Source organism: Enterococcus sp. 12C11_DIV0727 (assembly GCF_002148425.2).
Classification (GTDB): Bacteria; Bacillota; Bacilli; order Lactobacillales; family Enterococcaceae; genus Enterococcus_L; species Enterococcus_L lemimoniae.
In genome coordinates, this window is record NZ_CP147248.1 from 412843 (window position 1) to 470513 (window position 57671).

Annotated in this window: 60 protein-coding genes and 1 pseudogene (2 of these 61 only partly in view); 44 read left to right on the forward strand and 17 right to left on the reverse strand. The window is 36.7% G+C overall.

All coding sequences use genetic code 11. The features are described 5' to 3' along the window. A protein-coding gene (locus A5866_RS02050; protein WP_086444510.1) for a 5-methyltetrahydropteroyltriglutamate--homocysteine S-methyltransferase crosses the window boundary here: on the reverse strand, nt 1-989 show its 5' portion. Its footprint begins 130 nt before the window's first position; 989 of the gene's 1119 nt are visible here — the first part of the coding sequence; its start codon is at nt 987-989; its stop codon lies off the left edge, out of view. 530 nt (nt 990-1519) lie between these two features. Here A5866_RS02050 and A5866_RS02055 point away from each other — a divergent pair. The 5 genes from A5866_RS02055 to A5866_RS02075 all read left to right on the forward strand — a co-directional run bounded on the left by A5866_RS02055 (nt 1520) and on the right by A5866_RS02075 (nt 5967). After that, the gene (locus A5866_RS02055) at nt 1520-2176 is read left to right on the forward strand and encodes a hypothetical protein (RefSeq protein WP_086444509.1); all 657 of its coding nucleotides are present in this window, start codon (nt 1520-1522) and stop codon (nt 2174-2176) included. 112 nt (nt 2177-2288) lie between these two features. Then, on the forward strand, nt 2289-2858 hold the full coding sequence (locus tag A5866_RS02060) for a GNAT family N-acetyltransferase (protein ID WP_086444508.1): 570 nt from the start codon (nt 2289-2291) through the stop codon (nt 2856-2858). Nucleotides 2859-3290: 432 nt separating this feature from the next. Continuing rightward, nucleotides 3291-4280 carry a tryptophan ABC transporter substrate-binding protein gene (gene trpX, locus A5866_RS02065; protein WP_086444507.1) on the forward strand — a complete coding sequence of 330 codons (990 nt, stop codon included), beginning with the start codon at nt 3291-3293 and terminating at the stop codon, nt 4278-4280. 17 nt (nt 4281-4297) lie between these two features. Beyond that, the gene (locus A5866_RS02070) at nt 4298-5185 is read left to right on the forward strand and encodes an ABC transporter permease (protein WP_086279564.1); all 888 of its coding nucleotides are present in this window, start codon (nt 4298-4300) and stop codon (nt 5183-5185) included. Continuing rightward, complete coding sequence (locus A5866_RS02075) at nt 5182-5967, forward strand: ABC transporter ATP-binding protein (RefSeq protein ID WP_086444506.1); 786 nt, start codon at nt 5182-5184, stop codon at nt 5965-5967. The genes A5866_RS02070 and A5866_RS02075 overlap by 4 nt, the downstream gene beginning before the upstream one ends. Before the next feature lie 48 nt (nt 5968-6015). Here A5866_RS02075 and A5866_RS02080 read toward each other — a convergent pair whose 3' ends face one another. Both A5866_RS02080 and A5866_RS02085 read right to left on the reverse strand, forming a co-directional pair. Continuing rightward, a complete protein-coding gene (locus A5866_RS02080; protein ID WP_086279562.1) occupies nt 6016-6474 on the reverse strand; it encodes a threonine/serine exporter family protein in 459 nt (152 codons plus the stop codon). Nucleotides 6475-6486: 12 nt separating this feature from the next. Beyond that, nucleotides 6487-7248, reverse strand: coding sequence for a threonine/serine exporter family protein (locus tag A5866_RS02085; RefSeq protein WP_086279561.1), 762 nt, complete (start codon nt 7246-7248; stop codon nt 6487-6489). A 240-nt stretch (nt 7249-7488) separates the two neighbouring features. Between A5866_RS02085 and A5866_RS02090 the strand changes: the two genes are divergently transcribed. Next, entirely contained in the window at nt 7489-7677 is a 189-nt protein-coding gene (locus tag A5866_RS02090) for a hypothetical protein (RefSeq protein WP_086444505.1), read from the forward strand. A 30-nt stretch (nt 7678-7707) separates the two neighbouring features. Here the strand turns inward: A5866_RS02090 and A5866_RS02095 are convergent, their stop codons facing one another. After that, the gene (locus A5866_RS02095) at nt 7708-8481 is read right to left on the reverse strand and encodes a Cof-type HAD-IIB family hydrolase (protein WP_086444504.1); all 774 of its coding nucleotides are present in this window, start codon (nt 8479-8481) and stop codon (nt 7708-7710) included. Between the two features lie 151 nt (nt 8482-8632). On the opposite strand from A5866_RS02095, the gene A5866_RS02100 reads away from it, so the two are divergent. Next, nucleotides 8633-9352, forward strand: a complete 720-nt coding sequence (locus A5866_RS02100; protein ID WP_086279558.1) for a response regulator transcription factor — start codon at nt 8633-8635, stop codon at nt 9350-9352. Then, nucleotides 9353-10822 (forward strand): sensor histidine kinase, encoded by a 1470-nt coding sequence (locus A5866_RS02105; protein ID WP_086444503.1) that lies wholly within the window; start codon nt 9353-9355, stop codon nt 10820-10822. 42 nt (nt 10823-10864) lie between these two features. Here the strand turns inward: A5866_RS02105 and A5866_RS02110 are convergent, their stop codons facing one another. From A5866_RS02110 to A5866_RS02120, 3 genes are all read right to left on the reverse strand, one after another. Continuing rightward, complete coding sequence (locus A5866_RS02110) at nt 10865-11416, reverse strand: hypothetical protein (protein WP_086279556.1); 552 nt, start codon at nt 11414-11416, stop codon at nt 10865-10867. 4 nt (nt 11417-11420) lie between these two features. Next, a complete protein-coding gene (locus tag A5866_RS02115) occupies nt 11421-12131 on the reverse strand; it encodes a hypothetical protein (RefSeq protein WP_086279555.1) in 711 nt (236 codons plus the stop codon). 107 nt (nt 12132-12238) lie between these two features. Then, nucleotides 12239-14347, reverse strand: a complete 2109-nt coding sequence (locus A5866_RS02120) for an LTA synthase family protein (RefSeq protein WP_303393686.1) — start codon at nt 14345-14347, stop codon at nt 12239-12241. A gap of 303 nt (nt 14348-14650) precedes the next feature. On the opposite strand from A5866_RS02120, the gene A5866_RS02125 reads away from it, so the two are divergent. Further along, nucleotides 14651-15823 carry a class I SAM-dependent rRNA methyltransferase gene (locus tag A5866_RS02125; protein ID WP_086444501.1) on the forward strand — a complete coding sequence of 391 codons (1173 nt, stop codon included), beginning with the start codon at nt 14651-14653 and terminating at the stop codon, nt 15821-15823. 40 nt (nt 15824-15863) lie between these two features. Here A5866_RS02125 and A5866_RS02130 read toward each other — a convergent pair whose 3' ends face one another. Then, the gene (locus tag A5866_RS02130) at nt 15864-16760 is read right to left on the reverse strand and encodes a LysR family transcriptional regulator (protein WP_086444500.1); all 897 of its coding nucleotides are present in this window, start codon (nt 16758-16760) and stop codon (nt 15864-15866) included. A 385-nt stretch (nt 16761-17145) separates the two neighbouring features. Between A5866_RS02130 and A5866_RS02135 the strand changes: the two genes are divergently transcribed. The 5 genes from A5866_RS02135 to ybaK all read left to right on the forward strand — a co-directional run bounded on the left by A5866_RS02135 (nt 17146) and on the right by ybaK (nt 22788). Continuing rightward, nucleotides 17146-19203: an FAD-dependent oxidoreductase gene (locus A5866_RS02135; RefSeq protein ID WP_086444499.1), complete on the forward strand. Its 2058-nt coding sequence runs from the start codon at nt 17146-17148 to the stop codon at nt 19201-19203. Between the two features lie 16 nt (nt 19204-19219). After that, nucleotides 19220-20098: a shikimate dehydrogenase gene (locus A5866_RS02140; RefSeq protein ID WP_086279551.1), complete on the forward strand. Its 879-nt coding sequence runs from the start codon at nt 19220-19222 to the stop codon at nt 20096-20098. 16 nt (nt 20099-20114) lie between these two features. Then, complete coding sequence (locus A5866_RS02145; protein WP_086444498.1) at nt 20115-21317, forward strand: MFS transporter; 1203 nt, start codon at nt 20115-20117, stop codon at nt 21315-21317. A 14-nt stretch (nt 21318-21331) separates the two neighbouring features. Next, nucleotides 21332-22087, forward strand: coding sequence for a type I 3-dehydroquinate dehydratase (gene aroD / locus A5866_RS02150; RefSeq protein ID WP_086444497.1), 756 nt, complete (start codon nt 21332-21334; stop codon nt 22085-22087). A 209-nt stretch (nt 22088-22296) separates the two neighbouring features. Further along, complete coding sequence (gene ybaK / locus A5866_RS02155; RefSeq protein WP_086279548.1) at nt 22297-22788, forward strand: Cys-tRNA(Pro) deacylase; 492 nt, start codon at nt 22297-22299, stop codon at nt 22786-22788. Here ybaK and A5866_RS02160 read toward each other — a convergent pair whose 3' ends face one another. Next, nucleotides 22789-23184: a ribonuclease HI family protein gene (locus A5866_RS02160; protein ID WP_086279547.1), complete on the reverse strand. Its 396-nt coding sequence runs from the start codon at nt 23182-23184 to the stop codon at nt 22789-22791. 83 nt (nt 23185-23267) lie between these two features. Between A5866_RS02160 and A5866_RS02165 the strand changes: the two genes are divergently transcribed. Beyond that, nucleotides 23268-23711 carry an EbsA family protein gene (locus A5866_RS02165; RefSeq protein ID WP_086279546.1) on the forward strand — a complete coding sequence of 148 codons (444 nt, stop codon included), beginning with the start codon at nt 23268-23270 and terminating at the stop codon, nt 23709-23711. 36 nt (nt 23712-23747) lie between these two features. Here A5866_RS02165 and A5866_RS02170 read toward each other — a convergent pair whose 3' ends face one another. Beyond that, nucleotides 23748-23948, reverse strand: a complete 201-nt coding sequence (locus A5866_RS02170) for a cold-shock protein (protein ID WP_025869040.1) — start codon at nt 23946-23948, stop codon at nt 23748-23750. Between the two features lie 182 nt (nt 23949-24130). On the opposite strand from A5866_RS02170, the gene A5866_RS02175 reads away from it, so the two are divergent. The 19 genes from A5866_RS02175 (at nt 24131) to A5866_RS02265 (ending at nt 43249) form a co-directional block, all read left to right on the forward strand. Beyond that, complete coding sequence (locus A5866_RS02175) at nt 24131-25801, forward strand: formate--tetrahydrofolate ligase (protein ID WP_086444496.1); 1671 nt, start codon at nt 24131-24133, stop codon at nt 25799-25801. 291 nt (nt 25802-26092) lie between these two features. After that, nucleotides 26093-26476: a hypothetical protein gene (locus tag A5866_RS02180; protein WP_086444495.1), complete on the forward strand. Its 384-nt coding sequence runs from the start codon at nt 26093-26095 to the stop codon at nt 26474-26476. Next, the gene (locus tag A5866_RS02185) at nt 26476-27177 is read left to right on the forward strand and encodes a hypothetical protein (RefSeq protein ID WP_086279543.1); all 702 of its coding nucleotides are present in this window, start codon (nt 26476-26478) and stop codon (nt 27175-27177) included. The genes A5866_RS02180 and A5866_RS02185 overlap by 1 nt, the downstream gene beginning before the upstream one ends. Nucleotides 27178-27183: 6 nt before the next feature. Continuing rightward, a complete protein-coding gene (gene lspA / locus A5866_RS02190; protein ID WP_086444494.1) occupies nt 27184-27660 on the forward strand; it encodes a signal peptidase II in 477 nt (158 codons plus the stop codon). Then, nucleotides 27647-28552, forward strand: coding sequence for an RluA family pseudouridine synthase (locus A5866_RS02195; RefSeq protein ID WP_086444493.1), 906 nt, complete (start codon nt 27647-27649; stop codon nt 28550-28552). The genes lspA and A5866_RS02195 overlap by 14 nt, the downstream gene beginning before the upstream one ends. A gap of 430 nt (nt 28553-28982) precedes the next feature. Beyond that, nucleotides 28983-29540 (forward strand): bifunctional pyr operon transcriptional regulator/uracil phosphoribosyltransferase PyrR, encoded by a 558-nt coding sequence (gene pyrR / locus A5866_RS02200; RefSeq protein ID WP_086444492.1) that lies wholly within the window; start codon nt 28983-28985, stop codon nt 29538-29540. Nucleotides 29541-29573: 33 nt separating this feature from the next. After that, nucleotides 29574-30854, forward strand: a complete 1281-nt coding sequence (locus A5866_RS02205) for a solute carrier family 23 protein (RefSeq protein ID WP_086279539.1) — start codon at nt 29574-29576, stop codon at nt 30852-30854. Nucleotides 30855-30946: 92 nt separating this feature from the next. Further along, the gene (locus A5866_RS02210) at nt 30947-31873 is read left to right on the forward strand and encodes an aspartate carbamoyltransferase catalytic subunit (protein WP_086279538.1); all 927 of its coding nucleotides are present in this window, start codon (nt 30947-30949) and stop codon (nt 31871-31873) included. Nucleotides 31874-31882: 9 nt separating this feature from the next. Beyond that, nucleotides 31883-33166, forward strand: a complete 1284-nt coding sequence (locus A5866_RS02215; protein WP_086279731.1) for a dihydroorotase — start codon at nt 31883-31885, stop codon at nt 33164-33166. Between the two features lie 2 nt (nt 33167-33168). Further along, on the forward strand, nt 33169-34248 hold the full coding sequence (locus tag A5866_RS02220) for a carbamoyl phosphate synthase small subunit (RefSeq protein WP_086279537.1): 1080 nt from the start codon (nt 33169-33171) through the stop codon (nt 34246-34248). Further along, complete coding sequence (carB, locus tag A5866_RS02225) at nt 34248-37427, forward strand: carbamoyl-phosphate synthase large subunit (RefSeq protein WP_086444491.1); 3180 nt, start codon at nt 34248-34250, stop codon at nt 37425-37427. The genes A5866_RS02220 and carB overlap by 1 nt, the downstream gene beginning before the upstream one ends. Nucleotides 37428-37794: 367 nt before the next feature. Then, on the forward strand, nt 37795-38577 hold the full coding sequence (locus tag A5866_RS02230) for a dihydroorotate dehydrogenase electron transfer subunit (RefSeq protein WP_086279535.1): 783 nt from the start codon (nt 37795-37797) through the stop codon (nt 38575-38577). Next, a complete protein-coding gene (locus tag A5866_RS02235; protein ID WP_086279534.1) occupies nt 38574-39503 on the forward strand; it encodes a dihydroorotate dehydrogenase in 930 nt (309 codons plus the stop codon). Before A5866_RS02230 ends, A5866_RS02235 begins: the two co-directional genes overlap by 4 nt. Then, a complete protein-coding gene (pyrF, locus tag A5866_RS02240; protein ID WP_086444490.1) occupies nt 39500-40219 on the forward strand; it encodes an orotidine-5'-phosphate decarboxylase in 720 nt (239 codons plus the stop codon). The genes A5866_RS02235 and pyrF overlap by 4 nt, the downstream gene beginning before the upstream one ends. Next, nucleotides 40216-40851: an orotate phosphoribosyltransferase gene (gene pyrE / locus A5866_RS02245; protein ID WP_086279532.1), complete on the forward strand. Its 636-nt coding sequence runs from the start codon at nt 40216-40218 to the stop codon at nt 40849-40851. The genes pyrF and pyrE overlap by 4 nt, the downstream gene beginning before the upstream one ends. Before the next feature lie 188 nt (nt 40852-41039). Then, complete coding sequence (locus A5866_RS02250) at nt 41040-41741, forward strand: carbonic anhydrase (RefSeq protein WP_086444489.1); 702 nt, start codon at nt 41040-41042, stop codon at nt 41739-41741. 14 nt (nt 41742-41755) lie between these two features. Continuing rightward, nucleotides 41756-42646, forward strand: a complete 891-nt coding sequence (locus tag A5866_RS02255; protein WP_086444488.1) for a LysR family transcriptional regulator — start codon at nt 41756-41758, stop codon at nt 42644-42646. 173 nt (nt 42647-42819) lie between these two features. Then, the gene (locus A5866_RS02260; protein ID WP_176271440.1) at nt 42820-42990 is read left to right on the forward strand and encodes a hypothetical protein; all 171 of its coding nucleotides are present in this window, start codon (nt 42820-42822) and stop codon (nt 42988-42990) included. A 67-nt stretch (nt 42991-43057) separates the two neighbouring features. Continuing rightward, complete coding sequence (locus A5866_RS02265) at nt 43058-43249, forward strand: hypothetical protein (protein WP_086444487.1); 192 nt, start codon at nt 43058-43060, stop codon at nt 43247-43249. A gap of 66 nt (nt 43250-43315) precedes the next feature. Here A5866_RS02265 and hisC read toward each other — a convergent pair whose 3' ends face one another. Beyond that, a complete protein-coding gene (gene hisC, locus A5866_RS02270) occupies nt 43316-44374 on the reverse strand; it encodes a histidinol-phosphate transaminase (protein WP_086444486.1) in 1059 nt (352 codons plus the stop codon). A 226-nt stretch (nt 44375-44600) separates the two neighbouring features. On the opposite strand from hisC, the gene A5866_RS02275 reads away from it, so the two are divergent. Continuing rightward, nucleotides 44601-45788 carry a pyridoxal phosphate-dependent aminotransferase gene (locus tag A5866_RS02275; protein ID WP_086444485.1) on the forward strand — a complete coding sequence of 396 codons (1188 nt, stop codon included), beginning with the start codon at nt 44601-44603 and terminating at the stop codon, nt 45786-45788. A gap of 314 nt (nt 45789-46102) precedes the next feature. Next, on the forward strand, nt 46103-47011 hold the full coding sequence (locus tag A5866_RS02280; protein WP_086279526.1) for a phosphate ABC transporter substrate-binding protein PstS family protein: 909 nt from the start codon (nt 46103-46105) through the stop codon (nt 47009-47011). A 65-nt stretch (nt 47012-47076) separates the two neighbouring features. Here the strand turns inward: A5866_RS02280 and A5866_RS02285 are convergent, their stop codons facing one another. Both A5866_RS02285 and A5866_RS02290 read right to left on the reverse strand, forming a co-directional pair. Next, complete coding sequence (locus A5866_RS02285) at nt 47077-48834, reverse strand: sensor histidine kinase (RefSeq protein WP_086279525.1); 1758 nt, start codon at nt 48832-48834, stop codon at nt 47077-47079. After that, nucleotides 48831-49544, reverse strand: coding sequence for a response regulator transcription factor (locus A5866_RS02290; protein WP_086279524.1), 714 nt, complete (start codon nt 49542-49544; stop codon nt 48831-48833). The genes A5866_RS02285 and A5866_RS02290 overlap by 4 nt, the downstream gene beginning before the upstream one ends. A 145-nt stretch (nt 49545-49689) precedes the next feature. On the opposite strand from A5866_RS02290, the gene A5866_RS02295 reads away from it, so the two are divergent. From A5866_RS02295 to ffh, 4 genes are read left to right on the forward strand one after another with little or no spacing between them, the layout of a single operon-like run. Beyond that, nucleotides 49690-50181 (forward strand): DUF523 domain-containing protein, encoded by a 492-nt coding sequence (locus A5866_RS02295; RefSeq protein WP_086279523.1) that lies wholly within the window; start codon nt 49690-49692, stop codon nt 50179-50181. Beyond that, nucleotides 50160-50804: an NUDIX hydrolase gene (locus tag A5866_RS02300; protein WP_086279522.1), complete on the forward strand. Its 645-nt coding sequence runs from the start codon at nt 50160-50162 to the stop codon at nt 50802-50804. The genes A5866_RS02295 and A5866_RS02300 overlap by 22 nt, the downstream gene beginning before the upstream one ends. A 50-nt stretch (nt 50805-50854) precedes the next feature. Further along, entirely contained in the window at nt 50855-51193 is a 339-nt protein-coding gene (locus A5866_RS02305) for a putative DNA-binding protein (protein ID WP_086279521.1), read from the forward strand. A 4-nt stretch (nt 51194-51197) separates the two neighbouring features. Then, nucleotides 51198-52616 carry a signal recognition particle protein gene (gene ffh / locus A5866_RS02310; RefSeq protein WP_086444484.1) on the forward strand — a complete coding sequence of 473 codons (1419 nt, stop codon included), beginning with the start codon at nt 51198-51200 and terminating at the stop codon, nt 52614-52616. Nucleotides 52617-52676: 60 nt separating this feature from the next. Here ffh and A5866_RS02315 read toward each other — a convergent pair whose 3' ends face one another. From A5866_RS02315 to A5866_RS02325, 3 genes are read right to left on the reverse strand one after another with little or no spacing between them, the layout of a single operon-like run. After that, on the reverse strand, nt 52677-53840 hold the full coding sequence (locus A5866_RS02315; protein WP_086279519.1) for an ABC transporter permease: 1164 nt from the start codon (nt 53838-53840) through the stop codon (nt 52677-52679). Continuing rightward, on the reverse strand, nt 53837-54736 hold the full coding sequence (locus A5866_RS02320; protein ID WP_086279518.1) for an ABC transporter ATP-binding protein: 900 nt from the start codon (nt 54734-54736) through the stop codon (nt 53837-53839). Before A5866_RS02320 ends, A5866_RS02315 begins: the two co-directional genes overlap by 4 nt. Before the next feature lie 2 nt (nt 54737-54738). Next, entirely contained in the window at nt 54739-55119 is a 381-nt protein-coding gene (locus tag A5866_RS02325) for a GntR family transcriptional regulator (protein WP_086279517.1), read from the reverse strand. Between the two features lie 105 nt (nt 55120-55224). On the opposite strand from A5866_RS02325, the pseudogene A5866_RS02330 reads away from it, so the two are divergent. Beyond that, nucleotides 55225-55507, forward strand: a pseudogene (locus tag A5866_RS02330) (DNA-3-methyladenine glycosylase I); the annotation flags it as partial. A gap of 50 nt (nt 55508-55557) precedes the next feature. Here the strand turns inward: A5866_RS02330 and A5866_RS02335 are convergent. After that, nucleotides 55558-56109 (reverse strand): NADPH-dependent FMN reductase, encoded by a 552-nt coding sequence (locus A5866_RS02335; RefSeq protein ID WP_086279516.1) that lies wholly within the window; start codon nt 56107-56109, stop codon nt 55558-55560. A 432-nt stretch (nt 56110-56541) separates the two neighbouring features. Here A5866_RS02335 and rpsP point away from each other — a divergent pair, with 432 nt between their 5' ends. The 3 genes from rpsP to A5866_RS02350 all read left to right on the forward strand — a co-directional run. Further along, nucleotides 56542-56817 (forward strand): 30S ribosomal protein S16, encoded by a 276-nt coding sequence (rpsP, locus tag A5866_RS02340; protein WP_010761445.1) that lies wholly within the window; start codon nt 56542-56544, stop codon nt 56815-56817. Between the two features lie 11 nt (nt 56818-56828). Then, nucleotides 56829-57074, forward strand: coding sequence for a KH domain-containing protein (locus A5866_RS02345; protein WP_086279515.1), 246 nt, complete (start codon nt 56829-56831; stop codon nt 57072-57074). A gap of 112 nt (nt 57075-57186) precedes the next feature. Further along, nucleotides 57187-57671, forward strand: partial view of a TIGR01440 family protein gene (locus A5866_RS02350; RefSeq protein ID WP_086279514.1) — the 5' portion only. It continues 61 nt past the right edge of the window; 485 of the gene's 546 nt are visible here — the first part of the coding sequence; it begins with the start codon at nt 57187-57189; the stop codon falls past the right edge of the window.

Consider the following 57671-nt stretch of genomic DNA (forward strand, 5'->3'; position numbering starts at 1 on the left):
TCTAGCGGCACATATTGGCTAGCTTCTTTGATTCGTTCACTGATTGTAGTAGGGTCTTCCAACTCGCCATTTTTTGTTGTGATCAAGCCTAAAACGATTTGTTGTTCTTTTAGTTCTTTGAGCGGCTCAAAACCACCAGAACGTTCGTCATCGTATTCTAAGAAAAAGCCGTCAAATGCCTTAATAGAAAAAAGGTTTTTGGCAATTTTTTCGTAAGAACCGTTATAAAGCCAATGAGATTGGAAATTTCCTTTACAAAAATGGAAAGTGACGGCAAGATCCGCTGGTTTATTCGCTAAAGATTTCTCAGTCACTTCTTGAAAATCATTTAGTAGCTGATCTGCATCCAAGCCATTCTTTTTAATTAGATCTCGGAACCGTTCGTCAAACAATCCGCCCCAACTGGTGTCATCCAATTGCAAGTAGCGACAGCCAGCATCGTAAAAGGCTTGGATTGCATCTTGATAGGTCTTGATCAAATCTTGTTTGAACGTTTCTAAAGAAGTATAAATAGGGTTTTCGTTATATTGTTTTGATAAAATCAGAGAATCTAGGAAAATCATGTTAGGACCAGGAATTGTTTGTTTAGCTAATGCTGGTGCTGCATGTTTTTGTGTGAAGCGGAAATGCTCAAGAAAAGGATGAGTGGGTGAAAAAGACAATGGTCCACTAACATATGTTCCTTGAGCATCTGTTGTTATGCCAAAAGCCGTGGTTTGAAAATCGTAAACAGTAATACCATTCAAGCCTGCAATAAAATCTAAATGCCACCAACGTCGCCGAAATTCACCATCGGTTACAGCATGAAGTCCGACTGCTTTTTGTTTTTCAATCAACTCAATAATAGTTTGATCTTCTACTTCAATTAATGCATCTTTGGAAATCGAACCATCAGCAAATGCAGCACGCGTATTCTTTAAGGCTTCAGGTCGCAGAAAGCTTCCAACAATATCGTAGCGATAAGGGATTTTTTGGTTGTTATTAGACATAATTTTTCCTCCATTTTTTAGTTAGATTTAATAAAAAAGTACAAAAAAAGCCCAATACTTTTTTGCAAAAGTAAAGGACGACTGAGCGTGTTACCACCTTTAATTCAAAAATCTCTTACAAGATTTTTCTCTGTAGGTACAGATCATGCATCTATACCTTGACGCTGTAATGGGCGCTCCCAATATTGGCTGTGCAGTGTTGACCAATATTCACTAAAAGACCATCTTCCTATTTTTTCAAATTATCTCTTTTCAGCTACCGAGACTCTCTCATCAATTCTCTAAAAACAGTACTCTTCTTTTCATCGTTTTTTAATTTATTCATCATTAATGAAAGTATAGGCTAGAGAATATCGTTTGTCAATAACGGATTCTTGTTTTTTATAATTCGTGTTTTTTAATATTTATATAAATATATAATGAAAATAAAGCTCTGTTTTATTAAATAGTTTAGAGTCTTTATTTGTTATACTAGGCAAAGGAATAAACTACTAGTATAATAAAAGCATAAGTTGTAGAGGAGAGAACACATGAAGAAAAATTTTATTGATGTTAAAGATGATTTTATTGCTCTCATAAATAGACAAAAAAAACTAGCTGCCATCATTTTGGCTGTGATCATTTTAGCCATTATAAGTTTAGTTGTAGCAGTTCCAAGGATGCAGGCTCATATTCGTGCATCAGAAATTAAATCCCTTGTTAGTGAAGATAAGCTAGTGAAAAAAGCCAGCTATTTAGACAGTCAAACGGCCGATAAGGAAATCAGTGATAAAACAGCGATGACGGTTTTGTTTTCAACACCAAGCGGAGAGACCTATACTCAAATCATTGATGTCTTAAAGGACAGTAAACAAATGAAAGATTTCAATCATAGTATCTATATTTATCCAATCGTTTATGATGCAGAGAAAATCGAAAAAAAATATAATATTAAAAAAGATGACGTAACAATTATTTTCTTTGAAAATGGTAAAGAAAAAAATAGGATTCCAATTGATAAAAGTCTAGATATCAAAACCATGCTTATCCCGTCTTTAAATCAGTTGCCATTAACTAGTGTGGGAAAAAGTGCTCAACCACCAGCAGCAACAAAGACGTCAAGTTCTGAAACGCCAGCAACAACTCAAGCAGCCACAGACGAGCAAGGTGTTGGTCAATCTTCAGAAGCCGATTCAGTAGCACAATAAATCAAATAGTAGAAAGAAGGACTTGATATGAAAGAATTAATTCTATTCATTTTAGTGGGACTTTTTATAGTAAGACCTAGATTACAGCGTGTCCCTGTAAGACGTGATCAACGTGACAACTTTTAAGTGGCGGACTTTGGCGACTGATTTATTACGAAAGAGGACTCAGCCTAAACCTGAGTCCTCTTTCAAACATAATCAATCAAAAAAAGTGCGAGTAAACAAAGAGATTCGCTTGATCCCTTTTGATCAGTTTCGTCAGGAGTCTTTAAAATGGTATCAAGATCCTGAAAGTATGTACAATATAGTTGGATCAAAGATTGCCTACACAAAAAAACAAATTCAGCAAATGTATGAATGGCAAAATGAACATGGCTTACTCTATTATATAGAATACAACAATGGGGAGCACCCGCAAATAATAGGGGATGTTTGGTTAGCAGATGATGACTATGCGATCGTGATCGATCAAGCCTTTCGCAATCGTCATATTGGCCGAAGGGTTACGAAATACTTTATTTACAAAGCAAAAAAACTGGGGAGAAACTATATTACTGTGAGTGAAATTTTTAATTGGAATAAAGCCTCTCAGAAAATGTTTACTAGTCTAAACTTTTATCCTTTTAAAGAAAATAAAGATAGTTGGAGTTATCGTAGACGACTAAAAATAGATACGATATAAAAAGAGATTTCAAAATAATCGTTCCTTTAAACATTTTTAGACTTGACGAACAAATTCTTTATAGTGTAAACTGACTTTATTACAAAACTATAGGAGTGATTACATGAACCAACTGTCAAAACCAATCAACCAATTGAATAATTCATGGCAAAACTGGCGTAGATAGTTGTATGTATGAGACTCTCATAGATACAACTTTAGAAGACAAATTCTAAATTTTGTATCTATGTCGGTGTATTCAAGATGAATTTTTGACCGCATAGATGTTAGTCTATGCGGTTTTTGTTGAAAAACAATGACTGCTCCTTTTTAGGATTTGTCGTTGTTTTTTTGTTTGAAGTTGTTTAAGCAAAGAGAATAATAGATGGAGACTGAATGGTTCTCTATCTACGCAGGCGAGCCTGCTACGCTTTTAAATTAGGAGGAAACGTTATGAGAAAAAATCGTTTATCGGTCGTTGTCGTCGTTATTGTTGTTTTTTTAATTGGTTCTTTCTTTGTAGAAAAACAAGAATCGGCGAAAGAGAAGTTACCAACTGTGGGGGTCTTACAGTTTGTTAGTCATCCTGCTTTAGATCAGATTTATAAAGGGATTCAAGCGGGATTGAAGGAAAAAGGGTATGAGGATGGAAAAAATATGACGATCGCTTTTCAAAATGGACAAGCAGATCAAAGTAAGTTAGCTACGATGAGTCAGCAATTGGTGCAAGAAAAAAAATCTGATGTTTTGATCGGAATTGCAACACCTGCGGCCCAAGCGCTAGCGAATACAACCACAGAAATCCCTATCGTTCTCGGTGCAATCACGGACCCGGTCAGTGCTGGTCTTGTAAAAGATAACCAAAAGCCGGGCGGTAATATCACTGGAGTCAGTGATAAATCCCCAGTAGATGCTCAGTTTGATTTAGTGACTGAGATTTTGCCGAAGAGTAAAAAAGTTGGAATCTTATATGCTTCATCTGAAGAAAATTCTAAATATCAGGTTGAAGAAGCAAAAAACGTTGCAGAGAAAAAAGGGCTGAGCGTGAAAACGTACGCAGTGCCGTCAAGTAATGAAATTGCACAAACAGTTCAAGTAATGACGAGTGAAGTGGACTTTATTTATATTCCAACAGATAATACAATTGCAAATGCGATGCAAACTGTCGTCAATGAAGCTGATAAAACAAAAACACCGATCATTCCTTCGGTAGATACTATGGTAGAACAAGGCGGGCTGGCTACCGTAGGGATCAATCAATTTGACTTAGGTGTTCAAACTGGTAAAATGGCAGCGGATATCTTATCAGGAGAAGCCAAACCTGCAACGACGGCTATCTATACATTTAAAACAGGCGATATTATTGTTAATCAAAGGCAAGCTGACAAATTAGGAGTATCAATTCCAGAAAAAATCAAGTCGAAAGCGAAGATCGTAGACTAAATAAAGGAGAGAATCAAATGATTGTTTCAGCAATTGGACAAGGAATGTTATGGGCAATACTAGGATTAGGTATTTTTATGACCTATCGAATTTTAAATTTTCCCGATATGACGACAGAAGGCTCATTTCCATTAGGAGGAGCCGTGTGTGTCACAGCAATTACATCAGGAATTCATCCAATTATCGCTACATTGTTGGGTGTTTTAGCAGGGATGTGTGCGGGCTTGGTAACAGGACTACTATTTACTAAAGGGAAAATCCCAGTGATTTTGGCAGGTATTTTGGTGATGTCAGGATTGAATTCGGTTATTCTGTATGTGATGCAGACACCAAATTTATCTTTACTGAACAAGCCAAAGATTCAAGACTTCTTTTTACAACTAAATTTGCCGAATTACTATGATATTGTTTTCTTAGGTGTGATATTTTTGGCAATCATCATTAGCTTATTACTGTTTTTCTTTAATACAAATTTGGGACAAGCTTATATTGCGACGGGAGATAATGAACATATGGCACGTTCGATCGGGATCAAGACAGATTCCATGAAAATATTAGGATTGACCTTATCTAATGGTGTGATTGCTTTGTCTGGAGCGTTGATTGCCCAGAATGATGGTTATGCAGACGTCAACAAGGGGACCGGCGTGATTGTCATTGGATTAGCTTCAATCATTATTGGTGAAGTATTGTTTGGTGAATTGACTTTTGCAGAACGTTTAGTCGCTATTGTGGTCGGGAGTATCATCTATCAATTATTGATCTTATTAGTCATTAAGTTAGGGTTTGACACAACGTACTTAAAAGTCTTTTCAGCTGTGATTTTGGCCGCATGCTTAATGATCCCTCAGTTAAAAAAGGCTCTGAATCTACACTTTTTGCCATCAAAGGAGGATGAAAGATGAGTACGGTTTTAGAACTTAAACATGCAACAAAACGGATCGACAATGGTCTAAATGAAACAAAAAATATCTTGAATAATGTCAATTTAACGATTACTCAAGGAGAATTTGTAACTGTCTTAGGTGGTAATGGAGCAGGAAAAAGTACTTTATTCAATAGTATTGCTGGCACAACTTCTTTGAGTGAAGGGGAGTTAATAATCAATGAGCAAAATATTACAGCTTTTTCTGAAGAAAAGCGAGCTAAATATTTATCTCGTGTGTTTCAAGACCCCAAAATGGGTACGGCGCCTAGAATGACCGTTGCTGAGAACTTATTATTAGCACTTTATCGTGGGAAAAAACGTGGGTTGCGTTTACGTAAGATTAATGAGGAAAGAGCATTTTTTACCAAAATTTGTAGCGAAGTCGGTAATGGCTTGGAAAACCATCTAGATACACCAACAGGGAATTTATCAGGTGGGCAAAGACAAGCTTTAAGTTTATTAATGGCAACACTGACTAAACCTGAGCTGTTACTTTTAGATGAGCATACAGCGGCTTTAGATCCTAAAACGTCAAAACAGTTGATGCAATTGACGGATCAAAGAATCAAAGAAGGACAGTTAACTTGTTTAATGATCACTCATCGAATGGAAGATGCGTTGCATTATGGGAATCGGCTGATTGTTTTACAAAAGGGCCAAATCGTTAAAGATCTAAACAAGGAAGAAAAAGAAAAGTTAAGCTTGCAGGATTTGTTATTGTTTTTTGAAGAAGAGACAGGAGAAATTTCGCTAGATTAATCTAAACACTCGATCAAGGAGTTTTGTTTACTTGATCGAGTGTTTAAGTTAATTTTTTTTAAAGCCAGCTCTATTTTTATCTAATACATTTTTTAATAAACGTTCGACGATTCCAGTGACCATAAAGCCAGCGGCAATCGCGCCAGCAGTCATGATTACTTTAATGATTGAATGGAACCCTAAAACATAATCACCTAAAACAATGCTTCTGACCGCTTGATAGGCAGGACCACCTGGTACTAATGGAACAAGGCTAGGAATATTAAAAATCGTCATCGGCATCTTTTTTTTACGAGAAAAATAAATGCTTAATAACCCAATACCGATTGCTCCTAAAAAGTTAGCAAAGATCACTCCTACTTCTAAGTTTTTCGTAGACCAATAAACCATCCAGCCTACAGCACCTGTGATACCACAAGCATTTAAAAGCTTTCTGGGAACATTTGTCACAATGCCGAAGGTAACGGTACTTAAATAACTAAATAAACAATGTATGAGTACTTCCACGTTCATTTCTCCTTACATAAATAATTTAAAAACGATGGCAATTCCGATGCCAATTGATCCAGCAACAAATATTGCCTCAGTAGCTCGTGCTGTTCCACTTAAAAGATGTCCTGCTAGTATGTCTCTAAAAGAGTTTGTAATAGCTACACCAGGGACAAGAGGCATCACGGCACCGATAATGATATTATCAATATTTCCTGCTAAGTGGAATTTGACTGCTAGATAAGCAAGTAGCCCAATGGTAAAAGCAGCAAGAAAGTCATCAAGAAATTTGATGTTCAGCCATTCTTTTGTGAAGTAGGCCACGCTATATCCGATCATACCAATAAAAAAAGTGGCAAGAAAGTCATGCCAATTTCCACCAAAAATGTACATCAGAGTACAGCTGACAAGCCCTGCTGCGAGGATTTGTAGCGAAACGGAATACGTCGGTGCTTCATGATTGATATTTGTAAGCTTGTGATTAAGTTCTACTAATGAAATTTCTTTATCCGCAAATTTCCGCGAAAGGTTATTAACGATAGCAACTTTTTCTAAATTAATACTTCGTTCTGTAACATTTTCTAATTGAGTATAATTACTAGAGCGAAAGCCCATAAAAAGACCAGTAGCGGTTACATAACTAACACTTTCTTTTTGACCAGCATTTTCAGCAATCCGGTTCATTGTATCTTCAACTCGGTAAACTTCAGAACCACTTTCTGTCATGATCTTGCCAGCCATCAAACATGTATCTAAGATAAGTTGTGTATTTGTTTGTTTATTTTCTTCCATGGAACAAAACTCCTTACAATAAATTCGCAGTAAAATTAGTGTATCATTTTTTTGAGATGTTTGAAATGAATAAAATCATTCGAAGACAAAAAAGAAGCTAAGCTAATTTTAGAATTTCCTTAGAATTATAAAGAAACACTAAAAAATTGTTGGAAACTTCACAGATACCTAAAACATCCTTGCTTTTTCTAAGTAAAAGTCCTATCCTTATAGGTAACAAACCAAAGGGGTCTAGATATTATGGATAAGCAATGGTCACTTTATTCAGTAAGCAGTCTTATTTTACTTATATTGTTAAAAAGAACGTTCGATCAAGGACATCTAGGATTAAGTGCTATTTTACTTTTTCTCTTACTGATTCAAGTGACAGGAACCGTTATCTGTGTTCATCAAAAAAGACATAAAAAAGAAATCCCATCTTCTAAATAAGAAGTGGGATTTTTTTATGGAGTTGACAGCTTAAATCAAGTCAAAATGTTTTAAGGCATGGACAATTCCGCCTTCAGTATTTTTCTTAGTAATAAAGCTAGATCGTTCTTTAAGTTCCTTACGTGCATTGCCCATAGCAATTTTATTGTCGCATGCTTCAAATAGCGCAAGATCGTTGATTCCATCACCAAAAGCAAACGTAGGAACGTTTGGCAAGTCGAGCGTTTTGAACAAGTTTTGAACGCCTGTTCCTTTAGAAACGCCCTTTCTAACTGTATCGATAGAGTAGGGGCCATTACGATAAAAGGTCATTTCTGGAAAATGCTTTAAATAGTGCTCATCGCCATCTTCTGAGAGAACTAACATCATATTAACCGTCTTATCTTTCAAACTAGAATGATCGATTACAGGAGCTTGGGAATGGATAAAGGCATACGCATTTGTGACTATGTCATTATGACCAGAACACCAAATTTGTTGATCATTATAAAAGGATAGTTCATGACCAAGACTTTTGACCTGTTCATACATTTTTAAACATTCTTCATAAGTAAATTCATCGGAATAGACTTTTTTTCCCTCAACTTGGATAAATTGCCCATTCATTACGATTGCTGAATCAATTCCGCTAGCTTTCATAATATGTTCGATTTCTACTACTGTCCGACCGGTTGCAATCAAGGGTAAGATATTGTTATTTTTTAATGCCTGAATAGCATTTGTGATCTCTGGTGTAATTTGTGATTTGTGATCCAATAATGTACCATCTAAATCAAAAAAAGTGACTGCCTGGATATTTTTCATGAATTTTCAACGTCCTTTCATCCCTAATAGTATCAAAGATTGAACAAAAGACAAAGCTTTTTTGAAGAAAGATAGAAGTTATTGGAGCTAGCCGTTTTTTAGAGTATAATATAAATGACGTTAAACTTGAAGGAAAGAGGCGAGTAAAATAATGAATGTATTAATGATAGAAGATAATGAGTCTGTTTCAGAAATGATGCAAATGTTTTTTTTAAATGAGGGCTGGGAAGCTACGTTTAAATATGATGGTAAAGAAGGACTTGATGCCTTCTTAGAAAACCCAGAAAAATGGGATATGATCACACTTGATTTGAATTTACCGACGATGGATGGTATGGCAGTTTGCCGTGAGGTTCGGAAAGTATCAAATACAGTTCCGATCATTATGTTGACAGCAAGAGACTCCGAAAGTGATCAAGTAATCGGTTTGGAGATGGGAGCAGATGACTACGTCACCAAACCATTCAGCCCATTGACGTTGATCGCCCGAATCAAAGCGCTCCATCGTCGTTCTGAAATCGGGGAGCATGCGGTAGAAGGATCAGAACGTTCAGATGATCAATTTGATGTAGAGACAGATCATTTCAAGATGAATACTAAAACTAGAGAAGCTTATCTGGATGACAAACTAATTGGCGGATTGACACCAAAAGAATTCGATTTGCTTTATACGTTAGCGAAAAAGCCAAGACAAGTATTTTCACGTGAGCAGTTACTGGAAATGGTTTGGGATTATCAATATTTTGGTGATGAACGGACTGTGGATGCTCACATTAAAAAGTTACGTCAAAAAATTGAAAAGGTTGGACCACAGGTTATTCAAACAGTTTGGGGCGTAGGGTATAAATTTGACGATTCTGGAGTAGCATAGATGAAATATTTATATCAACAATTATTGGCTTTTTGGGGTGTGATCATTCTAATCATATTGATCGTGGGGACATCTTTTACCCAATTAACCAAAAAAACATTACAGGATACCAATTATGAGCAGCTTCGAGGATATGCTATATCCGCTTGGAAAACCAAAGATTCGATCAATAGAATGCCAGGGATGACGGATCAAGACATTTGGAACACTTCGTTTCAGTTATTTGAAGGATTTTTAAGCAATCAAGATGTTCAGTTTGTTTTTTATGATCGAAACATGCAGGTGCAATACCCTTTGAGTTCAGAAAAAAAACTTGATAACACAGTTATTAAAGAAAATTGGGATGCCTTAATGCAGGGGCAGCAAGAATATGCTACGATCGAAAGAGATATTTACGGCAATAAAAATATGTCATCTTATGTAATGATGCCGGTCAGCAAAACCAATGTTCAATCCAATGAGAACATCATTATTGGTGCGTTAGTCATTACACAACCAGCAAAAAATGTTTCAGATAGTGTCGATGCAATAACGGCCAATTTATTTAAAGGCTTTATTATATCCAGCATCGTTGGATTGATTCTAAGCTATTTCTTTGCTAGTTTCCAAGTGAAGCGAATCAATCGAATGAGAAAAGCAACGAAAGAAATCACGAGCGGTAATTTTGATATTAAACTGGTTACGCATGACAAAGATGAATTCGATGATTTAGCAGAAGACTTTAACAAGATGGCTGAATCTCTAAAGGAATCTAGAGAAGAAATCGATCGACAAGAAGATCGGCGGCGCCAATTTATGGCGGATGCTTCCCATGAGATGAGAACGCCACTCACAACCATTAATGGATTGTTGGAGGGGCTGCAATACAATGCAATTCCGGAAAGCCAAAGAGAAAATGCCATTAAATTGATGCAAAATGAAACTTCACGGTTAATTCGCTTAGTTAACGAAAACTTAGATTATGAAAAAATCAGAACCAATCAAATTAGTATTGTGGTCAAAAAGTTTGATGCAACTGAAACGTTGAAAAATATCCTGACGCAGTTAGAAGGAAAAGCTGAATCAGCTAATGATCGGCTGATATTAGAAGCCGATGAAGCAATCGATGTTTATGCAGATTATGATCGTTTTGTTCAAGTCATGGTTAATATTATTCAAAATGCGATTCAATTTACGCAAGATGGAGAGATTCGGGTTCGCTTGCAAAAAGGATACTTGGAAACGATTATTACGATTTCAGACACTGGAATAGGAATGATGGAGGAACAAGTCCAAAATATTTGGGACCGATATTACAAAGTTGATCCTTCTCGCAAGAATACAAAATATGGTGAGTCTGGTTTAGGGCTATCCATTGTGCAACAATTGGTCCGTCTGCACAAAGGGAAGATCAGTGTAGAAAGTCAGGAAGGTCAAGGAACTAGTTTTACTATTTCGTTTCCTGATGTTGAAATAGAAGATGAAATCTAGAAAAAGCGCCGATCAAACAGAATATGTTTGATCGGAGCTTTTTTAAGCTGTTTTAATGATTTTATCCATATATGGACTTTCAGCAATTTGAATATCATTCGTTAAAACTAAAATAGCTTTTTGTTTTTCTTTTGCGATTTTTTGAAGTAAGGGTAATAGCTCTTGTCTTTGACTAATCGTTAGTTTTTGGAAGATATCATCAATAATAATGATATCTTTTTCTAGTAGTAATAATTGAATTAACTGAAGTTTGATTTGTTCAAAAGTACTTAATTGATCCTCGGATTTGTTTAATACACTTGCTGGAAGAGAAACGTAGGTGAATAAATCATTCAGTCGTTTCTTTTTGTCCTTTTCCTTGATTGAAGTTCCTACAAATAAATTATCTCTAATCGAAAGATAAGGCAAAAAGATATTTTCAGATAGAATAAACCCAATCGCCATGGACTGTTTCATATCAAACGTTTTATCAATTAAAAAATAAAAATCAGCTTGGATACTACTTTGATCTTCTAAAACGACCGTCATATGTTGTTGTTGAAATAGCTCTTTGAAACTGTCTTCAGTCCAATTATTTACTAAAGGAAAATTCATGTACTCACATCCTAAATACTTTTTTTGATTGTCTTGAAAGAAGATAAGTGGAAACTAAGGTGCTCACCGCTGTAATCGATACTACTATGAAAGAACTCTTTGAGAATGCTCTAAAAATTGCAGCAACAGGTAAGTTGCTTATTTGTAAGGACAGAAAATGCGTGTCGGCAGTTGAATCTATTAGTTGACTCGGCGTACTTTCAATCAGTATCTTAGAGGAAAAAAGTGTCACCCTCTTGATACCTAGTCCATTAGCGAGGATGGGTCTGGCTTGGATTAAAATGTATTCATATGTATGTTGACAGACACCAAGAAAAACAGCAGTAACGAGTATGCCAAATGCGATTGGAATCATACTCTCCAAAATGGATTGCTTCGTGACGAAACCATTTGAAAATCCCATAATACGCCATTTCATCATATCTTGTTTTTTTAATTTTAATGAAATAAAGAGTAATAGTGTAATCAAAATTGTCCATAAAACTAACATAACAATATATAAAGAAGTGTATAGTTGCATAATTTTTTGATAGTTGAAGTGGTAATCAGTGTTATTGATTACGGTACTAACTTGGTTGTACAATGAACTTTCTAGATCTTTGAGATTCAGAATACTTGTTAATAGAAATAGAAAAAAGGCCGAGCAGACACCAATGCTAAAAGAAATTTTTTTATGATAAGAAACGCTGGCAAAAGCGTAACGGATGTTTTTCAATTAGGTTCACCTCACTAAACTAAGTATAAAAGAAGAATATGAATAAATTATGAATAAGATATAAAAAAGCTTGAGTAATTTACTCAAGCTTTCGTGATTATTTTGTGTTATTTACCAGATTTTAAATAGTCTTGGTATGTTTCAGTATGGTATTTATCAACGGTAGAAGTGTTGTTGTTTTTACTGTAAACACTTGTGGATTTATTGCCTTTTTCATCTTCGATTTTTTCTAACTGTTTTAATTGATCCTTGTAATTGTAATCATCCGGATTGACTGGTGTTAATCCGCTATTTGTATAGAATCGTAGCAAGTCACCGTTTGTTGTTTGATCAGACATCGATAACTGCAAATTAGCCTGCTCTTTCAATGCTTTAGCTTCTTGTTTTTCTTGCTCAGTTGGTTCTTCTAGCAGACGACCAGTAGCAGTTTCATAGATACTAGAGCCTAACATTGTATATTTAGGTGAAACGTAATTACCATTTCTAAATGCAACCAGTTGTGAGTTGTCTTTAGAGAATAAATCTTGACCCATTTGAATGTAGTTTTTCGTGTCAACACCCATTAAATGTAATAGGGTAGGTAACGCATCAATTTGACCACCATACGTATGATTGATTCCGCCATTTGTTTGACCTGGAATATGGATCATATAAGGAACGCGCTGCATAGTTGAATTGTCAAAGTCATTCCAAGTTGATTTTGATTTCCCAAGTAATTCCGCTAAGTTCTGGTTTCTAGAAGTCGAAACGCCGTAGTGATCACCATAAAGGACGATTACAGAGTTTTCATAAAGACCAGAAGCTTTTAAATAATTAAAGAATTCTTCAACGGATTTATCAAGATAATTAGCTGTAGCAAAATAGCCGTTGATTGTTTCATCAGATGTTTGAGCAATCGGGAATCCAGCTTCATCATTAGTAAATTGAGAATATGGATAGTGATTTGAAACAGCAATAAATTTAGAGTAAAACGGTTGTTGCAAGTGCTCCAAATATTGAGCCGATTGTTGGAAAAACGGTTTATCATGCAGACCGTATTGGAATGAATTATCTTCATTAACGTCGTAGTAATTAGCATCAAAGAAATAATTATAACCTAAATGCTTGTATGTTTCGTTACGGTTCCAGAAGTTACCAGCATTCCCATGGAAGACAGCACTTGTATAACCGGCTTCTTGACCCAAAATAGCAGGAGCTGCTTCAAAGGTATTCTTACCACCGACTTGAGTGAATAATGACCCTTGGTCTAAACCGAATAATGAATTTTCAAACATAGTTTCAGCATCACTTGTTTTTCCTTGACCCACTTGGTGAAAGAAATTGTCAAAACTATAGGTACTATTACTGTGATACAAGCTATTGATAAATGGTGTTACAACATGCTCAACACCTTTTTCATCTTTCAATTTGTAATCAATCAAAAATTGTTGGAAACTTTCTAAGTGAATATAAATCACATTTTTTCCTTTAGCCATACCAAAAGTATCTGGGTTTGGTGCGGCATAATGACCCTTGACGTAATCTGAAACAGCGTCCATATCATTTTCACTAGCTTCTGCTCGAACTTGGTTTGTTTGGTAGGTGGTGACACCATCATAAACTGTAAAAGCATTTAAGCCTAAAAACTTAACGATATAATCACGAGAGAATTGGCGACCCAATAATTGAGGACGAGCTGTTTCGGCTAATGTTAAGTTTGCGACAAAAAACAAAGCAGATAACATACTAATTGAAACGGCAACACGTGCTCTGACAGGACGTTCATCCATTTTGATTTTTTTAGTTAGCAATAAAATACCAATTACAATGAAATCAAGCCAATAAAGGACATCGTAGGGTCTAAACAAACGTAACGCACTTTCACCCAGTCCGCTGGCAACCTTCCCGGCACCAAGCATTGTATTCACTGTAATAAAGTCAGTAAATTCTCTGTAATACACTACATTAGAGAATAATAGTAACGTCAACAGAAAATACAAGACCATCATCGTAATATATGAAGCTTTCTTTCTTCTTACATATAAAGCAATTGCCAATAAGAAAAACGTAGAAGCAATTGGGTTAATGAAGAGAATGAAATATTCAAAAGCATTCTCAATTCTTAAATGAAAATCAACTGTATAAGCAAAAATGTTTTTCAACCAAATCAACAAAGCCACAAACCCAAAAAGTCCTAAACGCGTGTTTAAAAACTTAGGCATATGTATTTTTTTTATAATATTCAAAGTAAACGTATCCTTTCCAAAATCAGATCTAAGAGAAAGTAATTTGAAAAATCTCCAAAAACTTTCTATACACTCTTATAATTTTACTCTCTCTGTAATTCTATGTCAATTTAAATCAAGATTCCACCTAGTAAAGTTAACAAAATTTTACTTTTCTTAAGATATTAGAAAATAGATAATTGATTCTAGCTAACGACAGAGATCGCTTTTTTTGATATACTAGCCAATGATGTGAATACAAGCAATCAAGCTAATTTTTACTGGAAAATCAAATCTGAATTGAGGATGACATGTATGAATATAACTGTAACAAAAAAATCGGAGAAAAAATTTAAGGGAAGATATCCCCTTATTCAAAAAGAGGATCTCTTTACTATGCCTAAATCATTTTCAGACGAATGGGTTACGTTTGTTGATAGTAAAGGTCAATTTATTGCGACAGGCTATCTTGGTGAACAAAATAAAGGAATCGGCTGGTTAGTCAACTGGCAAGGAAATGTGGATGCAGTTTTTTTAGAAAATCTATTTTTAAAAGCTAAAAGTCATCGAGCCACATATGAACAAGATGAATCAACTTCAGCTTATCGCGTATTTAATGGAGAAGGGGACGGACTAGGCGGGCTGATCATCGATCGTTATGACGATTTTGCTGTATTTTCTTGGTATAACGAAACCTTGTATCAAAAAAAAGCAGAAATTATTCGAGCGTTTAAAGCCAGTTTTCCAGAAATCAAAGGCGCGTATGAAAAAGTGCGCTTTGCAACCAATTCTTTACCAGAATCGCAAAAACTATTTGGAAACGATGCTCCTGAGCCACTATTGGTTGTTGAAAATGGTGTAACGTACGCTACTTATTTAAACGATGGTTTGATGACAGGGATTTTTCTGGATCAAAAAGAAGTTCGAGGTCGCCTGATTGACGGGATTGCTGCTGGAAAAACGGTCTTGAACATGTTTAGCTATACAGGAGCATTCTCAGTTGCCAGTGCAATGGGCGGCTCAAGTACAACAACTAGTGTAGATTTAGCCAAACGTAGTTTACCAAAAACGAAAGAGCAGTTTGAAGTGAACCATTTAGCTGTGACAGATCAAAAAATCGTAGTAATGGATGTCTTCGATTATTTCAAATATGCTGTCCGAAAGCGATTAAGCTATGATGTAATCGTTCTTGATCCGCCAAGTTTTGCCCGTAATAAGAAAAAAGTGTTTTCTGTTGCTAAAAATTACGGTGATTTAGTTAAAGATTCTGTAGATATTTTGTCAAATAGAGGCTTATTGATCGCCTCAACGAATGCTGCGAATATCTCTCTGGAAAAATATAAAAAAATGATTGTTGCAGTATTAGAAGAAAAGCAAGTGGACTATCGATTTAAGGAAACGTATCAATTGCCAAGCGATTTTAAAACGAATAAACATTTTGAGGAAGGGAACTATCTAAAAGTTTTCTTCATTGAAATAGAAAAATAAACAAAAGAGCTTGTTCTTTTTAAAGAACAAGCTCTTTTGTTTATTGATAAAACATGTTTTGTGCAAATGGCACAATAAATTCTTTAAAACGTAAAGCAGCTGGCGAAAGAAAATGATCTTTTTTAGTTGCTAAATAAATGTAACGAGGGAAGAAGTTATCTTTCAAGGTAATGGTTTTAACATTATAGGCAGCGATCGAAGGGATCTTTGGTATCAAAGCAATTCCGTAGTCATGCGCTACAAAACCAAGCATCGTATGATCTTCCTCGACTTCACAAACAATCGTTGGTGTAATGTTGGCCGCTGTTAATAATTTATCGAGATAAGGGCGCAAACCACTTCGCTCATTAAAATAAACAAAAGGATATTCACTTGTATCCTTTAAAGAAATCGTATCATTTGTTGCTAAAGGATGATTAATTGGGACAACCAAAACGATTTCTTGCTCGGTTAAAATCTCATAATTAAGTTGCTCATCTTCTTTTAGCTTAGAAGTAATTGCGATATCGACATCCTCTCTTAAAAGTAAATCAGTCATATCTGAGGAATTTCCCTGAAATAAATTGAAGCGGATTTGTTCATTGCCAGGATAAGCTGAGAATTCTTTCATTAACATAGGGGCTAAGAAAGAACCAGCAGTATAGATAAAGCCAAAGTCAATCAAGCCTTTGTCAGGACTGACTAATTCCTTTAAAGCTCGCTCACCCTTTGCTAGTTCTTCTAAAGCCGTTGAAACGTACGTATAGAAAAATTTCCCATATTTTGTTAGTTGGATATTTCTTCCTCTTTTTTCAAATAACTGTGCATCTAATTCTTTTTCTAATTCTGACATGGAATGGCTTAAATTTGGTTGTGTGGTATTTAACAACTTGGCCGCATGGGTCATGTGTTGAGTGTCTGCCAACATTCTAAAAAACTCTAATTGCCGCAAGTTCATCTATAAAACTCCTTATTGGTCATTCATTTATACACACAGTTTATCAATAAATTTAGAAATATGCATTATAAATGTAAAAATGAATTCGAGCAAAACTATAAATTTTATTTATCCAAAACATAAAAAACATTCATTGGAATTTATCGGTTTGTTGGATTAGAATAAATTTATAGATATTGTGAATAAAGTAACAATAAGAAGTGTTATTTAGATTGAGCTTGTATTTTAGAAAAAGTACATGTAATTAAAAGAAATAATTATTTTTTCTACTGCTTTATCAAAAAAATAGGGGAAATAGTTTTTGGAAAAAACATTACAATCAATTTTCCCTATTTTTCTGTCAGAGCTGAACGAGCCCGCTACGCTTTTAATTTAGGAGGTAATCATGAATAATTATCAAGCAATTTTTGAACCATTAACTGTAAAACGTATGACTTTAAAAAATCGTGTGGTGATGCCACCGATGGGGACGAATTTCGCTAATATGGATGGGACGTTCAGTATGCAGCATGTTTCCTACTATGAGCAACGTGCTAAGGGTGGAACGGGGTTGATCACGTTAGAAAATGTGTGTATCGATTATCCAATGGGCACTAATGGAGCTCGTCAATTAAGGATGGACAATGATCAATATATTTCAGGTCTGTGGCATTTTAATGAAAAAATGCATGCGTATGGAGCGTGTACGTCCGTACAAATCAACCATGCTGGTGCTTCGGCGTATGGTCTACGATTAGATGGGGAACAACCTGTTTCAGCGTCGAATATTCCTTCAAAAAAAGGGAATCCAATCCCACGTCCTTTGACTGAAGAGGAAATTTATGGAATCGTGGAGCGATATGCGGATGGTGCTTTAAGAGCGCAACGTGCTGGCTTTGATTGTGTAGAAATTCACGCAGGACATTCTTATCTACTAAGTCAGTTTTTATCTCCTTTATATAATAAACGGACGGATAAATTTGGCGGAAGCCCAGAGAATCGCGCTCGCTTAACCAAATTAGTTGTTGAAGCAGTTAGAAAAGCAGTGGGTCCTTTTTTCCCGATTTCGCTTCGATTTAGTGCCGATGAATTATTAGAAGGTGGGAATACCTTAGAAGATACGATTGAGATTTTAAGTTATTTTGCAGAAGAAGTCGATATTTTGAATGTTTCAGCTGCATTGAATGATAGTTTACAATATCAAATCGATAAAATGAACTTAGCAGATGGCTGGCGTGCTTACATGTCGAAAGCTGTTAAAGAACGTTTTCCAGATAAAGTTACTGTAACTTCTGGTAATATCCGTAGCCCAAAACGCGCAACGGAAATTTTAGAAGCCGGTGATGCTGATTTATTAGCGATGGGTCGTGGCTTAATTGCTGAGCCAAATTGGGTCAATAAAGTTGCCAATGGCCAAGAAGATTTACTAAGAAAATGTATTTCCTGCAATATTGGGTGTGCTGACCATCGAATTGCTAAAGCTCGTCCGATGCGCTGTACAGTCAATCCTGATCTTCATTATGAAGATGACTATAAAATGAAACCTGTTTTACATCCAACAAAAATGGTTGTAATTGGTGGCGGAACTACTGGACTTGAAGCTGCAGCAACAGCCGCTGAAGTGGGGGTCAGTGTTGAGCTCTTTGAGCAAAAAGAATACTTGGGTGGATTAGGGCATGAGATTGCACGTTTCCCAGACAAGAAAAGAATTGATGATTTCATTACTTATGAAATCAATCGCTGTAAAGAGTTGGATAATCTGGCGATTCATCTAAATCATGCAGCAACATTGACGGATATTGAAGCCATTGGACCAGATATTATTGTGAATGCTACTGGAGCAAAACCATTATTACCACCAATCAATGGTTTAAAAAAACAATTAGACAATCCAAACAGAAAAATCTTTTCGATCTTCGATATTTTAGAAGATATGTCAAACTTTCAAGAATTTGAAGGAAAAGAAATCGTCGTGATCGGTGGCGGTGCGGTTGGCTTAGATGTTGTTGAATATTATGCTGAACGTGGTGCCAAAAAAGTTAGTATTGTGGAAATGCAAGGTGAAATCGGGAAGGATCTAGATTTGATCACAAAGCTTGCAATGATGGAAATCGTTGAAAAATTTGACGTAGAAGTTTACGTAGAAACGAAATTGACAGAAGTGAAAGAAAGTAGTTTCTTAGTGGAAAAAGACGGAGAAATAGTTGAGTTACCATTTGATTTGGGCTTTGTTTGTTTGGGAATGCGAGCAGAAGCACCGATGATCCGTGAATTAGATCAATATGCTAGAAGTCATGGTGCGGTTCTTTTAAATATGGGGGATAGTAAAGTTGCTAGACGAATCATGGAAGGAACAAGGGAAGCCCGCGATATTCTAAAAACAATCGAAGTGCTAGAAAACACTCGAACACAAAAAATGTTATTTGAACAAACAAAGAGTTTACAAGCAACACAAACTATATAAAGTGAGGGAATTTAAGATGACAGAAAGAATTGATGGACACACACTATTGATCAGTTTGATTGCTACACCGATTCGCCATAGCTTATCACCAACGATGCATAATGAAGCTTTTGCAAAATTAGGGTTAGATTATGCTTATATGGCATTTGAAGTGGGAAATGAAGAATTGAAAGATGCCGTTCAAGGCATTCGCGCATTAGGGATTCGTGGTTCAAATGTTTCAATGCCGAATAAACAAGCAATTATCCCTTATTTAGATGAACTTTCGCCAGCGGCAAAATTAGTAGGTGCAGTTAATACTGTAACAAATAAAGATGGAAAAGGTCATTTAGTCGGACATGTAACCGATGGAACTGGCGCAATGCGTGCTTTGAAAGAAGAAGGCGTAGAAGTGGAAAATCAGATCATCACAATGACTGGTGCTGGTGGTGCTGGGACCGCAATTGCTATTCAAGCAGCGTTAGATGGTGCCAAAGAATTACGGATTTTCAATATCAATGATCAACACTTCAAAAATGCGGAAGCAACCGTGAAAAAAATCAACGAAAATACAGAATGTACAGCGACATTAACTGATTTGACTGATCAAGCGGCATTTAAGCAATCAATCAGCGAAAGTAGTATTTATATTGATGCTACAGGCGTTGGCATGAAACCATTACAAGAAGAAAGTCTGATCAATGATCCAGAAGTGATTCGTCCAGATTTAGTTGTCTTTGATGTTGTTTATATTCCAAAAGAAACAAAGTTATTAAAATTTGCTCGTGAACACGGTGCGAAGAAAACAATCAACGGACTTGGGATGATGCTTTATCAAGGAGCAGAAGCCTTTAAACATTTCACTGGGGAAGATATGCCTGTTGATTATATTAAAGAATTACTATTCAAGGACTAACAGTTAGGAGAAAACGATGAAAAATAAATACACACCGACCGCCATAGGTCTTTATATCAACTACATTGTCCATGGGATGGGCGTCATTATTATTTCACAAAACCAAAATTCATTAATGACCCAATGGGATACGGATTTAATGGGAATCGCCAAAGTTATTTCCATGTTAGGGATTGGGCGTTTGATTGCAATCATGATTTCAGGGCGTTTATCGGATAAGTTTGGCCGTAAACCATTTATTTACTTAGGAATGGTTACCTATGCGGCCTACTTCTTTGGGATTTTATATAGTCCTAGTGTTGAATTAGCGATGTTCTTTGCTGTTATTGCGGGAATTTCAAATTCATTTTTAGATTCTGGAACCTATCCTGCGTTGATGGAATCATTTCCAAAGACTGCTGGAACCGCAACGGTGTTATTAAAAGCCTTTATTCAAGGTGGTCAATTTGCCTTACCATTGATCATTAAATTTTTAGGGTCAAATCACTTATGGTTTGGTTGGTCATTTATGATTGCAGCGATTTTACTTGGTGTTAACGCAATCTACTTGTGGAAACAACCATTCCCAGATGCAGATGCCAAACAGGCAGAAGAAACAGAGGCAGCAGTTGAACAAGCACCCGTTGTTAAATTTAAATCAAAACCTAAGATGGCTATAGAAGGTGTTGCCTTTGTGATCTACGGTTTTATTGCTCAAGCAACGTTTTACTTAATCAGTCAATTTATTGGAACTTATGGGGAACAGGTTGCAGGGATGGCACAGACAGATGCTGGTGTTTTGGTATCGTATTATTCAATCGGATCATTATTATGCGTCGCATTTACAGCAATTATGGCTTCAAAAGTTCGTTCAGTCTATCTAGTTGTTATTTATACATTTGTTTCATTTTTGACTATCGCTGTTATGTGGCTGTTTCCAACACCACTTGTTTGTATGATTGGGGCAGCTTTAGTTGGTTTCTTTGCAGCTGGTGGCGTGTTACAATTAGGGTTAACTGTAATGGGGGAAATGTTCCCAGCAGGAAAAGGAACCATCACAGGAATTTATTATACATTTGGTAGTATTGCTTCATTTGTTATTCCTGTTGCAGCAGCACAAATCGCTAAAACCAACGTACGTGGTATCATGCTATTTGATACGATCATAGCTGGTATCGGTTTTGTCTTAGCAGTTATTATATTTATTCGTTATCGTCAAACAATCGATACATCTAAATAGGGAGGATCCATCAAATGAATACAGTAACAGTTAAAAACGTGACTATTGGAAGTGAAAGTCCTAAAATCATTGTTCCTTTAGTAGGTAAAAATGAAACAGAATTAATAGAAGAAGCAAAACACTTATTAACGATTGATTGTGATCTTGTTGAATGGCGCGTTGATTTTTTTGATCAAGTAACTAATTTTGAAGCAGCTGCAGAAATGTCAAAAAAAATCGCAGAAATTTTATCTGACAAACCAATACTTTTCACTTTTAGAACCAAACAAGAAGGTGGGGAACTTACTTTTACAGATGAGCAATACTTTGGTTTATACAAAACTGTTATTGAACATGGGGCAATTGATTTATTAGATGTTGAACTGTTTATGGATGATATTTGTGTTCAAGCGACGATTAAGGCAGCACATGAAAAAGCAATCAAAATCGTGATGTGTAATCATGATTTTGATAATACACCTACCAAAGAAGAAATCGTGTCAAGACTATGCAAGATGCAGGAAAAAAATGCAGATATCTGCAAGATTGCAGTAATGCCACAATCTTCAGATGATGTGTTGAGACTTTTAGAAGCAACCAATGAGATGAACGACAAACACGCTGATCGACCGATCGTTACAATGTCGATGGGACAACTAGGTATGGTTAGCCGCATGTGTGGCGAAGTTTTTGGTTCAGCAATGACGTTTGGTGCGGCTAAAAAAGCTTCTGCACCTGGTCAAGTACCCGTAGCGGAATTACGTAAAATTCTCAGAACATTAGCATTGTAAAAATCAAGGTCGAGATAAAAGTCTTTCGATTCGAGAGACAAGTAGGTACTGCATTTTACAGCAATAAGACACGTACTTTGTAGTTACGTTTTTCTCACCAGTTATTCGGATTTAGAGAGTGAAACAAAACTGATTTTTCGTTTTGTCCGCTCTCTTTTTTCTTGCATCGATTGATTTCTTTGATAAACTTGTTTATGAGGTGAATAGCGTTGGCAAAAAAAAAGAAAATCCAAAAAACAAATGCAATACGCATTGTAGAACAGCAGAAGATTCCGTATCAAGAATATGCGTTTGAATGGAGTGAGGATCATTTAAGTGCGAATAGTGTTGCTGAAAAGATTGGGATTGCAGACGGTAAAATTTTTAAAACATTGGTAACCGTTGGCAATAAAACGGGTCCAGTTGTAGCAGTGATTCCTGGTAATAAGGAGCTGAATTTAAAAAAATTAGCTAGTGCAAGTGGCAATAAAAAAGTGGATATGCTTCATTTGAAAGACTTAGAAGAAACGACTGGATATATTCGAGGTGGATGCTCTCCAATTGGCATGAAAAAATTATTTCCAACTTATATTGCTGAAGAGGCTAGCCACTTTGACACTATTATTGTGTCAGCAGGAAAAAGAGGGATGCAGATCGAATTGTCTCCAGCAGCGATTCTTCAAGTTACAAAAGGGGAAATAGCAGATATATCAATGGAATAGTTACTGATATTTTTGCAATGCTTGTTTGGCTAAAGTATCGGCACCTTTGTTTTGGCTTTCAGGAAGCCATTTTACCAATAATAGTGGGAAACGGTTTTCCAATTGTTGAAAAGTTTTAAGATAGGGCTGGAACAGTGGATTCTTAGCATGGTGCTTCTCAATTGTTTGCACCACGATCTTACTATCAGAGTGGATCAAAACAGTTTGATTATTTAGTTTTTTTTCGATGACGAATTGCAGTGCTTGGATAAATACTTTAAATTCAGCTTCGTGGTTGGAACACTCACCAAGAGAAACATGCAGCTGCTCGTGCAAATTTTCTCCGACAATAACGATCCCTCCGCCGCTTGGACCTGGATTTCCTTTTGTTGCAGCATCGACATATAATCGTAACATAAATATCTCCTTATTTTCTTTTCGTTCAAAGTTGAAGTATGTTACTATTATAACATACTGAATTTTTATTAAGGGGTCGCTACATGAAGAAAAAAGTCTATCATTGGCAACCAGAATTATCCACAGCGATAATTTATTGGTCCTGTACATTTGGCATTTTATTTTTAAGTTTAATATTAACATTGGAGCATACTCGTCCTTATTTGACTAGTAATATCGTATTAGGTATCTTCTTTTTCTTTACTTTTTTAGGGTGTAATCGTTATTTTATGATTGAGAATGAACAGTTGATCGTGCATGCATTATTGCCAATTAGACGAAAAAAAATAACATTGTCTGCAATTGAAATGATTCGAGTTGGACCGAAATGTATCGAAATAAGCTCAACTGAGTTTAAAGAGGGTACGCAACTATTTATCATGACGAAAAAAAATAAACAAGCATTTATCCAGTCAATGAAACAACAACGCTCATTGACGGCCCAGATTATTGATGATCCATTATTGACTATTGGTAAACACTATTAAAAAAACAGCATTCTGCTAAGCAGGATGCTGTTTTTCCTATATTTTCTTCACATGAGCAGCTTGTAGCCCTCGTGTGCCTTCCATTACTTCAAATTCTACGGCTTGATTTTCTTCTAATGACTTAAAGCCATCTTCTTCGATTGCTGTGAAATGAACAAAGATTTCTTCGTCCTCATTGTAACCAATAAAGCCGTAACCTTTTCTATTATCGAACCACTTGACGAACCCTTTTTCCATTCAAATCACGCTCCTTTATTTTCTAAAGTCTAGCATCATTATAAAGTGAAAAACGGAACCCGTCAATCTTTTGCAAAAAAGTTATTTTAATGATGGAAAAGCGCTGTGATACACGTTATAATAAGGAATAACTTAACAAATAGGTTGGATAACTAAAAATAGTTCGGGAAAAGAGGTTGTTTATGAAGACAGATATAGAAATTTCAAAGGAAGTTGACTTATTGCCCATTAATAAAGTAGCTGAATCAATTGGTTTAACAGATGAAGATCTAGAATTATTCGGGAAATATAAAGCTAAAATCGATTTTCAAACCATTCAGCGTCTGGCAGATAATAATGAAGGTAAATTGATCCTAGTAACTTCGATCAACCCCACGCCGGCTGGTGAAGGTAAATCAACGGTCACCATTGGTTTAGGAGATGCATTGAATCATATTGGGAAGAAAACAGTCATTGCATTACGTGAACCTTCATTGGGACCTGTTATGGGCATCAAAGGTGGTGCAACAGGTGGAGGATATGCTCAAGTGTTGCCAATGGAAGATATCAATTTGCATTTTACTGGGGATATGCATGCGATCACAACAGCTAATAATGCGCTTTCTGCTTTATTAGATAATCATATCCAGCAAGGGAATGAACTTGGGATCGATGCTAGAAGGGTCATTTGGAAAAGAGTAGTTGACTTGAATGATCGTGCGTTACGTCAAGTAATCGTAGGCTTAGGCGGTCCAGTCCAAGGAGTGCCACGCGAAGATGGGTTTGATATTACTGTGGCAAGTGAGATCATGGCTATATTATGTTTAGCAACCGATTTAGAAGATTTGAAGTTTAGGTTAGGCAATATCGTTATTGGCTATACCTTTGATCGTAATCCTGTAACTGTTAGTGATTTGGGTGTTCAAGGTGCGTTAACCTTACTATTGAAAGATGCTCTCAAACCTAATCTAGTTCAAACAATATATGGCACTGCAGCATTTGTTCATGGTGGCCCGTTTGCAAATATTGCACATGGCTGTAATAGCATTTTAGCAACGAAAACAGCGTTGAAGTTGGGTGATTATGTTGTAACTGAAGCAGGTTTCGGGGCGGATCTTGGTGGAGAGAAATTCTTAGACATCAAGGTTCCTAACTTAAAGAAAGCACCCGATGCAGTGGTGATTGTAGCAACGATCCGTGCGCTGAAAATGCATGGCGGAGTAGCTAAAAATGCATTAAATACAGAAAATATTTCGGCTTTAGTTAAAGGATTTTCAAATTTACACAAGCATATTGAAAACATGCAAAGTTATGGCTTGCCTGTAGTTGTGGCGATCAATGAATTTGTAAGCGATACTGAAAACGAAATTGAAGCTTTACGTGAATTATGTGAAACGATCAAAGTCCCTGTTGAGCTAACAAGTGTTTGGGAAAAGGGAGCTGAAGGCGGTGTTGCCTTAGCTAAACGTGTTACTCAAGTTATTGCAGAGCAAACAGCAGATTTTAAAACCATTTATCAAATGGGCATGAACTTAGAAGATAAAATCAAAGCAATCGTGACCAAAATTTATGGTGGAGAGGATGTGTCTTTTTCCAAGAAGGCCCAAAGTCAATTAGCAACTTTTGAAAAATATGGGTGGGATCGTTTACCAGTCTGTATGGCCAAAACTCAATATTCCTTATCCGATGATCCACAAAAATTAGGTCGACCAGAAGAGTTTACCATAACGATTCGTGAGTTGGTCCCAAAAATCGGCGCTGGATTTGTTGTTGCGTTAACAGGAGATGTTATGACGATGCCTGGCTTACCAAAGAAACCAGCCGCGTTAAATATGGATGTAGATAAAGACGGCAATGCCTTTGGATTATTTTAAAATTTAGTACGAATTAAATAGAAAGGGTACGGGATAAAAGTAAAAAATTTTTTTGTCTCGCTCTCTAAACCCGAATAAACGGCGAGAAAAAAGCACCTCCTTTGGAAATAAGCTGAAATTCACAAAGTTTTTAAGAACAAATTTCGTGAATTCCTTCTTATTTCTTGGAGCTAAACACTTTTTTCTCGGCCTTTTTTATCATTTCGTTTATTTCCATTCAAGCCAACTTCTTTCTTCCAGTCAGACGCTTTTTGTTATATACTTTAGATTAGAACTCGAGGAGGGATCAGCATGAAGATTCGTTGTACTAGAAATACCGGATTTTATGGAATGGGCAGTCCAATCGAGATTAGAAAAAACAATGAAAATTGGTTTTATTTAGGCCAAAATGAAACAAAAGAAGTCGAATTAGAAGAATCAGAATGCACAATTCAGGCTAGGTTTTTCTTTTTGAAGAGTATGTCGATTACAGTGAGCAATCAGAATCAAATGATTGATTTAGAGATAACGATGAACCCAACTCTGATCTTGATTTATGTTATACTCTTTGTTGGCATGTTTTTAATTCCAGTTTTACAGTTGAACATCGCTGGCGTTTTACTATTGCTTGTTCTTTATTTTGTGTTTGTTTTTTCAATGTTGAATAAAGCTTATATCATCAAGGAGAAGATCTAATGGGTGAAAGAGCCGAAGAATTTTTAAGTAGTTTTAACCGAATCGAAAAGTGGTTTCGTGAACAATTGAATAATCCGACTAATATGGGCTTTAGTGAGATGGTTCGCAGACTCTCAAGAAAGAAAGACAGTCATATACCGCTTTTTCAAGATGATTTACTGCAAATGGCACAATTAAGAAACGCCATCGTACATGAACAAATCTCAACTGATTTCGTGATAGCTGAACCGAATGAATGGGCAGTGAATCGTATGCGGGAAATTGAACAAGCGTTGATCAGTCCAGAAAAAGTGTTTCCGAAGTTTGCAAAAAAGGTAACAGGATTTGATATTAATATTTCAATTAAAGATATTTTAGCAATTGTTGCACGTAAACAGTATTCACAGTTTCCAATCTATGATGCAGGCATCTTTAAAGGTCTAATTACAGTTCGTGGACTGGGAATTTGGTTAGCCGTTGAAAGCTCTAAAGGAGATATCCAATTAGAAGGTAGAAAAGCAGCCGAACTTTTGGTAAGCAATTATAAAGGAAGTAACTATCAATTTGTCGGCAAGGAAGCAACCGTGTTTCAAGTTGAAGAGATGTTCGTGACGCAAGTCAGATTAGAAGCGATATTGATTACAAAAGATGGTAACCCTAATGGAAGCTTACTTGGGATTATTCGTCCGAGGGATTTATACAATAATTTAGAGAAGGAATGAAAGCCGTTGTTAGCAGTTTATCTGATTATTAGTGCAGTTTTGATTGGTTTAGATCAATGGGTAAAATATTTAACCGTAACAAATATTCCATTGGGAGAAACGAAAGAGTTTATCCCCGGCTTTATGTCGTTTACGTATCTTCGTAACACGGGAGCTGCTTGGAGTCTTTTAGAAGGGAAAATGTGGTTTTTTTATATTGTTACTGTGGTTGTCGTAGCCGTAGTTCTGTATATTTTAATCAAACATATTAATGGAAGTAAATGGTTTACAATTGGGTTGAGTTTAGTTCTAGCAGGAGCCGTCGGCAATTTTATTGATCGTTTGCGTTTAGGTTATGTTGTTGATATGTTCCAAACAGATTTTATCAGCTTTCCGATTTTCAATGTTGCTGACTCAGCGCTAGTTATTGGCGTGATATGTATTTTTATTTATCTGATTTTAGACGAAAAAGCAGCGAAGGATGGGAAAAATGGAACAAATTAATGTAAAAGTAAAACAGGAAAAAGGACGAATCGATAAAGTTTTGAGTGATTTATTGAAAGAGCACTCACGTTCTCAGATTCAACAATGGTTAAAAGATCAAAATATAACGGTCAATGGTGAAGTGACCCGTTCAAATTATAAAGTAAAAGAAAACGATGAGATCAGCATCAATGTGCCAGAACCAGTTGAACTTGACGTTGTGGCTGAAGACATTCCGATTGAAATCGTGTATGAAGATGATGATGTGTTGGTAATAAATAAACCGCAAGGTATGGTGGTTCATCCATCTGCAGGACACCAAAATGGGACCCTGGTCAATGCGTTGCTATATCACATTAAAGATCTTTCTTCTATCAATGGGATTATTCGACCAGGAATCGTTCATCGGATTGACAAAGATACATCTGGTTTATTGATGGTAGCCAAAAATGATAAAGCTCATGAGGCATTAGCCGCACAGTTAAAGGATAAAACATCGATTAGAAAATATATTGCTTTAGTTCACGGTGAAATTACGCATGATAAAGGAGAGATTGATGCGCCGATTGGCCGTTCAAAAAATGATCGAAAAATGCAAGCAGTCATTGAAGGTGGAAAACTAGCTGTGACCCATTTTGAAGTCTTAGAACGATATGAGGGATACACTTTAGTTCAATTACAATTGGAAACAGGACGCACACATCAAATACGTGTTCACATGAAATATATTGGTTTTCCAGTTGCAGGCGATCCACTTTATGGACCAAGAAAAACACTAAAAGGCAACGGTCAATTTTTACATGCTGAGGTTTTAGGGTTCAAACATCCTACAACTGGCCAAATGATGGTCTTTGAAGCACCGCTACCAGAACTTTTTGAAAAAACTTTAAATCAATTAAGAAATAATGATTGATTTATTTGAAAAGAAAAGGTACACTGTTTTGAGAAAGAAAATTAAATAAGCATCCTTTAAGAGTAGTCCCGTGAGGCTAAGAAGGAAACATGTAGAACAATATCTAGGTGCGCTTAGAAAAAATCTGCGTGAAATGAATAGTATCTTTGTATAGATAAATTCAATCCTCCTATCCGAACACGGGTAGGAGGATTTTTGTTTACTGTGAATTGCTGTGAATCACTGCGATTGCTTTGCAGAGCAGATAATGAATAGTACTTGGCAAACGAAGTGAGCGAAGCTACTTTGGTAGTGAATCACCAAGAGTCTTAACTACTCAACACTAGGCAGAACTTATACCACATGAAAAAGAGCAAGTGTATCGCCTACACACTAGAGCAAGTTGCTCATAAAGCAACATTAAAAAGTACATTTTTAGGAGGAGTCAAACATGCAAAAAAAAGAAGTCGTTGACACTGTGACGATGAAACGTGCACTTACAAGAATCACTTATGAAATTATTGAAAGAAACAAAGGAATCCAAGATATCGTATTGGTCGGCATCAAAACACGAGGAATCTACATCGCTCAACGAATTGCTGAACGTTTAAAACAATTAGAACAAATTGACGTTCCAGTCGGTGAGTTGGATATTACTTTATACCGAGATGATATGGACGGTCAATCGATGAAAGCTCGTTCATTAGAAGAACCAGAACTTCACTCTTCTGACATTCCAGTTTCTTTAGAAGGTAAAGAAGTAATTTTGATTGATGACGTACTCTTTACAGGTCGGACAATCAGAGCGGCAATGGATGCAGTGATGGATCTTGGTCGACCAAGAAAAATTTCATTGGCCGTTTTGGTAGACAGAGGTCACAGAGAACTTCCAATCAGAGCAGACTACGTGGGGAAAAATATTCCAACTTCTATGGCAGAAGAAATCATTGTTGAAGTAGAAGAAAAAGACGGAGCTGATCGGATTTTGATCGCAAGCATTGACGAATAGACAAATACATTAGTAAAGATAGGATAGGTTGAGATGACAGAAAAAGAATTTCGCAATGAAGAAGCAGTATTAGATATTCATGATAAACCCAAAACCGTACATTGGATCGGCTTAAGTTTACAGCATTTATTTACCATGTTTGGTGCAACAGTATTAGTTCCAATTTTAGTAGGAATTGATCCAGGAATCGCTTTGGTCAGTTCAGGGCTTGGAACCATCGTTTACTTATTCGTAACGAAAGGTAAAATTCCAGCTTATCTTGGAAGTAGTTTTGCTTTTATTGCGGCTATGCAGATGTTGATGAAAAGCGATGGCTATCCAGCAATCGCACAAGGGGCAATGACAACAGGATTGGTTTATCTGATTGTTTCTATTATCATCAGTAAAATAGGATCGGCTTGGCTAGATAAAATCTTACCACCAATCGTTGTTGGACCTGTAGTGATGGTCATCGGCTTAGGCTTGGCTTCAAATGCTGCAAATAATGCTATGTATAACAATGGGGACTATGATTTCAAATTCATTGCAGTTGCGTTGATCACATTGGGTTTAACCATTTTCTATAACATGTTTTTCAAAGGGTTCCTGGGCTTGATTCCAATCTTACTAGGAATCGTCAGTGGTTATCTAGTTGCTTTATTATTCGGGATTGTAGATGTTGAACCAATCAAACAAGCTGCGTGGTTTGCCATGCCAAACTTCGAGATTCCTTTTGTTCAATATCAGCCAAAACTCCACTTGAATGCAATCACAACGATGGCACCGATCGCATTCGTCACAATGACGGAACATATCGGACACTTAATGGTCTTAAATAAATTGACTAAACGCAATTTTTTTCAAGATCCTGGTTTATCCAAAACGTTGATGGGAGACGGAGCGGCGCAAATCGTAGCTGGTTTAGTCGGCGGACCTCCTGTTACAAGTTATGGCGAAAATATCGGTGTTCTAGCAATCACTCGTGTTCATAGTGTGTTCGTGATTGCAGGAGCTGCAGTGTTCGCGGTGGGATTAGGTTTTGTTGGGAAATTAAGTGCAATCATTTTAAGTATCCCTGGTCCAGTTATCTCTGGTATCAGCTTTGTGTTATTCGGTGTCATTGCGGCAAGCGGGTTGAAAATCCTGATCGACAATCAAATCAACTTTGATAAGAAAAAGAATTTATTAATTGCCTCTGTGATCTTAGTCATTGGGATTGGCGGATTGGTCTTTAAATTGGATACCTTTGAATTGTCATCAATGGCATTAGCAACAGTCTTAGGAATCATTCTAAACCTGATTTTACCTGAAACAGCGCGCAGTGAAGAAAAGTAGTCTAACTAGGTAAAAAAGTGTGGAACGTTGTTATCATTGATATCTAGCTTCAAGAGCTAGCCTTTCAGCTTTTAAAACAAGGAGGAAAACGAATGATCATCACATCTGAACGTATCAGTTTAAAACATCTTTTAACAGTAGAAGTATTAAGTGACCAAGAAGTTATGGGCCTGATTCATCGTGCTCAAGAGTTTAAACAAGGAGCAACTTGGCAACCCGAGAAAAAACAATACTTTGCGACAAATCTGTTCTTTGAAAATAGTACACGAACACATAAGAGCTTTGATGTTGCCGAGAAAAAATTAGGGATTGAAGTAATTGAGTTTGAAGAAAGTATGAGCTCGGTCAAAAAAGGTGAAACACTCTATGATACAGTGCTGACAATGTCGGCAATCGGAGTTGATGTGGCAGTCATCCGTCATGGAGAAGAAAATTATTACGATGAACTGATCCAAAGTAAAACAATTCAATGTTCTATTATTAACGGTGGTGACGGTAGTGGTCAACATCCGACTCAATGCCTACTAGATTTAATGACAATATACGAGGAATTTGGATACTTTGAGGGATTGAAAATTGCAATCGTTGGGGATATTACACATTCTAGAGTAGCGAAATCCAACATGCAGATGTTAAAGCGACTTGGCGCTACAATCTTTTTTTCAGGACCAGAGGAATGGTACGATAAGCAATTTGAAGCTTATGGCCATTATATGCCTTTAGATGAAGTGGTCGAAACAGTTGATGTGATGATGTTGCTTAGAGTACAACATGAACGTCATGATGGATCTGAAATATTCTCAAAAGAAGAGTACCATCAGCAATATGGTCTAACTGTTGAGCGCGCAAAACGACTACAAAAACATGCAGTCATAATGCATCCTGCTCCTGTGAATCGTGATGTTGAGCTGGCAGATTCTCTAGTAGAAGGAATCCAGTCTAGAATCATCCAACAAATGAGTAATGGTGTCTATATGAGAATGGCAATTTTAGAAGCAGTATTACAAGGAAAGGCATAGGTGAACAATATGAAAACACTTATCAAAAATGGAAAAATCATAAAAAAAGATAATCAATTGATTCCAGCAGAAATATGGATCGAAGAGGGCAAGATCAGAGCAATTGGAGAATTTTTTGAAGAAAGTACATTTGATAAAGTCTACGATGCCAAAGGTCAATTGATCGTACCAGGATTAGTGGATGTCCATGTTCATCTAAGAGAACCAGGGTTTACTTATAAAGAAACAATCGAAACGGGTAGTAAATCAGCAGCCAGAGGCGGATATACGACAGTTTGTGCAATGCCTAATTTAAATCCTGTTCCTGATACTGCAGAAAAATTAAAAGAAGTATACGAAATCATTGAAAAAAATGCTGTAGTAAAAGTGCTACAGTATGCACCAATCACAGAGGAGTTACGCAGTGAAACATTGACCAATCAAAAAGCGTTAAAAGAAGTTGGCGCTTTTGCATTTACAAACGATGGTGTGGGTGTGCAAACAGCAGGGATTATGTATCTTGCAATGAAAGAAGCGGCAGCACTTGATATGGCAATCGTGGCCCATACAGAAGATGAGTCACTGCTTTTTGGCGGAGTCATGCACGAGGGGGAAATTTCTAAAAAGTTAGGGTTACCAGGGATTTTAAGTTCTACTGAAGCATCACAGATTGCTCGTGATGTTGTCTTAGCCGGTGAAACAGGTGTTCATTATCATGTCTGTCATGTTTCAACAAAAGAAAGTGTTCGTGTAATCCGTGATGCCAAACGAGCGGGCATCCGCGTTACAGCAGAAGTTGCGCCTCATCATTTGATTTTAGTTGATGAAAATATCCCAGAAGATAATGGTTTCTGGAAAATGAATCCGCCGCTTAGAGCAACAGCTGATCGTGATGCATTAATCGAAGGGTTACTAGATGGTACGATCGATTGTATCGCAACAGATCACGCGCCACATGGGCTGGAAGAAAAAAATCAAACATTTTTAAAAGCTCCCTTTGGTATAGTTGGGAGTGAAACAGCTTTTCAACTAATATACACGAATTTTGTTGAGGCAGGAAAATTCACTTTAGAACAAGTAATTGACTGGATGGCAACCAAACCTGCAGAAATTTTTGGTTTAGATGCAGGAACACTGACGATCGGTGCCCCGGCAGACATTGCTATTTTTGACTTAGAGCTAGAAGAAACGATTGACGATCAGGACTTTGAATCGCTCGGTGTTAATACACCATTTGTCGGTTGGAAAGTCAAAGGAAACACATTAATGACTTTTGTTGATGGACAATCAGCTTGGTCTAAGGGAGATGCATAAAGTTGAAGCGACTATTGATACTAGAAGACGGAACCGTTTTTGAAGGAAAAGCCTTTGGTGCAGAGGTCAACGTTGTTGGAGAGATTGTTTTTACAACAAGTATGACAGGTTACCAAGAAACGATCACTGACCAAAGTTTCAATGGTCAAATTATTACATTTACCTATCCAATGGTCGGAAACTACGGTGTCAATCGTGATGATTATGAATCAATTTCGCCTACTTGTAAAGGCGTGGTAGTGAAAGAACATGCACGCTTAGCTTCAAACTGGCGGGCACAAATGACGCTGGACGAATTTCTAAAAAGAAAAGGCATACCAGGGATTTCTGGAATCGACACTCGTGCATTGACTAAAAAACTTCGTTCTATTGGAACCATGAAAGCTGGGTTTATCGACATTGATGACGATCTAACTCATGAATTTGATCAGTTAAAAGCGACTGTCTTGCCCAAAAATCAAGTAGCGCAAGTTTCCACAACCAAACCTTACCCAAGTCCTGGAATCGGTAGAAATGTGATCGTTGTTGATTTTGGTTTGAAGCATAGTATTTTAAGAGAATTATCAAAACGTCATTGCAACTTGACCGTGTTACCGTACAACACTGATGCGGAAACGATTTTAGAACTTTCACCAGATGGTGTGATGTTAACAAATGGCCCAGGGGACCCAAAGGATGTGCCAGAAGCGATTGAAATGATTCAAGCAATCCAAGGAAAAGTCCCGATTTTCGGTATTTGCCTAGGTCATCAATTATTCGCTTTAGCTAATGGAGCAGATACCTATAAAATGAAGTTTGGTCATAGGGGCTTAAATCATCCGGTTCGAGAAATAGCAACTGGGAGAATCGATTTTACTTCACAAAATCATGGCTATGCAGTTGATGCTACAACAGTTGATCCTGAGAAGTTGATGGTTACTCATGTAGAGGTGAATGATGGCTCAGTAGAAGGGGTTAGACATCGTCAATACCCGGCCTTTACCGTTCAATACCACCCAGATGCAGCACCTGGTCCACACGACGGTTTACATTTGTTTGACGAATTTATGGAATTAATGGATGCATGGAAGGAGCAGGACTAATGCCAAAAAGATCAGATATCAAGAAAATCATGGTAATCGGTTCTGGACCGATCATTATTGGCCAAGCTGCAGAATTTGATTATGCTGGCACACAAGCCTGTCTTGCTTTAAGAGAAGAAGGATACGAAGTCGTTTTGGTTAATTCAAACCCGGCAACGATCATGACAGATAAAGAAATTGCCGATCAAGTATATATTGAACCGATCACACTAGAATTTGTCTCTCGTATTCTACGAAAAGAACGACCAGATGCATTACTACCGACTTTAGGTGGTCAAACAGGGTTAAATATGGCAATGGAACTTGCCGCATCTGGAATTTTGACTGAACTGAATGTAGAATTGCTAGGAACTAAATTAAATGCGATCGACCAAGCTGAAGATCGTGATTTGTTTAAACAATTAATGGAAGAGTTGGATCAACCGATTCCTGAAAGTGAAATCGTCAATACTGTAGAGGAAGCAGTAGAATTTGCCAATACGATTGGTTATCCGATCATTGTACGTCCTGCGTTTACTTTAGGTGGAACGGGCGGAGGAATGTGTGATAATGAAGCGGAATTACGGCTCATTGCTGAAAATGGGCTGAAATTATCGCCTGCAACACAGTGCTTGATCGAAAAGAGTATTGCTGGTTTTAAAGAAATCGAGTATGAAGTGATGCGAGATTCCGCTGACAATGCAATCGTTGTTTGTAATATGGAAAACTTCGATCCAGTCGGGATCCATACAGGAGATTCGATTGTATTCGCACCAAGTCAAACTCTATCTGATCATGAATATCAAATGCTGCGTGATGCGTCCCTTAAAATCATTAGAGCGCTAAAAATAGAAGGGGGCTGTAACGTTCAGTTAGCACTAGATCCACACAGTTTTAATTATTATGTGATTGAAGTGAATCCAAGAGTTTCTAGATCGTCCGCCCTAGCCAGTAAAGCAACTGGCTACCCGATTGCTAAATTAGCAGCTAAAATTGCTGTAGGATTAACTTTGGATGAAATGAAAAATCCAGTTACAGGAACAACCTATGCAGAATTTGAGCCAGCATTGGATTACGTAGTGGCAAAAATTCCTCGCTGGCCTTTCGATAAATTTGAAAAAGGGGAACGTCGTTTAGGTACTCAAATGAAAGCGACAGGTGAGGTTATGGCCATCGGTCGTAACATCGAAGAATCATTACTAAAAGCTGTTCGTTCACTAGAAATCGGTGCTTATCATAATGAATTAAAAGAAATAAAAGAAGTTAGTGATGAACTTTTGACAGAAAAAATCGTAAAAGCACAAGATGACCGCTTATTTTATCTATCAGAAGCCATCAGAAGAGGATTTACGATCGAAGAGTTGGCTATGCTAACTAAAATCGATTTGTTCTTCCTTGATAAATTACTTCATATCGTTGAGCTAGAGACCGCATTGGAAAGTAATTTCAAAGATAACGAAACATTAAAAGAAGCAAAACAAAATGGGTTTACTGATCGAAAAATTGCTGATTTATGGCAAACAAGTGAACAAGAAGTTTCTGACTATCGTCATGAGCAAAAGATACTGCCAGTTTATAAAATGGTTGACACTTGCGCGGCTGAGTTTGAATCTAAAACTCCTTATTTTTACAGTACGTATGAATTCGAAAATGAAAGCATCCGTTCTGAAAAACCGTCTGTTTTGGTTTTAGGATCTGGTCCAATCAGAATCGGACAAGGAGTAGAATTCGATTATGCAACCGTTCATTCAGTAAAAGCAATCCAAGCAGCAGGGTATGAAGCAATCATTATGAATAGTAATCCTGAAACAGTTTCAACAGACTTCTCGATTTCGGATAAATTATATTTTGAACCATTAACGCTTGAAGACGTGATGAATGTAATTGAGTTAGAGCAACCAACAGGCGTAATCGTTCAGTTTGGCGGTCAAACAGCAATCAACCTAGCAGAACCACTAGTTAAGCAAGGTGTAAAAATCTTAGGAACGTCGATCGAAGATTTAGATAGAGCAGAAAATCGGGACTTATTTGAGCAAGCACTACAAGCGTTGGATATTCCACAACCACCTGGTGATACCGCTACGAGCGCTGAAGAAGCCGTAGCTGTTGCCAATAGAATCGGTTATCCAGTTTTAGTTCGACCAAGCTATGTTCTTGGTGGACGAGCAATGGAAATTGTTGAAAACCAAAAAGACTTGGAAGATTATATGCGAAATGCAGTAAAAGCTTCACCAGAGCATCCTGTCTTAGTTGACAGCTATTTATTAGGTAAAGAATGTGAAGTAGACGCGATTTGCGACGGTCAAACGGTCTTGATTCCTGGTATTATGGAACATATTGAACGTGCTGGAGTCCATTCGGGTGATTCAATGGCGGTGTATCCGCCACAAACTTTGTCGAATGAAATTCAACAAACGATTGCCGATTATACAAAAAAATTAGCAATCGGATTGAACTGTATCGGTATGATGAATATCCAATTCGTGATCCATGAGGAAAAAGTCTATGTGATCGAAGTTAATCCACGTGCTAGTCGAACAGTACCATTTTTAAGCAAAATCACAGGAATTCCGATGGCTCAAGTCGCTACAAAAGCAATTCTTGGTGAAAAACTAACCGATCTAGGCTATCAAGATGGTTTATATCCTGAAAGTCAGCAAGTCCATATCAAAGCACCCGTATTTTCTTTCACTAAACTCCAAAAGGTCGATACTTATTTAGGGCCTGAAATGAAATCAACGGGTGAAGTAATGGGTTCTGATTATAGTCTAGAAAAAGCCTTATATAAAGCGTTTGAAGCATCAGGGTTACATTTGCCAAGTTTTGGTGCAGTCTTGTTTACCATAGCTGATGAAACAAAAGAAGAAGCGTTGGCATTAGCAAAACGATTTAATGAAATTGGCTATAGCTTGATCGCAACAAAAGGTACGGCTGAATTTTTAGCAGAAAATGGCTTATTAGTTAAAACCGTTCTTAAAATCAATCAAGGTGGCGAAACGGTTCTTGATTTGATTCGTAGCGGGGAAGCCCAAGTTGTGGTAAATACGATGGATAAGAATCGTTCTGATTTAAATCAAGATGGGTTTTTGATCAGACGTGAAGCAGTAGAACATGGTGTCCCATTATTCACTTCACTGGATACGGCAGAAGCCATCTTAAAAGTGTTGGAATCACGGTCATTTTCAACAGAGTCTATCTAAATTTAAAGTGTCTGAGACATAACTCTGTGAGTCATATCCCAGACATCTGGAGTCCGGATAAACGGTGGGAGCAAACGGTCCTCCATGCTTCGAGGATCGGAGTGAAACGAGAACCGTAGATGCAGAAGCAATCCCTTCGGAAATAAGCCAGAATTCACAAAAATTTGAAGAGCACCGAGTAGGTACCAATCATCATCAGTTCGCAAACTCACTGTGATTCTTGGCAATTTTCGTGAATTCTTTCTTATTGCTGTAAAACACAGCGAGGTACGAGCTGATGTTGTACAGTACCTACTTGGTTCTCGGGATTAAACACTTCTGTCCCAGCCTCTTTATTACAATAAAGTCTTGAGAAGGAGTTGCATACATGAAACAGGAAATAATGACGATCGTTTCTCAAAAACAATTAGCACCAAGAATTTTTCAAATGACACTGACAGGTAAATTAGTTGATGAAATGGAAAAACCTGGGCAGTTTATTCATATAAAAGTACCTCGAGCAGATCTGCTTTTAAGAAGGCCAATCAGTATCAATCAAATTAACAAAGAGGCACAGACTTGTACAATTATTTATCGCACAGAGGGAGATGGCACGAAAGCTTTTTCTGAACTTAAAGCGGGGGACTTATTGGATGTGATGGGGCCTTTGGGAAATGGGTTTGATGTCGATTGTTTGAAAACTGGTCAAAAAGCTTATGTAATCGGTGGCGGTATCGGGATTCCACCTATGTATGAACTGTCAAAGCAATTGAAGCAAAAAGGGATCGAAGTCGTACATTTTCTCGGGTTTGCCTCTAAGGAAGTCGCTTATTTCCAAGAAGAATTTATGGCTTTAGGTGATACACGTTTTGCGACAGACGATGGTTCTTTTGGTGTTGAAGGAAATGTGGGAAACCTTTTATTATCTGCTATAGAAAAAGAGCGACCTGATGCAGTTTATGCTTGTGGTGCTAATGGTATGTTAAAAATGATCGCACACGTTTTTTCTGATAATCCTAATGTGTTTCTTTCATTAGAACAACGAATGGCTTGCGGTATGGGAGCATGTTACGCCTGTGTCTGCCATGTGCCAGGTGATGAAAGCGGAACTTCGAGTGTCAAGGTTTGTGATGAAGGTCCAATTTTTAGAGCTAGTGAGGTGGTTTTATGATGGAAAACCCGTTAGCGATCAGTATTCCAGGCTTAGAATTAAAGAATCCAATTATTCCTGCTAGTGGGTGTTTTGGTTTTGGTGAAGAATATGCTAAGTATTATGATTTGGGGAAACTTGGTTCGATCATGATCAAAGCCACGACTCCGCAAGCACGTTTTGGCAATCCAACACCTAGAGTTGCAGAAACACCAAGCGGTATGTTAAATGCGATCGGTCTACAAAACCCGGGGTTGGATGTTGTCATGAATACAAAACTTCCAGCTTTGGAAGCGTACGATGTACCAATCATTGCCAATGTTGCCGGGGCTTGTGAAGAAGACTATGTTGAGGTTTGCAGCAAAATTGGTGATGCTCCTAATGTAACAGCAATCGAGTTAAATATCTCATGTCCTAATGTAAAACATGGTGGAATTGCGTTTGGAACAGATCCAGATGTTGCATTTCAACTAACGCAAGCTGTAAAAAAAGTGGCAAAGGTCCCAATTTACGTGAAACTTTCGCCAAATGTAACAGATATTGTTCCAGTTGCCCAAGCGATTGAAGCAGGCGGTGCGGATGGATTCTCTATGATCAACACACTTTTAGGGATGCGTATCGATTTAAAAACACGTCGTCCGGTTTTGGCAAATCAAACAGGAGGACTATCAGGGCCTGCAATCAAACCTGTTGCGATTCGATTGATCAACCAAGTGTCACAAATTTCTACTTTACCGATCATTGGTATGGGTGGTGTTCAGACTGTGGATGATGTATTAGAAATGTTTATGGCTGGAGCAAGCGCAGTAGCTGTTGGAACAGCTAACTTTACTGATCCGTATATTTGTCCAAAATTAATCGAAGCATTGCCTAGCAGAATGGCAGAACTTGGGATCGAATCTTTGGAGCAACTAATTAAAGAAGTTAGGGAGGAAAAAAATAAATGAGTCAACGACCGATCATCGCACTAGATTTTCCTTCAAAAATAGAAGTAGCAAATTTTTTACAGCTATTCCCTGTAACAGAGTCATTATTTGTTAAAGTAGGAATGGAGTTGTTTTATCAAGAAGGGCCAGCAATTGTTCGTTGGTTAAAATCATTGGGCCATTCTGTTTTTCTAGATTTAAAATTGCATGACATTCCTAATACTGTGGAAAAATCAATGATTGGCCTAGCTAAACTTGGTGTCGACATGACGAACGTTCATGCAGCAGGCGGTATTAAAATGATGAAAGCTGCAAAAGCAGGGCTAGAAAAAGGAACACTGGCAGGCGCTAGAGTACCGATCTTAATTGCTGTAACACAACTTACATCAACAAGTGAACAAGACATGCGAGAAGAGCAATTAATTGATGTTTCATTAAATGAGAGTGTGATTCATTACGCCAAATGTACTGAACAAGCTAGTTTAGATGGTGTGGTTTGTTCAGCACTTGAAGCCCAAGCAATTCATCAAGCGACAAGTGAGGCTTTCATCTGCCTAACACCAGGAATTCGTCCAAGCGGGAGTGATGTGGGCGATCAACAACGTGTAGTAACACCAACCGATGCAAGAAAGATTGGTTCGACCTATATTGTTGTTGGGCGACCAATAACACAAGCTGAGGAGCCATACAAAGCGTACCAACAAATTAAAAATGAATGGAATGGAGAAACCAAATGACAGAACTAGCTAAAACGATTGCGAAAGATTTATTAGAAATAGAAGCGGTATTCTTAAGCCCAAACGAACCCTTTACTTGGGCCAGTGGAATCAAAAGCCCAATTTATTGTGATAACCGTATTACTATGAGTTATCCAGTCGTTCGTAAAGAGATCGCTAAAGGATTAGCAGAAAAAATCAGAGCAACTTATCCTGATGTTCAAGTCATTGCAGGAACAGCAACTGCTGGAATTCCTCATGCGGCGTGGGTTGCAGATATTTTAGACTTACCAATGGTCTATATCCGCAGTAAAGCCAAAGAACATGGCAAAGGCAACCAAATTGAAGGTCGGATTTTTAAAGGACAAAAAATGGTTGTGATCGAAGATTTGATTTCAACAGGTGGCAGCGTTTTAGAAGCAGCTGAGGCCGCAAAACGTGAAGGGGCAGATATTTTAGGTGTAGCAGCAATCTTCACTTATGAGTTACCCAAAGGAAAACAAAAATTTGAAGAACATAATATTGATTTGCTTACGTTAACAAACTATTCAACATTGATCGATGCGGCTTTAGAATCCAATTATATTGAAGAAAATGATGTTGCGCTCTTAAAAGATTGGAAAAAAGATCCTGAAAATTGGCTAAATAAGTAGTATCACGCATGAAAGTATAATTTTTGATCAGTTAGTCAAAGGTTATACTTTTTTTCTTGATTCAATGAATTCTTCATAATATGCTATAATTTATAAAAATGCATGGAGTAGTTTTTGAAAATTGACTGTTAATCCTAAATAAGATACAGTTATTTTATTCAAGTAACAAAATTAGAAGGTGGGGTTTGATGAAAAATATTCGGAATATGGATGTAGAATGGGGATACGAAGGAGAGCTCGGACCCGAGCATTGGCATACCCTGTGTGATTGGTTTTCAACTGGTGCAAAGTATCCTTACCAATCACCAATTAATTTATCAAAAAACTTAGTCAAGGGTGTATCAACAAGTAGAGCGATTGATTTTTGTTATAAATCAGAAGAGTTTACAGAAAAAGAATTTAAAAATACATTTCATTTTGTTCCACCAAATACAGAAAGCTATATCATTTTTGAAGATGAAAAATACTATTTGACTGATATTCATTTTCATACGCCAAGTGAACATACCTTTGATGGCGAACACTCACCATTGGAATTTCATTTAGTCCATATGAATAATTCTGGTGATAACTTAGTTGTTGGTTGTTTATTTACAATCACAACAGAAGAAAATAAATTTTCAAAAAATAAAACAACTCTGAAATGGAAATCAGAAACCCATCAACAATGGTTTGATCCTTCAATTTTTTTACCTGAACAAAAATCACATTTTCATTATTTAGGTTCGTTGACAACACCACCGACCAAAGGACCGGTCCATTGGTTTGTATTTGATACGATTCAAAAAATGGATCAAGAGTTCTTTGAACGAATTGATGAAGGGATGTTACCGTTCAATAATCGCCCTGTCCAAGCGTTAAATGGACGAAAAATCTATTTTTCCGAATAAGATGGAGGTCACCTATGAATATTCAACAGATGAAATATGTTGTAGCAGTTGCGAATAACGGCAGCTTTCGAGAAGCGGCGAAAAAGCTCTTTATCACGCAGCCAAGTCTTTCTAATGGGATTCGGGAATTAGAGGAAGAGATCGGGGTGACGTTGTTTATTCGTACGAACAAAGGGGCTTCTTTGACGGAAGAGGGACTGACATTCTTAGAACATGCAGAAAAAATCTTGACTCAGATGGAAATGATTGAAAACCGTTATCAGGAAGTGACTAAAAGCGAACGTTTTTCAATTTCCTCTCAACACTATGATTTTTTAGGCGAAGTAATGGGTAGAGTGATTCAACGATTTAAAGATCAGTACAAAAATTTCCGTGTTTTTGAGACAACAACACTAAAAGTCATTGAAGATGTGAAAAGTTATCATAGTGAACTTGGGATCATTTATTTAAATAGCCAAAACCAATCTGGGATTGAGCGATATTTAGAGCAAGCCAATTTAACGTATGATGTGATGGGTAGTTTTAAAACGCACATTTTTCTTGGAAAGAATCATCCCTTAGCCCAGCAAAAGGAAATTCAACTGGAGCAACTATGCTGCTATCCTCAAGTGCGATTTACCCAAGAAGGCAGTAATTTCGCTTATTTTTCAGAGGATTTAATTGAAAATCAGGAGCAAGAAACCGTGATTTATACGAATGATCGTGGAACATTGATGAATTTGCTGGTGGAGACAGATGCTTATGCCTCTGGTTCTGGTGTGGTAACGGGTTTTACTAAAAAGGAAATACGCTTGGTTCCATTAGCAGAAAGTACCAATAATAAAATCTGTGTTCTTTACCAAAAAAATAAAACAATCAGCACAATTGGTCAGTATTTTATAAAAGAATTGAAACAATTATTTTGAAGCGAGTCAGGACTACCTATTTTTTATCAGATTTTACTGTTGTCAAACAAAATAGAAGAGAATGTAAAAGAACACTTTGAATTATCGAGTGTTCTTTTTTTTTTGTTAGAAATACTATCTATTAAGTTGCGTCTGATTGTGATAGAATTAAAAAAAAGAAGGTGTTGTTTGTTATGAGAAAATTATCAATAGAAATGATGGAAAGAAGAGAGAATAAAATTGTTATGGATCAGGTCATCGGTAGGTCATTTGAAAAATCTGTGGGAAAAAGTGTACTGCAGCTTATTAATATGAAATCTGCCGTTTCAGGTGTCATATTTACTAAAAGTCCATTTTGTAGATAAAAATCAAAAGTTAAGAATTTTAGCCAAATATCTGGATTTTATGTAGAACAAAGAATGGAGTGATTATATGAGAAAGTTATCGATTTCAACAATAGAAAAAAAGCGGAATAATATAATGTTAGATGATATTATCGGTACACCATTTGAGCGGACACCTGACGATGAGCTAATGGGATGCTCAATTAACATTCCCAATCCGGTAACCGCAACAACTATACTTACAGCCGTTACTATTACAATGATCAAGCGTTGTAAATAATGCTCAGCTAGATTATAGCACCAAACAATCAGTTCTTTGAACAGCTGATTTTTTGGTGCTAATATTTTATTCGTTATCATGTATCACATAATCATGCAGAAGTTGGGAAACTTTTTCCATTTCGACCTGTGTTCCAATTGAAACACGCAAATAATTTTTCAATCGCTCAATTTTTGGAAAGTAGCGAACAAATACGTCTTTTGTTTCTAAATAGTGATACAGCTCGTTCATATTTAAATTAGGATGAGTTAGCAGCACAAAGTTTGTTTTTGAAACCAGGGTAGAAAAGCCAAAATTTGTTATGTTTTTAGAAAACCAGTCTCTAGTTGTACAAATTTTCTGTGTTATTCCCTTATAATAGGCTGAATCTTCAACAGCCGCTACAGCTAATTTTTCAGCTAACATATCAACTGAATAAGGATTAAAGGATGATTTTATGCTTTCCGCAATTTTTATATATTCAGGATTGCCAATAGCATAACCTACCCGTAATCCCGCCAATGAGCTTGACTTTGAAAAGGTTCGGATAATGATCAGATTAGGGTAACTATCTAGAAGCGTGACAGCAGAGCATCCAGCAAAATCAATATAGGCTTCATCAATGATGACAATCACTTCTGGATTTTCATTTAATAGATACTCGATTTCAGAAAGTGGTTTAAATAAACCTGTAGGTGCATTAGGATTTGCGATGATGATTCCGCCGTTCAGTTGTTTATAATCATCAATAACTAATTCAAACTGATCATTTAACGGTAACTCTTTAAATGGAACTTGAAACAAATCAGCCCAAACTTTATAAAAACCATAAGTGATATCTGGAAATAAGAGCGGATCAGAGCTGTTAAAAAAGGCAAGGAAACAAAAAGCTAAGACCTCATCAGAACCGTTACCAATCAAAAAGTGTTCTGGAGATAATTGATGCTTGGCTCCTAAAGCTTTTTTTAAGGTAAGATTATCAATGGAACTATACCGTTTTAATTGTTCCACGTCGAAGTGTTTCAATGTATCCGCAACTTTTGGAGCAGGGGGATAAGGATTTTCATTTGTGTTCAATTTGATCATAGCTGGGTAATTTGGCTGCTCTCCTGGAACGTAAGGTGTGATTTTTCTAAGACCTTTCATTTTGGTTCGCTCCCTTCATTTCTTTTAACTATAGAGAAGCATGAGCGCTTTCGCAAGAGTAAAATGTGTATTTGGAAAGAAAAAACGAAATTTTGAAATAGAAATTTCATTTTAAACGGAATTATGCTATTATAATTCCATTAAGAAAAATACAATTATACTACTAGTGTTTCGAGGATAATCGATTTTGCAGCTAGCAGATGAGCAAGTAAGAGGAGATGGTTTGATGGATTTAACTCAACGCTTTAACAAACAAGTAGACAAAATTGCTGTTTCATTGATTCGCCAATTTGATGAACAAGTAACAAATATCGATGGCATTATAAAACTGACATTAGGAGAGCCAGACTTTAACACACCAGAACATGTGAAAACGGCTGCTCATGAGGCAATCGACCAAAATTTTTCACATTATTCTGGGATGTCGGGATTAACAGATGTTCGTGAAGCAGCTACTTTTTTTATGAAAGAAAAATATGGTGTCAGTTATCAGCCAGCCTCTGAAGTTTTAGTGACTGTAGGTGCTACTGAGGCAATTTCAGCAAGTCTCTTAGCTATTTTAGAACCAGGAGACAAGGTTTTGATGCCTGCACCGATCTATCCAGGGTATGAACCAGTGATTACGTTGGCTCAAGCAGAACCCGTTTATATTGACACGACCTCAAACCATTTCGTATTAACGCCTGAGATGATTGAAACGGCTATGGTAGAACATGGTGAGCAAGTCAAGGCCATTATCCTAAATTATCCAAGTAATCCAACCGGAGTGACGTATAATCGTGAAGAAGTCAGGGCGATTGCAGATGTCTTAAAAAACTATCCGATTTTTGTAATAAGTGATGAAATCTATAGTGAATTGACATACGAAGATCAACATGTCTCTATTGCAGAATTTATTCCAGAGCGAACAATTCTGATCAATGGGCTATCAAAATCACATGCAATGACAGGGTGGCGAATCGGTTTTATCTTTGGTCCTGAAAATTTAATAGCGGAAATTATCAAAGTGCATCAATATTTAGTAACAGCAGCTTCTACAATTTCACAAAAAGCCGCAGTTAGAGCTTTAGTAGAAGGGATGAATGATGCTGCAGCAATGAAAGAAGAATATCGTGAGCGTCGAGATTTTGTTTATGAACAGATGAATTATTTGGGATTTGAAGTGGCTAAACCGAATGGAGCCTTTTATATTTTTGCTAAAATCCCGACAGGCTATGAACAAGATTCAATGAAATTCTGTGTGGATCTAGCTCAGCAACAAGCAATTGCAATCATTCCAGGTGTGGCATTTGGTCAAGAAGCTGAAGGTTACGTCCGAATTAGTTATGCGGCAGATTTGGCTACCTTAAAAGAAGCAATGAAACGAATTGGTCAATATATTGAGATGAAAAGAGGTCGAGACAAAAGCGTTTAGCTCTGAGAACCAAGTAGGTACTGTGCAACATCAGCTCGTACCTCGCTGTTTTTTACAGCAATAAGAAGGAATTCACGAAAATTGTTCTTCAAATTTTTGTGAATTTCGGCTTATTTCCGAAGGAGCTGCTTTTTTTCGCCGTTTATTTGGGATTAACAAGATGCTGTTAATCTGAAAAGACTTTTGTCCAAGACACTTTTTTACTCTCAACAGAACCTTTACATTCCTTTACTCATTATTTACAAAACGTTTAAACAGAATTAACAGAGTGCTGTTAAACTAAGCTTGTAACTAATTGAAAAGGACGTGTAAAGATGAAGAAACGTTTAGTAGCAGCAATGGTTTTAAGTGTGGGACTTTTGATTGCAGGGTGCGGTAATCAAGGAGCTGCAACTAGTGACAGTAATAATAAATCTAAAGATAGTAGCACTAATAGTAATCAACCAGTCAAAATCGTTGCTGTAGGTTCGACTGCATTACAACCATTGGTCGATGCAGCGAAAGATCAGTTTATTTCAGAAAATCCAAATTATACAATCTCTGTTCAAGGAGGAGGAAGCGGAACAGGACTTTCTCAAGTATCTGACGGTGCTGTAACAATTGGGAATTCTGATGTATTTGCCGAAGAAAAATCTGGTGTCGATGCGTCGAAATTAGTTGACCATCGTGTGGCTGTTGTAGGTATGGGACCTGTTGTGAATAAAGAAGTTGGGGTCAAAAATATCAGTAAGCAAGAGTTGATCGATATTTTTACCGGGAAAACAAAAAACTGGAAAGAGCTAGGCGGTAAGGATCAAGAGATTGCCGTGATCAATCGTCCAAGCGGCAGCGGTACACGCGCAACCTTCGAAAAATGGGGACTGGATGGGGCTACAGCTGTCCAATCACAGGAACAGGACTCATCAGGAACCGTGCGTCAAATCGTTGCACAAACACCTGGAGCAATCAGCTATCTTGCGTTTTCATACATGGATGATTCAACGTTAGCCTTAAGTATTGATGATGTAAAACCAACAGAAGAGAACGTTGCAGACAATTCTTGGAAAATTTGGTCTTACGAGCATATGTATACTAAAGGTCAACCAGATGATGATGTAAAAGCATTCTTAGACTTCATGTTGACAGATGATGTTCAAGAGGGAGTAGTCAAAGAGCTAGGCTACTTACCAATGACTTCAATGAAAGTCGAAAGAGACGTATCTGGAACTATTACTAAAAAATAAATTCTTCCCCCTAAAAGAATCAAAAAGAGGCTTGACGTAAAAAACGTCGGCCTCTTTTTGATTTGCTATTTTATTGGAAGTCTCACTGTAAAGGTTGAGCCTAAGCCTAAATGGCTATCGATCATAACGGTTCCGCCTAATAGTTCGGTATAATTGTGGACAATTGATAATCCAAGACCGGTACCGCCAGAATGACGACTTCTAGCTTTATCAACACGATAGAAACGTTCAAAAATACGTTCTTGATCTTCTAAACTAATCCCAATACCGCTATCATTTACTATAAAATAGAACGTATCAGTAAAACCAAAATCAATTGTGATCGTACCGTCGACTTGAGAATATTGAATAGCATTTTCGATCAAATTTTTAACGATGGGGTAGAAAAGTTCATATTTTGTGACATAGGTTATGGTTTCATCGCCAAGGATTTTGATTGTTAAATGTTTATCTTTGATCGTTTTACGATAAGAACGCAAAATTTCTTGAACAAAAGGATGCAAAGAAACTTCTTGATCATTATAAGAAATATTTTTTCCATCCCGTGAAAGTTGCAAAATCTCTTGAATAAGTTGCTGTAGGCGCAAAGCGTCTTTTTGCATGATTTCCAAGAATTGGGTCAACGTTTCTGGATCTTCTTTGGCTCCATCTAGTAATGTTTCGGTAAACCCTAATAGAGAAGTCACAGGAGTTTTCAATTCATGAGAAACATTGCTAACAAAATCTTTTTGCATTTTTTCTAATTGTCTCACTCGAGTTAAATCATACGCAATACCTAAAACTTGGTAATCATTGCCATCTTCTTCTATGAAGCGTAAAGACATATCTAAAATGGTTTCATTCAATGATTCCGTCAGCTTGATTTCTTGATGAACAGAGCTTTTTTCTGTAATGACTTGATGAATCAAGTGGATCAATGCAGGCTCTTTGATAACATCAAAATAATCTTTACCAACATCACTGTTATCAATCATCAAAATATTGATCATTTTAGGATTGATCAGTTGTAGTTTTCCATCAACATCAATGATAAAGACACCAATCATCAATTCATCGAGTAACGCATGAAACTGTTCATCAGTGGATGTATAAGCTAAATAAGTTTGACTCATTTGTTGGCTTAACAAGTTGACCGTTTGATACAATTCATTCCATTCGGGTGAGTCTTGAATAATGGAGCGAGCTTCATCGGGATACTTTACGATTTTTTTTAGTACCGGTAGGACTGTGACCAGTGGTTCATTTTTCTGATGAAGTAGTAAAAAGATAAAAGCGTTAATAATCAAAAACAATAAACCGAAAGTGAATAAAATATAGCGTCGAAATGATTGAATACTATTAGAAAATTGTGCTGTTTCTTCTGACATGCGAATAATCCCGATTCGTTCACCATTTTTATCAACTGGCAAGGCGAGATAAAGTAACTCTTGGTTTAAAGTAATACTTTTTCTTAAGGCCGAGCCAAAATCAGCACCCGATAAAACTGCTTTTATCTCCGGACGATCACTTCTTGATTCATGAAGTGCAGGATAAATACTGTCATAAAAAATATCTCCTTTAGCAGTCATCAACGTCAAGCGTTCATTTTTATCTGTTGAATAGTGTTCAATCAATTTTTCTTCCTGCTCAGAGAAGTGTTGTGTTAAAAATAAATTAGGGGAGAGTTGATCAAGAATCAAGGTCCCCTTTTTTTGTAAGTATTCTTCTTGCTGAGATAATAATTCCTTTTTAAAAAAATAGTTTGTCAAAAAGATACTACCGACAAACAACAACATCATCATAATACCGACTACCCAATACTCGATTCGTTGACGTTTTTTCATTTTTTAGGCTCCTGAAATCGATAACCAAATCCTCTGACTGTAACCAAGTATGCTGGTCTTTTAGGGTCGATCTCGATTTTATCTCTTAAATGGCTAACATGAACATCTACGATACGGCTTTGACCAGCAAAGTCATAGTTCCAAATTCGATCTAATAAAGTATCACGATCGATCACACGGTCTTTGCGCTTAATAAAGTAGACGAGTAGTTCAAATTCTTTTGGCGTTAGTTCGATTTTTTTGCCTCGAACGCTTACCTCATAATTTTGTTCGTCTACATGAATATCGCCTAATACTAAAGGCGCTTTGACTGTTTCATTGAATTCTTCTGTTTTGTTTGCGACTGGTTTTAAGCGGCGAAAGATAGCTTTCATTCTTGCAAGTACTTCTCTAGGGCTAAAGGGTTTTGTTAAATAGTCATCTGCTCCGATTTCTAACCCGATGATTTTATCAACTTGATCATCTTTTGCAGTCAAGATTAAGATGGGAGTGTCGATTTTTTCGCGCCGTAAGGACTTGGTAATTTCTAAACCATCCATATTTGGTAACATCACATCTAAAATAATAAAATCAAATTGATTGGTTAACGCTAATTCATAACCGACTGCGCCATCAACAGCGGACATCACTTCATAGCCGTCTTTTTCTAAGTTAAAAGTCAATAATGTTACAATTGATGGTTCATCATCGACAACAAGTACTTTTTTCATCTATTTGGCTCCTTATAATACGAAATAAACACAAGATTATTTTATCATAGATTTGCAGGTATCAAAAATTTTATGGAATGTTTCTAAAACTACTTTCAAAGCAAAAGAAATGGTATAATAATAAAGATTGAAATGAGGGAAGCGAATGATTGGGATTAGTGCGTGTCTTGGTGGTATTTGTTGTCGTTATGATGGGCAAGCAAAAGAGATTGTGGCCTTAAAAAAGTTAGTAGAAGATCAAAAAGCAATCCTTGTTTGTCCAGAAGTATTAGGTGGATTGCCAATTCCTAGAGAACCAGCTGAAATCATAGGTGGAGACGGTCTCGATGTTTGGAATGATCAAGCGAAAGTTTATACAAACACGGGAGCAGATGTGACTGACCTATTTAAACAAGGGGCGATCATGGCCTATCAAAAACTAATTGAAAAAGAAGTAACAACGATCATCTTAAAAGAAAATAGTCCTTCTTGTGGTGGAAAAAGTATTTATGATGGTACATTTTCTGGAAATCATCGAAGTGGACCTGGCGTTGCAACAGCTTATTTTATTTCAAAAGGACTTGAGGTTATTTCAGAAAATGACTGGCAAACAGTGCTTGATCGTGAGGGAAGTAAATGTCAGAAAACGAAGTATTAAAGATTTTCGATGAAAACTATCGACAAATTGGTACAGAAACAAGGCAACGAATCCACTCATGCGGACTTTGGCACGAAACGTTTCATTGCTGGTTTTATACAATGACAGATAATGAACTTACGATTTATTTTCAAAAACGTTCATCGACAAAGAAAGACTTCCCTAACCAACTGGATATTACAGCTGCAGGACATTTATTAGCACAAGAGACGGTGATCGATGGTTTTAGAGAAGTTAAAGAAGAATTAGGAATAGCTGTTTCCATCGAAAAAGCCCATTTTCTGGGCGTATTTCCTGTGAAAATCAAATTAGGGCATTTTATTGATAACGAATTTACCAATGTTTATTTGATTGAACAAGAAATCTCGTTAGGAGAATTTCAATTACAAGAAGAAGAAGTGGCAAGTTTGTTTCCTGTTCCTTTAAAGACGTTAAAAAAATTACTCAATGATCCTAGTGCTAAAGCGACTTTAACAGGTTATCATCAAAAAAATAATCAACAAGAAGTGATTGAAGAATGTTTTTCTAAAAAGGACTTTTGTGCCAACGCGCAAAGTTATTATGATCGATTAATAGAATCTTTTGAAAAAATCCTCGAAAATCAAATAAGAACTATTGACTAATCACTCTGAAATCGGTAACCTAAAAGGGATTGAAGATAGGAGTAATGACTATGGAAATTGAAAAAACCAATCGAATGAATGCGTTGTTTGAATTTTACTCCACTTTGTTAACAGAAAAACAAATGAACTATATGGAGATGTACTATGCCGATGATTTTTCATTAGGAGAAATTGCCGAAGAATATGAGATCAGCCGTCAAGCAGTGTACGATAATATTAAACGAACGGAAAAAATTTTAGAAGAGTATGAAAAAAAACTTCATCTTTTTTCTGATTACGTAGTGCGTGGTGAATTGTTGGATACATTAAAAAACTACGTGAAAGAAACCTATCCGAAAGATACAACGATCGCCCACTATATAGAACAAATACAAGAAGTAGAGGAATGAGATTATGGCTTTTGAAAGTTTAACAGATCGCCTGCAACAGGCAATGAGCAAATTACGTCGTAAAGGAAAAGTATCTGAAGCTGACGTAAAAGAAATGATGAGAGAAATTCGTTTGGCTTTGTTGGAAGCCGATGTAAATTTACAAGTAGTCAAAGATTTCACAAAACGTGTACGTGAACGCGCAGTTGGAGTAGAAGTCTTAGAAAGTTTATCACCAGCACAACAAATCGTTAAAATCGTTGATGAAGAACTAACAGCGACATTAGGGACAGAAACAGTTGGCTTAAACAAATCAGAGCGGATACCAACAGTGATCATGATGGTTGGTTTGCAAGGAGCTGGTAAAACGACTTTTGGCGGTAAATTAGCCAATCACTTAATCAAAACTGAAAATGCGCGTCCTTTGATGATTGCGGCCGATGTCTATCGTCCAGCAGCAATCGATCAATTGAAAGTACTTGGTCAACAATTAGATGTTCCAGTTTTCGATATGGGAACAGACACAAGCCCGGTTGAAATTGTACGTCAAGGGATGGCATTAGCTAAAGAAAAGAAAAATGATTATGTTTTGATCGATACGGCAGGTCGTTTGCATATTGACGAAACATTGATGGACGAATTAAAACAAATCAAAGAAATTGCCCAACCAGATGATATCTTGCTTGTTGTTGATGCAATGACTGGACAAGATGCAGTGAATGTTGCAGATAGCTTCAATCAACAATTAGGCATCACAGGTGTTGTTATCACAAAACTTGATGGAGACACGCGTGGTGGTGCAGCACTATCAATCCGTTCAGTTACTGGTGCACCAATCAAATTTATCGGTTCTGGTGAAAAACTGACTGATTTAGAAATTTTCCATCCCGATCGGATGTCCAGCCGTATTTTAGGCATGGGGGATATGTTAACACTGATCGAAAAAGCCCAACAAGATTATGATGAGAAAAAAGCTGAAGAACTTGCTGTAAAAATGAAGGAAAACAGCTTTGACTTCAATGATTTTATTGAACAATTGGATCAAGTAATGGGCATGGGACCAATCGAGGATCTATTAAAAATGATTCCTGGTATGAATAATATGCCTGGCTTAGAAAATGTTAAAGTCGATCCAAAAGATGTCGCTCGTAAAAAAGCGATGGTACTTTCAATGACACCGGCTGAGCGAGAAAATCCTGACTTGCTAAATCCAAGTCGCCGTCGTCGGATTGCAGCTGGTTCAGGGAATAACGTAGTTGAAGTGAATCGCATGATCAAACAATTTAAAGAATCTAAAAAAATGATGCAGCAGATGTCTAAAGGAAATATGGATATTCCAGGTATGGATCAAATGCTTGGTGGAGGCATCAAAGGTAAACTAGGAAAAATGGCCATGAACCGTATGGTGAAGAAAAACAAGAAGAAGAAAAAGAAGAAAAAATAAATCATAAAAAAGCTGGACAGACTCTAATGATTCTGACCAGCTTTTTATGTTGTGACAAAACTATGAGCTAATACTGCTATTACGATTTATCTGCCGTTTTAGATTGATCCACTCATTGATTTCTTTTCTAAAAACAAGATAGCTACCAATCAAAGCCGTTAAAATAAAATAAATCAGTAAACTTGGAATAGGAGAACTAACTTCTTCGCCAAAATAGACCCCACTGCTAAAAACGAGAACCATCGGCACATAAAGTGTCATAGCGATAACTACTGGCACCTTTAGCTTATCAAATAGTAAATAGTTGCCTTTTTTCTCCAATGTAAGTTTTGGAAACAGAAATGAACCAAAAATGAATAGCAAAACTGATATAGTCAGGGCTAAGGTAATTGGAAGGGCTGAAATTGATTCTTTACTTACAGTGTAAACAAAAAATTTATTGGTGATATAGCTATCAATTGTTGCGTTGGTAAAATAGTACCATGCGTTTAGGACACCTGTAATAAAGAATTCTAATGACGCACAGAATCCAAAGACTGTAAGCGGCCCTAAAATCATATTTCCTGTTACCAAGCCAATAAATGCAGAAAGGGAGAAATAAAGAATACAGGTTGTCCAACTAGCCAAAACATTTGCAGCTAAAGTCGGCAACCCAATATTGACATACTCAGTAGGAATACCTGTTGTAATAATTCCAACAAATGCTATTTTTGCTAAAAGAACACTACTTAATAATGGGAGTGAAACAAGAGCAAATTTCGAGAAATAAATTCTACGTTTAGAAACACCTAAGGAAAATAAAAACTCATTGAAAGATGTTTTTAGATCAGCGAAAAACATCAGAAAGCCAGCTGTTGCTAACACTGCAATCAGAAGAATTGGATTCTCATTGAAATAGGCGGAAAAGTAAGGTTGATCAGAAACCGAAATGAGTTTTCCGTGTTCGTCGTAGGAAGTTGTCTGATAAAATAAACTTAAACCCTCTTTTTTATTTAATGCTTGTCGTTCACTAAGTGATAAGCCGCTATATCTAGGCGAATCATCTTCTGATAGTTGTTGCAAATCTTTGATGTACTCTTCAGAATCGTAATAGGCATCCATTTCATGCCAACGCTTGACATCGCTGATTCCATTATAACCATAAAATAAGATAATACAAAGACTTGTAATAATTAGAGCAAGTCCATAACGCTTTTTTAAAATAGTCATTAATTGTTTATTCATAACATTTCTCCTTGTAATGAGTTATTCTTTTCCTCATGAGTAAGGTTCGCTTCAAAGACATCTTCCAAGGTTAAAGGTAGCTCCTCGAATAAAACAGGTTGCTCTGCTTGAATCAAAGCTTTTAATTCCTCAGTATAGTTTTCAAAGATCGCTGTAGCAACACGCCCTTGAAAATGCAATAAACGGCTGTTTTCTTTAACTACTTGAGGAACCTTTTTCGTTTTGAAAACCATCTGGATTTTACGAGCATGTTCTCTCAATGTCTCTAAATGATAATCAAGCTGAATTTGATTACTCTTCAAAATAAGTGCACGATCAATGATACTTTCCAGCTCATTTAAATTATGAGAAGAAATGATGATCGAGCGATTATTTTCGCTAACAGCATCTAAAAGAAGACCTAAAACATTTTTTTTAACAATAACATCTAAGCCATCAAGAGGTTCATCTAATAAAAGATAATCTGCATTAGAGCAAATAGCCAAAATCATTTTGTAAAGTCCTTGCATACCCTTAGACATCGAACGATATTTTAAATTAGGATTCAGATTATTTTTCTTTGTTAAGGTCAAATACTTTTCTTTGTTAAAACTGGCATAAGCATTTTGGTAAAAAAGAAGCAATTTGTTTAAGGTGTAACCAGAGAGGAAATTGTATTGTTCATCAATGTAAAAGATTTTTTGTTTAAGTAATTTATTTTTCTGAATATCTTCTTGATCAATCATGATTTTCCCAGTATCCAACTCATAGTGACCTGATAGTGTTCTGAAAAAAGTGGTTTTACCAGAACCATTTTGTCCGATCAAACCAGTAATTTCTCCTTGGACAAATGTTAAGTTGAGGTTCTTCAAAATAACTTGATGATCGATAGTTTTTTCTAAATTTTCTATTTTCATGTCTATTCTCCCTTCAAGTGTTGATAACTTTCGTCCAACCATTGATTTATTTCCTTTTTAGAAACATTTAAATAATGAGCTTCAACAATTAGCTCATTAAGCTTTTTTTTGATTTTTTGTATCTGATAATCATCTCGAAGTTCAGTATCAATCTTTTTAACATAAGTACCTTTGCCTTTAACTGTGATGATGACTTCTTGGGCTTCTAATACTTTATACGCTTTACTGACTGTATTAGGATTCATCATAAGCTGGCGAGCCATTTCTCTAACAGAAGGGAGACGGTCTCCAGATTGAAGTGATCCGCTTAGGATATCTTCTTTAACTCCTAAAATAAGTTGTTCATAATAGGGTTTGCTACTTGTTTTATCAATAGAAACCATAAATAACTCCTTTCTAAAGCGGCGTTTGTTGTGTACTAGTATACATAGTACAGTTAGGTTTGTAAACACTTTTTGTAAAAATTTGTTAAGATAAAGGGAGAGACAATTCATAATGCCCAAAAAGTTATTGAGATTCAAAATGAATTCGGATCTTTTTCTGACTATTTATGGAATTTTAATGATCACAATGTGCTGGTCCATTCTTATCAAACTCAAGAGGAGATTCCAACAACGAATGACCTGTCGGATAGAATAACAAAAGACTTGAAAAAAAAGAGGGTTTAAGTTTGTCGGCAGCACGATCATTTATGCATTCTTAGAAGCAGTAGGGATCATTAATTATCATGTGGAAACTTGTTTTCGTTATGAAGAATTAACGCAAAAATAGCCTAAACCAAAACTAGTTGCTCATTTTGGTTTAGACTACTTTTAAGTCAATCAGCTATTCTTTTCTAAAAAAACTAAGTAGGCATCAACAATCGTTTTGAAAAAGTTCATCGTATTTTCAGCAATTGTTCCATCTTCGTTGATCAAGTTGACAACGTTACCGATATACGCTTCAGGTTGTTGTAGCGTTGGGACATTCAGAAAAACGAGTGATTGACGTAGGTGATGATTTGCGCCAAATGCACTTAAAGCGCCGGGAGATACGCTGACAACTAAACCTGGCTTGCCATCCCAAACGTTTTGCCCATAAGGTCTTGAGCCGACATCTAAGGCATTTTTTAAAACAGCAGGAACCGAGCGATTATATTCAGGCGTGACAAAAACCAGCCCTGTTAATTGTTTTACTTCATCTCTAAATTTTATCCAGGCAGCAGGCGGTGTTCCGTCATCATCCAAATCTTGATTGTACATTGTTAAGTCATGTAAATCGATAAAGATAGGTTCATATTCTTCTGGAAATAAACTAGAAAGAGCGACTGCTACAGTTTTACTATAAGAGTCTTTTCTTAAGCTTCCGACAATAAATCCAATTTTTTTCTTCATAAATCATTCCTCCAATTATTAAATAACGTTATTTATTTAATTCTAGAACTAACTACCTTTTTTTGCAAGAAAATAGGACTTTGGTTAGTAAGTACGACATCGTTACCTAGAAAAGAATGAGGTTGCTTCTGCATCTACGGTTCTCGTTTCACTACGATTCTCGAAGCATCAAGGACCGTCTGCTCTCACCGTTTATCCAGACACTAAAAATAAGCTATGAACAGATAAAGACAATTCTTTACTGTTCATAGCTTGTCTTTGTTAAGCAACGATTGATTGCCCCTGCCAAGGTATTGTAAGTATAACATAAGAGTACCAAAAATCAGCGTAAAAAGGCTTTTTTTAAGGTGTCAAGAAAAAACTCTTTACAGCTCGATCAATATCTGGTAAACTAACATTTGTGATTAAGTTAATGGAGGTGTAATATATAAAATGTCAGTAAAAATCCGTTTAAAACGCATGGGTTCTAAAAAGAGTCCTTTTTACCGTATTGTAGTCGCAGATTCTCGTTCTCCTCGTGATGGACGTTTCATCGAAACTGTTGGTACTTACAATCCTTTAAAAGATCCTGCAGAAGTAGTTTTAAAAGAAGATTTAGTTTTAGACTGGTTGTCTAAAGGCGCTCAGCCTTCAGATACAGTTCGTAACATCCTTTCAAAAGAAGGCGTTATGAAAAAACACCACGAAGCTAAACTTGAAAAGAAATAAGGTGACTAATTATGGCAGATGTGAAAGAGTTAGTCTTAACTATCGTTCGTCCATTAGTCAGTCAACCTGAGCTGGTTAAATTAGAGATAGAAGAATCTGATGTTTTTCTAGAGTACAATTTGACTGTATCGCCTGAAGATATTGGCCGTATTATTGGGAAACAAGGTCGTGTTGCGAAAGCAATTCGAACAATTGTTTACAGTGTACGTGTGGATGGACCTAAAAAAGTTCGTTTGAATATCGTAGATGGTAAATAGCACAAAGATAAACACCCAATTTTTTTGGGTGTTTTTTTGTTTTGACCTATGAGCAATTATTCGCGATAATAAAGCTATAAGCAATAAAAAACGAAAGGGTGGAGAGACAGATATGAGTGAACTGAAAAAGTATCAAAAACAATTGCTACAAGGACTTGAAGAATATTTTGAACAGGCAAAGTTGGAAACAGGTGATATTTTTGTCCTTGGTTGTAGTAGTAGTGAGGTCAATGGCGGGATGATTGGTAAAAATTCTAGCTTGGAGATAGGCGAACTAATTGTCTCAACAATCCACGAGTTTTTGGCAAAAAGAGGTATTCATTTAGCTGTACAAGGGTGTGAACATATTAATCGTTCTTTAGTGATTGAAAAAGAAGTAGCGAAGCATCATCATTTTGAGATTGTTTCGGTTGTGCCGGCCCTACATGCTGGAGGCGCTGCTGCAGTATCAGCATACCAACATTTTTCAAATCCAGTCGTTGTGGAAAAAATCGTTGCCCAAGGTGGAATTGATATTGGTGATACATCGATAGGCATGCATATCCAACATGTTCAAATTCCAGTTCGGACCTCAATTAAAGAGATTGGCGGAGCGCA

Excerpts from the sequence above, each read along its gene's own strand:
- A5866_RS02055 (WP_086444509.1), top strand. The coding sequence starts at position 1,520 with ATGAAGAAAAATTTTATTGATGTTAAAGATGATTTTATTGCTCTCATA.
- trpX (WP_086444507.1), top strand. The coding sequence starts at position 3,291 with ATGAGAAAAAATCGTTTATCGGTCGTTGTCGTCGTTATTGTTGTTTTT.
- A5866_RS02070 (WP_086279564.1), top strand. The coding sequence starts at position 4,298 with ATGATTGTTTCAGCAATTGGACAAGGAATGTTATGGGCAATACTAGGA.
- A5866_RS02075 (WP_086444506.1), top strand. The coding sequence starts at position 5,182 with ATGAGTACGGTTTTAGAACTTAAACATGCAACAAAACGGATCGACAAT.
- A5866_RS02085 (WP_086279561.1), bottom strand. The coding sequence starts at position 7,248 with ATGGAAGAAAATAAACAAACAAATACACAACTTATCTTAGATACATGT.
- A5866_RS02090 (WP_086444505.1), top strand. The coding sequence starts at position 7,489 with ATGGATAAGCAATGGTCACTTTATTCAGTAAGCAGTCTTATTTTACTT.
- A5866_RS02095 (WP_086444504.1), bottom strand. The coding sequence starts at position 8,481 with ATGAAAAATATCCAGGCAGTCACTTTTTTTGATTTAGATGGTACATTA.
- A5866_RS02100 (WP_086279558.1), top strand. The coding sequence starts at position 8,633 with ATGAATGTATTAATGATAGAAGATAATGAGTCTGTTTCAGAAATGATG.
- A5866_RS02105 (WP_086444503.1), top strand. The coding sequence starts at position 9,353 with ATGAAATATTTATATCAACAATTATTGGCTTTTTGGGGTGTGATCATT.
- A5866_RS02110 (WP_086279556.1), bottom strand. The coding sequence starts at position 11,416 with ATGAATTTTCCTTTAGTAAATAATTGGACTGAAGACAGTTTCAAAGAG.
- A5866_RS02125 (WP_086444501.1), top strand. The coding sequence starts at position 14,651 with ATGAATATAACTGTAACAAAAAAATCGGAGAAAAAATTTAAGGGAAGA.
- A5866_RS02130 (WP_086444500.1), bottom strand. The coding sequence starts at position 16,760 with ATGAACTTGCGGCAATTAGAGTTTTTTAGAATGTTGGCAGACACTCAA.
- A5866_RS02135 (WP_086444499.1), top strand. The coding sequence starts at position 17,146 with ATGAATAATTATCAAGCAATTTTTGAACCATTAACTGTAAAACGTATG.
- A5866_RS02140 (WP_086279551.1), top strand. The coding sequence starts at position 19,220 with ATGACAGAAAGAATTGATGGACACACACTATTGATCAGTTTGATTGCT.
- A5866_RS02145 (WP_086444498.1), top strand. The coding sequence starts at position 20,115 with ATGAAAAATAAATACACACCGACCGCCATAGGTCTTTATATCAACTAC.
- aroD (WP_086444497.1), top strand. The coding sequence starts at position 21,332 with ATGAATACAGTAACAGTTAAAAACGTGACTATTGGAAGTGAAAGTCCT.
- A5866_RS02160 (WP_086279547.1), bottom strand. The coding sequence starts at position 23,184 with ATGTTACGATTATATGTCGATGCTGCAACAAAAGGAAATCCAGGTCCA.
- A5866_RS02165 (WP_086279546.1), top strand. The coding sequence starts at position 23,268 with ATGAAGAAAAAAGTCTATCATTGGCAACCAGAATTATCCACAGCGATA.
- A5866_RS02170 (WP_025869040.1), bottom strand. The coding sequence starts at position 23,948 with ATGGAAAAAGGGTTCGTCAAGTGGTTCGATAATAGAAAAGGTTACGGC.
- A5866_RS02175 (WP_086444496.1), top strand. The coding sequence starts at position 24,131 with ATGAAGACAGATATAGAAATTTCAAAGGAAGTTGACTTATTGCCCATT.
- A5866_RS02180 (WP_086444495.1), top strand. The coding sequence starts at position 26,093 with ATGAAGATTCGTTGTACTAGAAATACCGGATTTTATGGAATGGGCAGT.
- A5866_RS02185 (WP_086279543.1), top strand. The coding sequence starts at position 26,476 with ATGGGTGAAAGAGCCGAAGAATTTTTAAGTAGTTTTAACCGAATCGAA.
- A5866_RS02195 (WP_086444493.1), top strand. The coding sequence starts at position 27,647 with ATGGAACAAATTAATGTAAAAGTAAAACAGGAAAAAGGACGAATCGAT.
- pyrR (WP_086444492.1), top strand. The coding sequence starts at position 28,983 with ATGCAAAAAAAAGAAGTCGTTGACACTGTGACGATGAAACGTGCACTT.
- A5866_RS02205 (WP_086279539.1), top strand. The coding sequence starts at position 29,574 with ATGACAGAAAAAGAATTTCGCAATGAAGAAGCAGTATTAGATATTCAT.
- A5866_RS02210 (WP_086279538.1), top strand. The coding sequence starts at position 30,947 with ATGATCATCACATCTGAACGTATCAGTTTAAAACATCTTTTAACAGTA.
- A5866_RS02215 (WP_086279731.1), top strand. The coding sequence starts at position 31,883 with ATGAAAACACTTATCAAAAATGGAAAAATCATAAAAAAAGATAATCAA.
- carB (WP_086444491.1), top strand. The coding sequence starts at position 34,248 with ATGCCAAAAAGATCAGATATCAAGAAAATCATGGTAATCGGTTCTGGA.
- A5866_RS02230 (WP_086279535.1), top strand. The coding sequence starts at position 37,795 with ATGAAACAGGAAATAATGACGATCGTTTCTCAAAAACAATTAGCACCA.
- A5866_RS02235 (WP_086279534.1), top strand. The coding sequence starts at position 38,574 with ATGATGGAAAACCCGTTAGCGATCAGTATTCCAGGCTTAGAATTAAAG.
- pyrF (WP_086444490.1), top strand. The coding sequence starts at position 39,500 with ATGAGTCAACGACCGATCATCGCACTAGATTTTCCTTCAAAAATAGAA.
- pyrE (WP_086279532.1), top strand. The coding sequence starts at position 40,216 with ATGACAGAACTAGCTAAAACGATTGCGAAAGATTTATTAGAAATAGAA.
- A5866_RS02250 (WP_086444489.1), top strand. The coding sequence starts at position 41,040 with ATGAAAAATATTCGGAATATGGATGTAGAATGGGGATACGAAGGAGAG.
- A5866_RS02255 (WP_086444488.1), top strand. The coding sequence starts at position 41,756 with ATGAATATTCAACAGATGAAATATGTTGTAGCAGTTGCGAATAACGGC.
- A5866_RS02260 (WP_176271440.1), top strand. The coding sequence starts at position 42,820 with ATGAGAAAATTATCAATAGAAATGATGGAAAGAAGAGAGAATAAAATT.
- A5866_RS02265 (WP_086444487.1), top strand. The coding sequence starts at position 43,058 with ATGAGAAAGTTATCGATTTCAACAATAGAAAAAAAGCGGAATAATATA.
- hisC (WP_086444486.1), bottom strand. The coding sequence starts at position 44,374 with ATGAAAGGTCTTAGAAAAATCACACCTTACGTTCCAGGAGAGCAGCCA.
- A5866_RS02275 (WP_086444485.1), top strand. The coding sequence starts at position 44,601 with ATGGATTTAACTCAACGCTTTAACAAACAAGTAGACAAAATTGCTGTT.
- A5866_RS02280 (WP_086279526.1), top strand. The coding sequence starts at position 46,103 with ATGAAGAAACGTTTAGTAGCAGCAATGGTTTTAAGTGTGGGACTTTTG.
- A5866_RS02285 (WP_086279525.1), bottom strand. The coding sequence starts at position 48,834 with ATGAAAAAACGTCAACGAATCGAGTATTGGGTAGTCGGTATTATGATG.
- A5866_RS02290 (WP_086279524.1), bottom strand. The coding sequence starts at position 49,544 with ATGAAAAAAGTACTTGTTGTCGATGATGAACCATCAATTGTAACATTA.
- A5866_RS02295 (WP_086279523.1), top strand. The coding sequence starts at position 49,690 with ATGATTGGGATTAGTGCGTGTCTTGGTGGTATTTGTTGTCGTTATGAT.
- A5866_RS02300 (WP_086279522.1), top strand. The coding sequence starts at position 50,160 with ATGTCAGAAAACGAAGTATTAAAGATTTTCGATGAAAACTATCGACAA.
- A5866_RS02305 (WP_086279521.1), top strand. The coding sequence starts at position 50,855 with ATGGAAATTGAAAAAACCAATCGAATGAATGCGTTGTTTGAATTTTAC.
- ffh (WP_086444484.1), top strand. The coding sequence starts at position 51,198 with ATGGCTTTTGAAAGTTTAACAGATCGCCTGCAACAGGCAATGAGCAAA.
- A5866_RS02315 (WP_086279519.1), bottom strand. The coding sequence starts at position 53,840 with ATGAATAAACAATTAATGACTATTTTAAAAAAGCGTTATGGACTTGCT.
- A5866_RS02320 (WP_086279518.1), bottom strand. The coding sequence starts at position 54,736 with ATGAAAATAGAAAATTTAGAAAAAACTATCGATCATCAAGTTATTTTG.
- A5866_RS02325 (WP_086279517.1), bottom strand. The coding sequence starts at position 55,119 with ATGGTTTCTATTGATAAAACAAGTAGCAAACCCTATTATGAACAACTT.
- A5866_RS02335 (WP_086279516.1), bottom strand. The coding sequence starts at position 56,109 with ATGAAGAAAAAAATTGGATTTATTGTCGGAAGCTTAAGAAAAGACTCT.
- rpsP (WP_010761445.1), top strand. The coding sequence starts at position 56,542 with ATGTCAGTAAAAATCCGTTTAAAACGCATGGGTTCTAAAAAGAGTCCT.
- A5866_RS02345 (WP_086279515.1), top strand. The coding sequence starts at position 56,829 with ATGGCAGATGTGAAAGAGTTAGTCTTAACTATCGTTCGTCCATTAGTC.